Source organism: Cellulosimicrobium sp. EB106-03-01-XG111 (assembly GCF_058792115.1).
Genome location: NZ_JBYTEQ010000023.1, coordinates 14,834 through 72,504, shown reverse-complemented (window position 1 = coordinate 72,504; position 57,671 = coordinate 14,834). Strand labels below are relative to the sequence as shown.

The window sequence follows — 57,671 nt, the reverse complement described above, 5'->3', positions numbered from 1 at the left end:
CTACTCGTCCGGCATGGGCGCGCGCCTGCGGTTCGCCATCGCGACCGCGGCGAACCCGCACATCATGCTCATCGACGAAGCCCTCGCCACCGGCGACGCCGCGTTCAGGGAGCGCAGCGAGGCACGCATGCACAGGCTGCGGGAGAACGCGGGCACGGTGTTCCTCGTGAGCCACGCGGCTCAGACCATCGAGGAGACGTGCACGCGCGCGATCTGGCTCAACTACGGCCGCCTCGTGCTCGACGGCCCGGCCGAGGACGTCGCCCTGCGCTACCGCAAGTGGGCGTGGGCGGTCTCCAAGGAGAAGCCCGACGAGGCGAAGAAGATCATCGAGGACGCCCTCGCCGAGAAGACCGAGACGCACGTCCACGTGGAGGAGCCTCCCGGGCGCGGATACCGCCCCCGGCACGTCCGCGGAAACGGCCGCGACGTGGCCGCAGCAGAGAAGGGGGAAGCATGACCGCTCGCATCATGACCGTCTACGGCACCCGACCGGAGGCGATCAAGGTCGCGCCCGTCATCAAGGCGCTCGAGGAGAGCCCCGACTTCGAGTCGGTGACCGTCGTGACCGGCCAGCACCGCGAGATGCTCGACCAGGTGAACGAGCTCTTCGGCATCGTCCCTGATCACGACCTCGACATCATGAGCCACGGGCAGACGCTGGCGCAGATCTTCGCGCGGGTGATCGAGGGGCTCGACCCGATCCTCGAGCAGGAAAGGCCCACCGCGGTCATCGTCCAGGGCGACACCTCCACCTCGACGGCCGCCGCACTCGCCGCGTTCTACCGGCAGATCCCCGTCGTGCACCTGGAGGCAGGTCTGCGTTCCGGGAACATCCAGTCCCCGTTCCCGGAGGAAGCGAACCGGAAGATCACGACCCAGATCGCCGCCCTCCACCTCGCTCCCACCGAGACCAGCCGGGCGAACCTCCTCGCCGAGGGGGTCGACGACGCCGCGATCGTCGTCACCGGCAACACCGTCATCGACGCGCTGCTCACGACGGTCGGCAAGGAGATCCGCTTCACCGACCCGCGGCTCGAGGAGCTCGCCGCGTCGGGGCGGCGCATCCTCCTCGTGACGACCCACCGCCGCGAGAACTGGGGCGGCGCGATGGAAGGGGTAGGTCGAGCGCTGGCCCGCATCGCGCGGTCGTTCTCCGACGTGGAGATCGTGCTGCCGGCGCACCGCAACCCCGTCGTGCGGGAGGCCGTCCTCCCCCAGCTCGAGGGGATCAAGAACGTCACCGTCACCGAACCGCTGCCCTACGGCGAGTTCGCGCGACTGATGGCGCTCAGCACCCTCATCCTCTCCGACTCGGGGGGCGTCCAGGAAGAAGCGCCGAGCCTCGGAAAGCCCGTTCTCGTCATGCGCGAGAACACCGAGCGCCCAGAAGCCGTCGACGCTGGCACCGTCAAGCTCGTGGGCACCGGCGAGGAGCGTGCGTTCACCGAGGTGTCCCACCTCCTTGAGGACCCGGCCACGTACGCCCGGATGTCCACCGCGACGAACCCCTACGGCGACGGTGCCGCGGCTGCTCGGGTCATTGCAGAACTGCAGCGAACGGTCGGTAGCACCAGGGCGAGGGGCGCGCGATGAGATGCCGGTCGGGGGTCTCACGCGGCCGGACGGCGGCGGTCGCCGCGTGCTCGCACGCCATCACCGCGCGCCGTCAGGGGTGGGCCGATGCCGTCCGCAGGTGAAGACCGGGTGGAGTCGAACTCCGCCACCTTGCGGGATGTTCTCGTCAGCCCGGCGCGCGCCGAGCCCAACAACCTCCCTGTCGGAGGTGTCGCTTGGCCCGCCGGAGCGCCGAGCTGGGTCCACCAGCGCCGCTACGGTGCGGTGGTCGAGCCCCCGTCTTTCGAACCCGACCACCCGACGGCGACGATCGACCGTGCTTCCTACGCTGGTTACGGCACCGCTCACTTCGGCCACTTCGTCTCGGAGCATGCGTCCAGAGTTCCGGACGCGCAGCGCTTCGAACCCCGTGGCCGATTTATCCTCGTGGCGCGACCCAAGCAGTATGGCGGCAGCGTCCCTCAGTTCGCCTACGAGGTGCTCGAATGGCTCGGAGTGTCGCCCGAACGGGTCCATGTGGTCGCAGAAGAGACGACGCTCGTCCACGAGCTGGTGGTGTGGCCGGCCCAGGAGCAACCCGGAACCACACCTTCGGAACGGTATCTCGACGTTCTCGACGACAACACGGCACGAAAGAAGCTTGCCCCGATCCGGTCAGAAGTCGTCTACGTCTCTCGATCGGGCATGCGGCACCGTGCTTCCGGCGAGGCCTACCTCGACAGAGTGCTCGCGGCCGCGGGAGTGACCGTCATCCACCCGGAGTCGCTGAGCGTGAGAGAGCAGCTCGCCCGCTACGCGGGGGCGCAGAACTTGATCTTCTCCGAAGGCTCCTCGATGCACGGACGTCAGCTGATCGGGCGCGTCGATCAGAGGATCGCGGTGCTACAACGCCGGAAGGGCGGCGTCTTCGGCCGCGATTTCCTCTCGCCGCGATGCTCGAGCCTCACGATCGTGGACGCCCTGCACTGCAGCATCCCGCTGTCATTTCGTTTCGACATGGCCGGCCCCAAGATGTGGGAGGCGTTCCCCCTGCTGGACGAGGACGCACTCCTCGATGCTCTCTGCTCTCTCGGTGTCGACCTCCGCGGCAGGTGGCGACCGGACGAGTTCGAGACAGCGGTGGCCGAGGACATGAGCGAGTGGGCGCGCTGGATTGCGCGCGCGTACCCGCGCGAAGATCCCGGACCCAAGATCGCGATGGCACTCGAAGTGCTGGAGGAATCCGGCCAGCAACGCTTCTCGCCGGCGATCTTGAGCGCGTTCGACCGGTAGCCTGCGCGGCGCTCACCTCGTGTCGGCGACCAGCCGTGCGACCGCATCCACCAAGGACGCCATGTCTCCCAGCGGCGCGGCGTACTCCAGACCGAGCTGCGAGGTCGGGCTACCTGGCTCGACCAGTGCCAGCACCGGAACGCCTGCAGCACTGTAGTCACTGAGCTTCGACGGGAGGAAGGGCTGCCGGCCTCCGAAGTCGGGCGCAATGACATCGTTGGTCACGAGCACGTCGTACTGACTCTGCAGTGCGCACGCGGTCGCATAAGGCACCCGGTCTCGAAATCTCAGCAGGTCGCGCACACCTGCCGCGGACGAAGCGGCCTGCAACTCGTGGGACGCCTCGCTGTAGACATCGAGCATCACGCGCGTCCCCATGCTCCTGAAGTGCGCCATGACCTCGAGGAGGGAACCGAGCCCACGGTTTGCATAGAAGGTTCCGAAATAGGCCATGTGCACCGTGCCATCGACTCGCTCCAGGTGCGCGGCTGGGTCTTCGTGCTTCGCATCCCATCGGATCGACGGGTGGGGGGACACCTCGGCCCGTTCCTTGAGCCGCGCGCGGAGCCAAGGGCTCGTGATCCCGTCCAAGACCACGTCACGCTGGTTCTCGTTGGTGAACACGACACCATCGGCCAGCGCGAGGGGAATGATCTCCGCCCAGTCGAAGACCTCGCGCTCGGCACTCATGACGTGCCGCGCTGAGGAGTGCACGCCGGCCACGAGGAGCCCCGCGAGAGCATCCTGCGGCACGTTCCCCGAAGGCCTTCGGCTCCCGTCGACGGTCCTGCGGAGCGGATCAGAGAACTCAGCCACCCACTCCGGCACCACCCCGAGAATCTTGAGCGCGGCCGCCAGGAAGTGCGAGTGAGCCCACATGGAACGGCTGTAGACGCACTGATGGCTCCGCCCCATCTCACGTACCGCATCGATGCCCGCCTGAGTGAAGTCGCGAACGCTCACCCATTGAGAGAAAGAGACCTGCTCGGAAAGCAGCGCGTGATCTCTCAGGAAGGGACTCGCCAGCTGCAACAGCGAGGAGTCGGTCTCCCGTATGCCGTCGAGCCGGTTCGACACGACGTCCACCGGTCGCCCTCGAGCGACGATGCGCTTCAGGGTGGTGATCGCCGAGGCGTCCGCATAGGGAGCAAAGTTGTAGGCGACGACGAGGTCGGGCTCGCTCACGACGCCGCCGCCGTCGCTGGCGCCGCTCGCCACGAGATCGCGAGGCCTACCGCCTCCAAGAGCGGCTGGAACCGCGACGCCACACGCTGAGAGACGAGAGACTCGTCCAGTACGTACGACGCGACGCCGGCAGGTTCGGCGAGGAGAGTCGCAGCCGCGAGAATCGCCGCGCCCCGGCAGTCGGATCCCGGGGGAGAGAGCGCCTCCAGCAGGGCCGCGTTCGACGGTACGTCGACCACACCTGGTCCGAAACGAGTCGCCGCGCCGCGGCTCACCGGAGCGAAGCGGAGCACGGGGGCCTCGGAGCTGCGCGCGGCGACGGCGGAGATCGTGACCTCGGCCCTGCCGCGCGGCAGGGGGAACGCGCGCCTCATGACCGGCTCGACGGAGGTCCAGGCTGGCTCGAAGGACCGCGAGATCCTCTGCGCCGTGAGCGGCGACACCTCTCGACCACATCGGACGGCCCCGGAGATCCAGGGGTGAAAGGCTATGGACCCGGCTGCCGCGAGACGATCCGGGCTCGGTGCTGCCACCGTTCCGGTGTGCACGATCAGCGACGCGACCGGCGGGAAGCCGTCGGATTCCTCCGGCTGTGCCTCCAGCACCGTCCAGTCCGAGCCCAGCTCGGACACGACGTTCTCGATCTTCACGCTACGCGCCCTTCTTCCTCGTGCACTTCGGGGACTGGGCCGAGCAGCCGTACCGACGCACCGAGAGGCAGCGTCTCGGCGGCGACCAAGAGCGCTCGGAGCTCCTGCTCCTTTCTCAGGGGACCGTAGAGAGTGAACGGTTCTGACACCGTCGACGAGATGAGCGTCCGGGAGAGCGCGTTGGCGACGCCCAGCTCGGCCGCGAGCGGGTTGGTGGTGACCGGGTCGCCCACAGCACCGGGGCCGGTCACGAGCAGCCAGTTGTTCTCCGCGAGAGAAGCCCCGTACGTCGCGCTCAGCAGGGCCGCGACCGCGTTCAGAGCGTCGAACCCCATGGTGCCGTCACCGCTGAGCATCTCCGCCTGCACGTTCGGCAAGCTCGCGGATGCCCGGACGATCCGGCGCGCGTCTGCGAAGGTCGTGCCCACCGATGCCTGCACGAAGTACTCGACCCCGCTCGATGGCTCGCGGACCACGAGAGACTGTGGTGAGCCCACCGACCCGGCCGCGACGAGCTCGGACATCGAGTCCACGGCGCCGCGGTCCGACGATCCCCACAAGAACACGTGAGGTTCCGAGAGAGACTCCAGCATCGCCCCCGCCGAGGCCACCTCGTCGTCACTGAGAGGTCGCGGCGCGTCACTCTGGTCCACGCCGAGGCTGTGCGCCCACGACGTCAACGGCGGACACTCGTCGGGCACGCTCCGGACCAGTCGCCCGATCGACCCGCACATCAGGCTGGCGGCACCGTTCTGGGTGAGGTGGTCCACGAGCTCCTTCGCCGTGGACATGTCCTCGGGGAGCGTCTCCAGTGCCGCGAGCAGCGCACGTCGTTCGAAGAGGACGTCCCCGAAGCCCAGGGGCAGTCGCTCGAACGCCCCGTCGGACGCTTCCTTCACCGAGCTCCCGAGCGTCGCGGAGATCCCGGCGACCGCGCCGCCCAGCATCTCCTCGATGCGTCGGGTGCCGTAGAACGCGTCGGCGTCCTCGATGAGCACGTACGCCCCGCGCGCTTGCTCCACGAGAGCCTTCACGTCGCGGCCGGTCGCGCTTCGCCCTTCGCTCGGCATGTCGATCTCGCGGACGCGCGCGTCGCCCGGCGACCAGGCCTCCATCCGTCGCGGGTCGGTGCCGGCGCTGGTGTCGGTGTCGGTGTACGACGGAACGAGGACCTCGATGGCGGCGACGGACTGGCCGAGCACTGACTCCAGGAGCGCCGGGCCCGGCCGCCGTCCCGTCCTGTCGCGAAGGATCAGGCTGCACGCCGGCAGCGCGACCGCGCTGATGTACTCGGAGCCTCTGAGGTTGCGAACGACCGTCTGGTCCTCCTGGTAGATCTTGCGGTTCTCCGTGACCGCACGCGCTACTTCTCTGTCGCGGTCGGAGGTACCGGGTGCGAGCGTCGGCTCGTGCCACATGTGGTAGATGCGCGCACGCTCGTCATCGAGCCACTGGATTCTCGATCCCGAGCGCCTGCATCGGGTCGCGAAATCGATGTCCTCGCCGCCGTAGGTGTGCAGACGCTCGTCCAGGCCGCGAACACGAAGGACCGTCTCGCGCGCGCTGGCGATGAACCCGCCCATCCCCCACCGTGGACGGATCTGGGCCACGGCGGAGATGTGCTCCCAGTCGATCGTCGCGGGATCGATCTCTGCGTCGGAGTATCCGCGGGGAAGATCACGACACTGAAGAATCACCACATCCTGAGGATTGCGCGCGATCGCCTCGGCCACCGCGTCGAACGTCCCGGGCCTGAAGAGCATGTCCGCGTCCGTGGCGACGACGATGTCGCCGGTCGTCGCGCTGATCCCCGCGTTGACAGCTCCCGCTCGTGACCACCCGTTGAGGGGCGCCGACCACACGTAGTCCGCACCCCACTCCTCGGCGACCCTCCGCACGTCCTCGGGACGATCGCTGCCATAGTCCGACACCACGATCTGCAGGCCACCCTCGTACGTCGTCGCGCGCAACGAAGCCAGGCAGACGCTCAGACGCTCGAGTCCCCAGTTCTTGAATCCGATGACGACGGACACCTCAGGATTCGGCACGACACAGCCTTCCCTTGACGGCGATCAACTGATCATGTGTTCGGTGGCCCTTCCCGAAGAGCGACACCCGTAGCCGGAACGCAGCGGCACCGAAGATCTCACGCGGCGGCACCGAACCCGCCCCGAACGGGAGCATGCGGATTCGCATCCCGAAGAACGCACCTCCCGCTGCGAACTCGCGGAGCGTCGACGCACCCGGGCCGTCTCCGGGCCCGACGTACGAGAAGTGCTCGTCGAAGACTGTGCTGCGCCCCCACGTCGGCTGGTGCGGTTCGAAAGGGCTGCCTTCGCGGTCCAGGTACCAGCCCAGCGCGACGTACTGCTGCGGCAGGACCGTGGCTCGGCGGGCGATCGTCACACGCACGGACTCCAGCGGGTGTGCCGACAGCAGGTCGTACTGGATAGTTCGGCCCTGGACGGCCATCTTGTTGCGGAGCGTCCCGATCATCGCGGCCGAGCTCCCCATGAGGTTGGAGCTGCGTTGCGTCACCGCCAGACCCCCTTCGTGTCGATCACGATCTTCTCCCGCAGGCGGAGCGGCTTGCGCTCCGCCTGCTTGAACTCGGTGTGGTCGACGAGCACCAGGACGATGTCGGCCTCGCTGACGGCGCCGCTGAGATCCCGCAGCTCGACGTCGGGCCGGCCCGCGAGGACGCGCGGGAGCTCGTCGACGTGCGGCTCGACCGCGTAGATCGTCGCACTCTCGATCTCTTCCGCCAGGCGGGCCGTGATCTCGAGCGCGGGCGACTCGCGGAGGTCGTCGATGTCCGGCTTGAAGGCCAGGCCGAGCACGGCGATCCGCGGCGCCTTGAAGCGGTCCGCGTGCTCCTTGACCCGCGAGATCACGTACTCGGGCTTGCCGTCGTTGACCTCCCGCGCGGTCCGGATGAGCTGCGCCCGCTCCGGTGCCGCGTCGACGATGAACCACGGGTCGACGGCGATGCAGTGGCCTCCCACGCCCGGGCCGGGCTGCAGGATGTTCACGCGCGGGTGGTGGTTGGCGAGGCGGATGAGCTCCCACACGTCGATGCCGAGGTCGGCGGAGATGAGCGAGAGCTCGTTGGCGAACGCGATGTTGACGTCGCGGTACGAGTTCTCCACGAGCTTCGCCATCTCGGCGGTGACGGCGTCGGTCAGCAGGATCTCGCCCTGGCAGAACACCTGGTAGAGCTCCTTGGCCCGCTCGGCCGCGTCAGCCGTCAGGCCGCCGACGATCCGGTCGTTCGTCACGAGCTCGATCATGACCCGACCGGGCAGGACGCGCTCGGGGCAGTGCGCCACGTGGATCTGCGCCCGACCCTCCGACCCGTCGAGCGAGAGGTCGGGGCGGGCGGCGAGGATCCAGTCCGCCATCTGCTGCGTCGCGTGCGGCGGCGACGTCGACTCGAGGATGACGAGCGCGTCCGCCGCCAGGTGCGGTGCGAGGGCCTCGGCCGCGGCCTGGATGTACGAGAGGTCGGGCTGGTGGCCGTCCTTGAAGGGCGTGGGGACCGCGACGATGAAGGCGTCTGCCGCCTCGGGCTTCGTCGTCGCGCGCAGCGTGCCCTGGGTGACGGCGCCGGCGACGTACGTCGCGAGGTCGGGCTCCACGAAGGGCACGTCGCCACGGTTCACCGCCTCGACGGTGCGCTCGTTGATGTCGACCCCGATGACCTCCGCGCCGTTCGACGCGAGGATCGCCGCCGTCGGGAGCCCGATGTAGCCGAGCCCCACGACGCACACGCTGGTGCTGCTCATGTTCCCCCTCAGATGAAGGCGTGCCGGTCGGCCCGCCCGTAGAACTGCACCTCGCCGCCCGCCAGCAGCTCGGCGTCGGACACGTCCCACGTGTGCGCCGCGCCCGAGCGCACCTGGACGAAGTTGAAGCGGTCCGCAGCGAAGACGCGTGCCCCGGCGTCGACCGCCGACCGCAGGAACCCGGTGTCCTCGCCCCGGCCGACGGACGCGAACGGCACCCGCTCGGCGAGGGGCCGGGTCGCGACGATCGTCGGGCCCATGACGAAGTCCGTGTACCGGTGCTCCCGCTCGGCGAAGCGCAGCAGCGTCGCGTCGAGCGACGCCACGTACAGGTAGTGGGCCTGCTTGCCCACGACCTCCGCACCGGAGTAGGCCAGGGCGTCGAGCTGGTCGGACAGGTAGTGCTCGCCGTACAGGTCGTCGTCGTCCATCTTCGCGACGACGTCGCCGTCGGACGCGGCGACGAGGCGGTTGAGGCACTCCCCCAGCGGCACGTCCTGACCGGCCGTGAGGAGCACGAGGTCTCCGACGCCAGCCTCCTTGGCGCGCAGCCGGACGTCCGTCTCGTCCACGTCGAACCCGTGCGTGAGGAGCGCGAGCTGCACGTCCACGTCGCGCTGCGCACCGACGGTCCGCAGCACGTGGTCGAGCTGGCCCGGGCGGTTGGTCGAGACCAGCGCAGAGACGCTCGGGCGAGCGACCGTCGCCGAGCCGGCCAGCCCGACGTCGTGCAGCACGCGCTGCACCCGCGCCCCGTACGTGTGCTCGCGCCAGATCCGCCGCTGCCCCCGGTGCGTGGCGCGGTCGCGCAGCTCGGACGAGCGGACGAGCGCACGGATCGTGTGCGCGGCCTCGACCCGCTCCCCCACGACGAAGACCTCGTCGGGCGGGAAGAACTCCCGGATAGCCGCGCTCGGCGTCGTCACCACGGGCGTGCCGCACGCCGTGATCTCGAAGACGCGGCGCGCGCACATGCTCGGCGAGTCGACGACCGAGCTCACATTGAGGAACACCTTGTACTCGCGGTACGCGGTGAGCATGCGGTCGTAGCCGAGCGACCCGACGACGCGCGACGCGAACGGCTCCGGGAACTGGTACCGCTCGTCCCCGCCCTGGAACCGGGAGAAGATCTCGAGACCGTGCTGCATGCGCGCCGAGACGTCGACGGCCGCACCGAGCAGCAGGTCCATCTGCGCCCGGCGCTCCGGGTACTTGTGCGCGAAGTACATGCCGCCGAACGCGACGTCGCCCGAGGGCCCGTCGCCGTGCGCGCGCACGGGGTTGTGGATCGCGGGCTGCGCCCCGAACGCCAGGACCCCCACGCGGTCCTGGGCCAGCCGCTCGCGGTACGCGTCCACCCGCCCGACGTCGGTCGTGTACACGTGGTCGAACAGCGCCGCCGCGTCGAGGAAGTCCTCGAAGTGCGCCGGGTCCTCCTTGTTCCAGAAGACCGTGGGCACGCCGCGCTCGCGGCACGCGGCGACGAGCTCGACGAACGCCGGACGCGGGGCCGACGTCCCTGTGAGGTGGTACTGCCAGGCGCCCCCGTTCCCGTTCCACGCCGATTCGACGAACAGCAGGTCCAGCCCGGGACGGCCGTCGCGCTCGCGGTCGAGCTCGTCGCGCCACGACGTCGGGGTGAGGACGACCTGGTCCCACTCGAACCCGAGGGCGAGCCGGGAGAAGTCGTCGAGGATCACCCCGACCCGCAGCGCCGGGCGGGCGGGCGCGCGGTGCGAGACGGTCCACGGCTCGAAGGTCACCCCGCGGTCGGAGCGGATCGCCCCCGAGGAGCCCGCGGGCCGCGGGACGCGGCGGCGGCGAAGATACGTGCGGAACTGGGACAAACCACCCCGTCGGAGGTGCCAGAGCGCCCTGCGCGCACCATCGATGCGAGAGCCCCCTCGTGCGTCCATGCCACCGTCTCGTCCGACCTCAGCCGGTGCTCACATCACAACCCGGCCGCGCACATGGTACCGCCGTGCCCCGTCCTGCGGCGGTACCGGACCAGTCGCCGGTCAGGGCACGTAGGCCACGACGACGTCGCCCTCCCCGTCCACGACGACGGCCCCCGTGCCGTGCGGGACGAACACGGACTCCCCACGGACGAGCCGCGTCGCGGGCTCGGGCTCGGCGTCCGCGGGGCGCTCGGCACCGGCGTCCGCCCGGGGCGCGGCCGCGAGCGTCACCGCGCCGTCGAGGCAGAGCACGACGCGCGGACCGGCGGCGGGCAGGGCCACCGCACCGGCGACACGGCCTGCCCGGAGCGCGAACTCCGCGACGGGCGGGCGGTACGCGACGAGGCCGCTGCCGTCGTCGACCAGCCGCGGGCGGGCGGCGGGGCCCGGTGTGCACGTGGCGCACTCGAGCAGCGCGTCGACGTCGACGAGCTTGCTCGTCAGACCGGCCCGCAGGACGTTGTCGGAGCTCGCCATGATCTCGACGGCGCACCCGGACAGGTACGCGTGCACGTGCCCCGAGGGGACGAACATCGACTCCCCGGGCTCCAGCGTGACGCGGTTGAGCATGAGCGACACGACGGCGCCCGGGTCGCCCGGGTGCTGCTCCGCGAGCGCGAGGACGGTCGCGTCGGCGCGGCGCGACGTGCGTCGGCCGCCTGGCGCGGGCACCGCCGGCTCCCGCTCGGCCCGGGCCCGCACGGACGCGACGGTCAGCGCGAGGTCGGCCGCGACGTCGGGCTCCGCGCGGGCGTGGAGCGCGAGGGTGAACGCCTCGCGGACGCCCGCCTCGGTGGGGCGGGCGCGCAGGGTGTCGCGCATCCGTCCGGCGAGCGCGCCGTCGAGCCCGTCGAGCAGCTCGAGGATGCGCGCCGGCCGGCGGAACCCGGAGAGGCCCTCGAAGCGGGAGACCGCCACGACCATCTCGGGCTTGTGCTGGTCGTCGTGGAAGCTGCGCAGCGGCGAGTCGCGCGCGACGCCCTCGCGGTTCTCGCGGTTGAACCCGGCGCGCGCGAGGTGCGGGCGGGGGTGGACCTGCAACGACAGGGCCCGGTCGGCGGCGAGCACCTTGAGGAGGTACGGCAGGCGGGGCCCGTACTGGTCGAGCACGCGCTGGCCCAGCACCCCCACCGGGTCCGCGCGCACCAGGTCCGCGAGCGTCGTGCCCGACGCCGTCCCCGCGCCCGGGTCCGCCCTCCCGCCCGGGTGGGCGGCGCCGTCGGGCACGACGCGCGACGGCGCGAGCGGGTGCGCCCCCATCCACAGCTCGGCCGCCGGACGACCGTCCGGTGCCACCCCCAGGAGGTCCTGGATCGCCGACGTCGAGCCCCAGTCGTACCGCTGGACGGTGTTCTCCAGCCGGTAGAACGCGGACGGACGAGCGCCGGGGAGGGCGTCGTCCACCGACGCCTCCCCCGACCGCTCGTCCGCCGCGCTCGTCATGGGCCGAGCCTAGAGGCCCAGGGCGTCCCGGATGGGGCCGAGGAGGAAGTACACGACGAACATCGCCGCCGCGACCCACATCAGCGGGTGGATCGCCCGGACCTTGCCGAGCGCGAGCTTGATGAGCACGAAGGCGAGGAAGCCCGCCCCGATGCCGTCCGCGATCGAATACGTGAACGGCATGACGATGATCGTGAGGAACGCGGGGATGCCGATCTCGACGTTCTTCCAGGAGATGCCGGCGATCTGCGTCATCATGAGGAACCCGACGAAGACGAGCGCGGGCGCCGCGGCCTCGTAGGGCACGAGCGCGACGAGCGGCGACAGGAAGGTCGCGAGCAGGAACGCGATGCCCGTGACGACCGACGCGAGGCCCGTGCGGGCACCCTCGCCGGCGCCCGTCGTCGACTCGACGAAGCTCGTGTTCGACGACACGGACCCGGCACCACCGGCAGCCGCCGCGATCGAGTCGACGACGAGGATCGCGCGCGAGCGCGGCGGGACGCCCTCGGCGTCGTTGAGCCGCGCCTCGGCGCCGACCGCGACCATCGTGCCCATCGAGTCGAAGAAGTCCGCGAGCAGGAGCGAGAACACCAGCAGGATCACGGTGACGGTCGCGATGTTCTGGAACGAGCCCAGGAGCGAGAACTGGCCGAGGAGGCCGAAGTCCGGGACCTGCACGACGCCGTCGAACGTGGGCGCGTTGAGGTTGAAGCCGTCCGGGTTCGAGCCGTCGGGGGCCTTCGCGCCGATGTGCAGCGTGTTCTCCAGCACGACGGCGAGCACGGTCGCCGTGAGGATCGCGACGAGCAGGGCGCCCTTGACCTTGCGGACCCAGAGCACGATCGTCAGCACGAGGCCCACGACGAACACGAGGATCGGCCACGTGCCGAGGTTGCCGAGCGCGAGGAGCGTGCCGCTGCCCGCGGTGACGAAGCCCGCGTTGACGAGGCCGATGAGCGCGATGAACAGGCCGATGCCGACGCTGATGGCGGTCTTCAGCTCGAGCGGCACCGCGCGGAAGACGGCTTCGCGGAACCCGGTCAGCACGAGCACGAGGATGATGAGGCCCTCGATGACGACGAGGCCCATCGCGTCCGCCCACGTGACCCCGGGCAGCGACGCGATCGAGTACGCGACCACCGCGTTGAGGCCGAGCCCGGCCGCGAGGCCGAGGGGGAAGTTCGCGAAGACGCCCATGGCGAGGGTCATGACGCCCGCGACGAGCGCGGTGGCTGCGGCGATCTTGCCGAAGTCGGGCTCGGCACCCCCGCCGAGGAACTGGCCCGTGCCGTCCTGGACGGTCCCGATGATCAGCGGGTTCAGCACGATGATGTAGGCCATCGCGAAGAACGTCACGAGACCGCCGCGGATCTCGGTGCCGATCGTCGAGCCGCGCTCGGTGATCTTGAAGAAGCGGTCGATCGCGCCGCGCGCAGGCGCGGGAGCGTGCTCGTCCTCACGGACGGAGGTGGGGGTGGACATGGGGAGAATGCTGCCAGAACCGTGTGACCGTGCGGTAACGCGCCGGACACGGTCGGGCATCGCCCGTCGGGGTCGTCCGCGCACGTCAGGCCGCGCCGACGGCGTCGAACGCCGCCCGGGGTGTGCTCGACGCCACGTCCGCCGCCCCGGGCGCCGCGCCGTCGTCGTGCGCGCGGGGTGCGCCGTGGCCGTGCCCGAGGGACTCGGCCGTCGCGAGGTCGGTGACGCTGCGCGGCGCGCCCGAGGCGAGCTGGACCGCGTGGAGCACGTCGAGGATCGCGTTCGCCCGCTCCCCGGCCGGGCCCGCAGGGACACCGTGCACGACCCGAGCCGGGTGCAGCAGGTCGACGACGGCGTGGCCCGGCCGGTGCTCGTCGGGCACCCAGGCGACCGTGGCAGGGACGCCGTCCGCGGCGAGGCACGCGGCGAGCAGCTCGGCGGTGCCCGCGGGGACGCGGGCGCGCCCGACGACGAGGTCGCCCGGGCCGAGGTGCGGGGCGAGGCCGTCGAGCGCGTCCCGCAGCGTCGCGACGCGCGCCGCACCCCCGGCGTCGGGCGCGGACCCCGCGCCGACGCAGAGCAGGTGCACACGCGCTCCGGCCACGGCCGTGCGGTCGGTCGTCGGGCGCAGGCGCCCGCTCACGAGGCCGAGCGCGAGGAGCCGGGGCAGCCGTGGCTCAGCGGTCCTCGGCCCAGCGCGGAGCGCGGCGAGCGCACGCGGGTCCGGGTCGAGGAGCACGACCTCGTGCCCGGCGGCGGCGAGGCAGGCCGCGTGCAGGACGCCGCGCCGACCGCCTCCCGAGACCGAGACCCGCACGACGCACCTCCTCCTGCCCACCCCGACGTCCCGGCCGGGCCTCAGTAGGCCCCGGAGCCGGAGAACACCGCGCGCGCCGTGCGCGCGAGGATGAGGAAGTCGCCGAACATCGTCCAGTTCTCCACGTAGTACACGTCGAGGCGGACGCTCTCCTCCCACGACAGGTCCGACCGGCCGCCGACCTGCCACAGACCCGTGAGACCGGGCTTGACCAGGAGCCGACGGCGGACCTTCTTCTCGTACTTCTGCACCTCGCGCGGCAGCGGGGGCCGCGGGCCGACGAGGCTCATGTCGCCGCGCAGGACGTTGAAGAGCTGCGGCAGCTCGTCGAGCGAGTAGCGGCGCAGGACCCGTCCGACGGGCGTCACGCGCGGGTCGTCGCGCATCTTGAACAGGAGGCCGGAGCCGTCGTTCTGCTCCTCGAGCTGCTCGACCTCGCGGTCGGCGCCCACGCGCATCGAGCGGAACTTGAACATCGAGAACGTGCGGCCGTTGCGCCCGACGCGCTCCTGGCGATAGAGGACGGGACCGCGGCTCGTGAGCCGGACGGCGAGCGCGACAGCGACGAGCACGGGCAGCGCGACGAGCGTGATGAGGGCCGCGCCCGTCCAGTCCACGACCGACTTCACGGCGAACTTGGGCCCCGTGAAGCGGGGCGCGTCCACGTGCAGGAGCGAGACGCTCTCGGCGGGCGTGATCGTGATGCGGGGGCCGGCGACGTCCGCGAGCTCCGCCGTGAGCATGAGGTCGACGCCGTACGGCTCGAGCTCCCAGCCCAGGCGGCGCACGACCTCGGCCGTGATGGCGTCCGAGCCGGAGACCGCGACGACGTCCGCGCCCACGCGGGTCGCGACCTCGCCCGCGTGCCGGAGCTCGCCGAGGACCGGCACGCCGTGGATCTCCTCCCCCGCGCCGAACCCGCCCGACGGGACGCACACGCCGACGACGCGGTAGCCCGACTCGTCGCGCGAGTTGAGGTCGCGGATGAGGCGCTCGGCCTGGTCGCGGTGCCCGATCGCGAGCACCGCGGACCGCATGCCGCCGTGGGCGCGCTGACGGTGCAGCCACTGGCGCCAGGCGTACCGGCCCGCGAGCAGCCCGGCGAGGCCGAGCGGGAAGGCGAACGCGAGGTAGCCCCGCGTCTCCGGGAAGCGCAGCAGGAAGGCGAGGACGGCGAGCACCGCGAAGAGGCGCCACGACGCGTCGAACACGCGGTGGTACTCCGTGGGCCCGCTGCCCATGACGCGCGGGTCGCGCGTCCGGCTGGCCACGAGGGACACGGACCAGGCCACGCCCACGAGCACGGACAGCACCACGTAGGGGACGCGGGCCCGGCTCACGGGCTCGTCGATCACGGCGTCCCAGCGCAGGAAGTAGGCGACCAGCACGGCCACGACGATCACGACCGTGTCGGTGACGAGCAGCCGACGGCGGTACGCGACCTCCCAGCCCTGCGCGGCGAACGCGGCCCGTGCGGCACGGATGCGTGCCGCGGGCGACGCGGTGAGAAGGGTGCGCAGACCTCGTCTCGTGTCGTCGGTGACGCTGTGGGACATGCGTCCACCTCCGGTCGGCTCAACACCCTGCATGGCGACTCATCCTAGGTTCGAGAAAGTGCGATAACGAGGGTTGACGAGGGCTTTCACCCGGGTGAGATGGCATTCCGGACGACTGCTGTCCGGAAGGTCCCGAGCCGCAGGATCCTGCGGTTCTCACGTCGGCTGCAGGTCGCGGAGGAATTCACTGGACAGGTGTCCAGGTCTGGCGTTCCGCAGCACGCGACGCAGCGTGCGGAGAAGACGTGAGGGAGTTCCCACCCACAGACCGGGGCGGTTCGAGCTGGACGGGCGACCACGAGCGGGAGAGCGTGGTGGGCCGCTTGCATCGTAGCGCGCGGTTGCGGGTGCTCCGGACGTGTGCTCACACCGAAGGAGAAGAGACGCAGGTCACGCCTGTGACGCGCCGTGGGGGTGAAAAAGCGGCCCGTCGCTACGATGCTCGGGTGCCCTCGGTCGTGACCCTCCTCCTCCACCCCGAACGCCGGCGCCCCGACCCGGCGCCCTGGCGGGTCGACCTGCGCGTCGTCATCCTCGCCGGCATGGCGCTCTGGACGGTCGCGCTCGTCGTGTGCGCCGTCCTGCTCGCCACCGGGACGCTCGCGCCCCGCGCGGTCGCGACGTGCGCCGTCGGCCTCGCGCTCGGCGCTCTCGGCCTCGTCTGGGAGCGGCGGAACCGGACGCGCTACCGCGCGTCCGCCGACGACTGAGGGTCGTCCCAGGCCGTCCGCGCCACCGTGCCCTGCGCCCCGCGCGGGTCGCGGAGCACCTCCTCGAGCACGTGCCGTGCGCCGTGACGTCCCGCGACCACGGCGAGCGCCGCCGCGAGCCCGGCCGGGCCGGTCGCGTGCACGACGACGTCCGCTCCCCCACGACCCTCGACCCACCACGGGACCGCGACCCCGTCGACGCGGAGGTCGTCGTGCCGCGCCCAGGTCCGCGGCAGGGGCGCACCGACGACGGCCCCCACCTCGGCCGGGACGTCCTCCCGGCGCCCGGCGGCGTCCGGCGCCGGAGCGGTACCGGTGACCGTCGCGACGTCGAGCAGGTCCGCGACGTCCTCGACCAGGTCCCGTCCGGCGGGCACGAGCGGGCGCAGCGGCGCCCACATCGGGTCCGGGGCCACCGCGACGTCGTCGGCCGACGCGACGACGACCGCACCGCCGTGCAGCGCGGGCACCCGCGCGGGAGGCGGGTCGAGCCGCGCCCCTCGCTCGGCCAGCGCCGCCAGGGCGCGCCACAGGGCCAGCGCCGCCCGGGCGTCGACCGGCGACCCGACCGGGGGCAGCCCGTCGAGCAGGTCGGCCCACTCCTCCGGGTCGAGCGCGGCGAGGTCGTGCACACCCCCGACGGCGGAGAGCGACGCGTCGTCGAGCCCGGCCACCTCGGGCGGTGCCGGACGCAGGAACGCGGCGGCCGGGCCGCCGTCGAGCGCGAACGGCCCGCCGAGCTCCTCGCGCAGCCACCACGCCGTGTACGAGCGCGCCGCCGTCGTGCGCCCGCCCTCCGCGCGCACGGGCGTGAGCAGCGCCTCCCGCGCTGCGGGGTCGCCCGCGAGCCGGGCGAGCACGTCGGGCCACGCGTCGTCGGCCACCGCGTCCAGGTCCGCGACGGCGAGCACGTCCCCCACGTACGCCTCGGGGCCGAGCGTCGCCGCGAGGTGCTCGAGGTACCCGGCCCAGTCCGAGAGCCAGCCCTCCGGCGCGTGCGGGTCCAGGTCGGGCTCGTCGTCGTCCGACGCCGGCGTGAGGACGTCGCGCACCCGCAGCACGGTCGGCCCCGCCGCCGCGCCCACCGCGCGCAGCGCCGGCTCGCCCCAGCGCGCGACGACCCCCGGGTCGACGACGTCGAGCCCGTCGAGCGCGTCCGCCGCCCAGGTGCCCGGCAGGGCGCAGCCGCGCGCGGGCGACCAGCCGCCGTCCGTCGTCGGGACCGGGAGCTCGCCCCACCAGAACGGCAGCGCGTCGCCGGGGTCCCGCACGTCGCGCAGCGCGGCGGCGACCAGCGCGAGCAGCCGGTCGACCTCGGGGGCGGGGTCGTCGTCCGCCTCCGCGGCGTCGGCGGCGGCCAGCACGCGCTCGCGCACCGCGCCGTCGGCGAGCACCGCGCGCAGGTCCGTCGCCCGTGCGCCCAGCCGCTCGAGCAGCGGGTGCGCCGCCCGCGGGTCGACGACGCGGAGACCGAGGTCGGCGGCGTCCCGTGCGTCGAGCGTCCCGCCGTCCGGGCTGTCGGTCGTGCCGTCGTCGAGGAGCAGCAGGCCGCGCGCCCCGCGCACGACCTGCCCGCCGAGCAGCGGGACCGGGAGCGCGCCCAGCGCCTCGAGCACCGACCGGTCCCCCGCGTGCGGCGCGAGGGCGTCGTACAGCGCCCGCCAGCGCGCGGGGTCGGCGACGAGCGGGAGGTCGTCCAGGGCGTCGGCGAGATCGACGACCTGCGCCCCGAGCGACCGCGCGACCGCGCGCAGCGGTCCCGGCACGTCGACGAGGTGCGGCGCCCCGAGCTCGGCACGCACGCGCGCGTCGCCCACGTCCCCGGCGAGGACGAGCGCCTCGGCGGGCGCGAGGAGCCGCCGCCCGTCGCGGTGCGGCACGCCGTCCTCGTCGTGCTCCGCGAGGCTCGGCGGCTCTCCCCACGGCTCGTCCCGCGCGAGGTCGGGCTGATCGGGCGGCAGGTCGAGCGGGAGGAGCGGCGTGCGGGCCAGGGCCGTCGTCGCCGCCGCGCGGACCGCCTCGTCGACCGCGCTCGCCGGCAGCCCGGTCGGCACGAGCGCGAGCACGTCGGCGCCGCGGTGGGCCGCGAGCGACCCGAGGAGCGCCGCGTACGCGCGACCCGCCTCGTGCGCGACGTGGTCGGTCACGGCGCCCCGCGGGACGTGCCGACGCGCCGGGTCGAGCGGGAACGTCGCGAGGAGCAGGGCCGGGAACGTGAGCCGCTCGTCCGTCGGGGTGGGGGCGTGCAGCACGGTCGGAGCCGCCGCGTCGTGGGGCAGCGCCCAGGTGACGGACCAGCGGTCGGCGCCACGCTCCTCGACGGGACGGTCCGCGAGGAGCGCGGGGTCGAGCGTCCCCTCACGTCGCAGCACCGTCCAGCGCTCGTCGACGTCCGCGACCCGGCGCTCCCCGACGCCGTCGCCGACCACGACGACCTCCGTGAGCGCGGGCAGCGCGAGCAGCAGCGGGTCACCCACGTCCGCGAGCTCGGCCCGCACGGCATCGAGCGCTGCGTCGTCGCGCAGCTCGACCTCGACCACCGTGTCGTACCCCGCCGGCACCTCGACGCGCGCCGGGAAGGGCAGCCGCAGCACCGGGAGCCGGTCGCCGCGACCCGCGACCTCGGCAGCGAGGTCCGGGCGGTCCGACAGCACGTCGTCGAGCGCGGCGCGCGTGCGGTCGAGCGAGAGCTCGACCGCACGTTCCCCCGCGCCGACGCGTACGCGGTCCGCGACCGAGCGGACCGCCGCGAAGCCGACCCCGAAGCGCCCGACCGTGCGCGGGCCACCGGCTGCACCCACGCCCCGGCCCGTGGCCGAGGCCCGCATCGCGACGAGCGACGCGACGCCCGCTGCGTCGAGCGGCTCGCCGGTGTTCGCCGCGCGCAGCACCCAGCGCCCGCCGGGGTCGGACGGCGCGTGGAGGCTCAGCCGGAGCCGACCGGGGACGCCCGCACGGGCGGCGGCGTCGGCCGCGTTCTGCGCGAGCTCGACGACGACCCGCCCCCGGTACGACCCGTGGGCGTGGTCCTCCTCGGTGTTCGCGTCCTCGCGCAGGCGCGTCGGCGAGGACCGCCACGCCTCCAGGACCGCACGACGCAGCGCGGCCGTCCCGAAGACGTCCCGCGTCACTCCCGCGGCTCGTCCGGCGCGGCGTCGACGACGGCGTCCGGCGCGGTCTCGGGACCGTCCGGCGTGGCGTCGGGGTCAGGGGCGGTCTCCGCGTCGTCCGGCTCGACGGCCGCGGCCACGGCGGCCTCCGGCGCGGTGTCGGCCGACGTCGGGGCGTCGGCCACCGGCGTCGGCTCGTCCTGTGCCGCCGGGGCAGGCTCCGCCGGGACGGTCCCGGTCGGGGCCGTCTCCTGCTGAGCCGCCTCCTTCCGGGCGACCGCGGACTCGAGGAGCGTGACGATCTCGACGTGCAGCTCGTCGACGAGCGGGTCCGGGTCCGGCCACTCGCTGCGCTGCGGCTCGACGTCCGTCTCCGAGTGCGCGCCGCAGCCGTGGTCGAGGCTCACGACCTTGCCGTCGTCGGGCGACCACTCGTTCGCGCACACGCCGAAGACCTGGCCGAGGCTGCCCTGGAGCGGCACGAGGAAGCCGCACGACCCGCAGTCGGCCGCGGCGGCCACGGCGCCGCGCGTCGTCGGGCCGCGCGACCCGCGGTACCAGCGCTCCGCGGCCTCGTCGCGGCCCTGCGGCGACAGGACGCGGGCGCGGGCGAGCGCGAGCTCCTCGATCGCGACGGCGTCCTGCTCCTCGTCGCCCGTCGGCACGTAGCCCGGCTCGAGGCGGGGGTCGTCCGCGCGGAAGGGCAGCACGTCGCCCGGGCCGACGTCGCCCGGGCGCAGGCGCTCGGACCACGGGAGCCACGACGGTGCGAGCAGCGCACCGTCACCGGGCAGCAGCTCGACCTCGCACACCGTGGCCGTCCGGCCGCGCGGCACGCGCGCGAGCGTGACCGTCCAGTGCCAGCCGCGGTAGCCGCGCATCGTGCACGCGAACCGGTGGGAGATGAGGCGGTCCGCCTCGGCGACGGTGCCGAGGTGCTCCCCCACGTCCTCCGGGCTCTCGGCCACCTCCTGCGCCGCGGCGCGCGCGAGCTCGACCGCGCCCGTGAGCACGGCGTCCCGCGCCGCGCGCGCGGAGACTCCTCGGACGCGCTCCTCTGCGGCTGCCACGGCGGACATCGTCAGGCCTCGATCTCGTCCGCGACCGCGCGCAGGACCGCGGCGACCTTGGTGGCCTTGCCCTTCTCCGGGTAGCGGCCACGGCGCAGGCCGTTGCCGATCCCGTCGAGCTCCTTGATGAGGTCCTCCACGATGACCGCCATCTCGTCCGCCGAGCGACGCTTCGCCTTGACGACCGAGGGCGCCGGGTCGAGGAACGTGACGGCGAGCGCCTGCGGGCCACGGCGCCCGTCCGCGACGCCGAAGTCGACGCGAGCGCCCGGCTTGGGCGCGGGGGCGTCCGCGGGCAGGGCGGAGGCGTGCAGGAAGACCTCGCCGCCGTCGTCGTTGGCGATGAAGCCGAACCCGCGTTCGGTGTCGAACCACTTGACCTTGCCGGTGGGCACGTGGACCTCGTTCGTGCTCGTAGGAACCAGAACCCCCAGGTTACCGGCCACGCGGCGGCAAAGCCGCATCCATACCGTGGGCGCGCTCCGGGCGAGCCCCGACGACCGGGCGCGGCACGTCGTCGGCCCGGTCAGTGCGCGGGCGACCGCGGGACCACGCCGGCGTCCGCCCCGACCCGCAGCGCGACGGCGTCGAACCAGTCGGCGTAGTCGGCGACCGTGCGGTGGAGGTGGCCGAAGAGCTCGAACGAGACCGTGCCGAACAGGGTCGTCCAGGCCATGAGCGTGCGCACGACGGCCTCGGGCGGGACGTCGGGCGTCGTCAGCCCGCGCGCGCTCACGTACGCGACGGCGGGGGCGACGAGCGCGGCCGCGTCCCCGCCCGACGGCGGTGCGGGCACCGGGCCCTCGCCGTCCGCCCAGGAGTCGGCGACGACCCGGACGAGCGCCCGCACGACGCGCGTCGCGGGCTCGACCGTGTCCTGCGGCGCCGCGTACCCCGGGACGGGGGTGCCGTAGAGCAGCCCGAACTCCCCGGGACGCGCGACGCACCACGTGCGCAGCGCGCGGCACGCGGCGAGCCAGCGGCCGGCCAGGTCGTCCCGCGCGACGGCGGCCTCCGCGGCCTCGACGGCGGCCCCGAGCTCGTCGTAGCACTCGACGAGGAGCGCGGTGAGCAGCGCGTCCCGGCTCGGGAAGTAGCGGTAGACCGCGGACGACACCATGCCGACGTCGCGCGCGACGGCCCGCAGCGAGAGCGCGGCGGGCCCGTCGGCGACGAGCCGCGCGCGGGCGGCGTCGAGGATCTCGCGCGTGAGGGTCTCGCGCGCCAGGGCGCGCGCCGTCCGAGGTGCCGTCATCCCGTCAGGGTCGCAGACGAGAGCGCTGACCACCAACGAGAGCGGTGCTCTTGCTTTGTCATGGCCGTCGTGCCAGGCTGCTGTCGAAACGAGAGCGCTGCTCTCGGAAAGGAGCTCTCATGTCCAGCACCTCGTCCTCCCCCGACCGGCACGTCGTCGTCGGCGCCGGCCCGGTCGGCCGCCACGTCGCCGCCGAGCTCGCGGCCCGCGGGTCGCACGTCACCGTCGTGACCCGCAGCGGACGCGACACCGGGATCGCCGGCGTCACGCACCTCGCCCTCGACGCGTCCGACGCCGACGCGCTGAGCCGCGCCGCGGACGGCGCCGCCGTGCTCTACAACTGCGCCAACCCCGGCGACTACACGCAGTGGGAACGGGTCTGGCCGCCGCTCGCCGCAGCGCTGCTCACCACGGCCGAGCGGACGGGCGCCGTCTACGCGATCACCGGCAACCTCTACCCCTACGGCCCGGTCGACGGACCCATGACCGAGGACCTGCCCGACGCCGCGACCGACCACAAGGGCGTCCTGCGCGCCCGGCTGTGGGCCGACGCCCTCGCCGCGCACCGCGCCGGCCGTGCGCGCGTCGTCGAGGTGCGCAGCTCCGACTTCGTCGGGCCCGGGGTCGGCGCCAACGGCCACGTGTCGCGCGTGGTCCCCGCCGCGCTGCGCGGCCGGGCCGTCACGATGATCGGCCGCACCGACCTGCCGCACTCGTTCACCGACGTGCAGGACGCGGCGCGCACGCTCGTCGCGGCGGCCGCCGACCCGGGGGCGCTCGGTCGCACGTGGCACACCCCGAGCAACCCGCCGCGCACCCAGCGCGAGGCGCTGACCGACGTCCTCGCGAGCGTCGGGCACCCACCGGTCCGGGTGCGCTCGCTGCGCGGCCCCGGGCTCGCGGTCGCCGGGCTGTTCTCGCCGCTGCTGCGCGAGCTGCGCGACCTCGCCTACCAGTGGGAGCGCCCCTACGTCCTCGACGACACCGCGGCCCGCGACCGCTTCGGCATCGAGCCCACGCCGTGGGACGAGGTCTGCCGACGGACCGCCCGCGGCTGACCGGTCGGTAGACCGGTCGCGTGAGGTCGGCACGTCGTGCGGCGTTCGGCACCTGGGGCTGCCGACGCCTCGCACGCGCTGCCGACCCGCGTCCGCGCTGCCGAAGCGCCCGACCGTCGCGCACAGGCGCCGTCGACCGGAGACCGTCCACAGGATCCGTCGGTGCGACGCGCGCGAGCTCCCGGACGGGGCACGCTCGCCCGGTGCACGACGACGACCCGCGCGCCCCCGGCGCACCCCGACGGCCCCCGCTGCTGCTCGCGTCCGAGCACCCGCCCGGGCTCGTGCGGCAGGCCGCGTCCTCCGGGTCCTGGGAGCGGGTGCGGCGGGGCGTCTACCGCGAGACGGGGCCCACCAAGAGGCTCGGGCCAGCCGACGAGCGCGACCTCGTGCTGGACCGGGCGACCGCGCTCCATCGCACCCTCCGTGCGGACCACGTCCTCAGCCACACCACCGCCGCCCTCGTCCACGGCCTGCGTCTGTGGACGGCGCCCCGCGACGTGCACGTGGTGCAGCCCTACCGGCGGTCCGGGCGCGCGGACCCCACGGTCGCGAGGCACCTCGGACTCGTCGACGCCGTCGACCGGTGCGTCGTCGGTGGTCTGCCGGTGACGACGCCCGCCCGCACCGTCGCCGACTGCCTGCGCACCCTGAGCCCGCTCGAGGGGCTGGTCGTCGCGGACGCGGCGCTCGCGCGGGGCCTCGCCCGCGAGGACGTCGCGGCCTGCCTGGCGCGACGGCCCCGGGCTGCCGGGGCACCTCGCGCCCGGCACGTCCTCCGGCTCGCGGACGCCGGTGCCGAGTCCGCCTGGGAGACGTGGCTGCGGTACCTCGTCCTCCGGCTCGGCCTCCCCCGCCCGTTGACGCAGGTCCCGGTCCGTACCTCGGTCGGTCGGGTCCGCGCGGACCTCGGGTGGGAGCCGTGGCGGCTGCTGCTGGAGTTCGACGGGCTGGTGAAGTACCGCACGACGGGCGACGGCCTCGCTCCCCGCGAGGACCCGGGTCGCGTCCTCGTCGCGGAGAAGCGACGGCACGAGGCGATCGAGGCGACCGGACGTCGCGTGCTGCGGTTCACCGCGCGGGACGCGCCCGACGCCGTCGGCGAGCGGGTCCTGCGGTGGGTGCCGCCCGACGTCGTCGCGTCGCTCCGCCCTGACCGTCACCTTCCTCCGCTGCGCTGACCGGTCGGTACCCCGGCCGCGGTTCGGCACTCGCAGCACTTGTCGGCACCTCGAGGTGCCGACCAACGACAGGAGGTACCGAACCGTCACCACGACCCGCGTAGCATCGGACGGATGGCCTCCTCCCGGCCCGAGCGGGCTCCGACGTACAGCGAGTCGCTGCGCCAGCGCGACGACGACGCGCTGGTCACCCTGCTCACGGGGCGCCCCGACCTCGCCACGCCCTCCCCCTCGACGCTGCTCTCGCTCGCCGCGCGCGCGATGAACCGCACGAGCCTCGAGCGCGCGCTCGCCGGCCTCGACGAGCTGACGCTGCACATGCTCGAGTCGGTGCTCGTGCTCGACTCCGTGGGCACCCCCGCGACGGCGGCCGCGGTGGCCCGCGCGACGGGCGTGGACCGCGCGTCGGTCACTGCGGCGCTCGAGCGCCTCGACGAGCTCGCGCTCGTCTGGTCGCCCGGCACGCGCTCGGCCGGGTTCCGCCCGGCGCCCGGGACGGCCGAGGTGCTCGGCCCGCACCCCGCGGGCCTGGGCCCGGTCTCCGGCGGCACGGGCGGTGCCCCGGCGCCGTCCGCCGTCCTGCCCGACGACGCACCCCCGGGCGCGCGCGCCATCCTCGACGCGCTCGCGTGGGGGCCGCCCGTCGGCGTCGCCCCGCGCTCCGACCCGTCCGCGCGCCGGGCGACGGCCTGGCTGGTCGAGCGCGGCTCCCTCCGCGCGACCGACGAGCGGCACGTCGTCCTGCCGCGCGAGGTGGGGCTCGCGCTGCGTGGCGGCCGCACCCACCGCGACGTGCGCACGACGCCGCCCGTGCCCGAGGTGCGCGAGCTTCCTGCGGCGACGGTCGAGGCGGAGTCCGCGAGCGCCGGGCTGGAGGCGGTGCGCCTCGTCGCGCGCCTCGTGACGCACTGGACCGAGCACCCGCCGGGCGTCCTGCGCGCGGGGGGCCTCGGGGTGCGCGACCTGCGCCGTGCGGCTCTCGCGCTCGAGGTCGACGACGCGACGGCGGCCGCGGTCGTCGAGCTCGCCGCGGCGGCAGGCCTCGTGGCCGACGACGGCGACGACCCGCCCACGTTCGCCCCGACCCCGACGGCCGAGGACTGGCTCGACGACGACCTGGGCGACCGGTGGGCGACGCTGGCGCGCGGGTGGTGGCGGTCGCGCCGCACGCCGTGGCTCGTCGGGAGCCGTGACGAGAAGGGCGCCCTGCGCGCCGCGCTCGACCCCGAGCTGTGGCGGCCCTGGGTCCCGCGGCTGCGCCGCTCGGTCCTCGACGTGCTCGCCCTCGCGCCCGACCGGCCGCTCGACGCGTCCGACGTCGTCGCGGTCCTGCGCTGGCGCACGCCGCGCGCGGTGCCGCCGGAGCAGGCCGTCGCGGGGCTGCTGCGCGAGGCCGCGCTGCTCGGGGTGACGGGCGCGGGCGCGCTCGCGCCCCCGGGTGGGGCGCTCGTCGCGGGCGACGACCCCGCGGCGTCGGCGGAGCCCGTGGACCTGGGCGCGGCGTTCGAGGCCGTGCTCCCGCCCGAGGTGGACGACCTCCTGCTCCAGGGCGACCTCACGGGCATCGTGCCGGGCCGGCCGTCGCGCACGCTCGAGCGGCTCGTGGAGGTCGCGGCCGACGTCGAGTCGCGCGGTGCCGCGACCACGGTCCGGTTCACGCCGGAGTCGGTGCTGCGCGCGCTCGACCGGGGCGCGACGGCCGACGAGCTGCTCGCCGAGCTCGCGTCGCACTCCCGCACGCCCGTGCCCCAGCCGCTGGAGTACCTGGTGCGCGACACCGCGCGCCGCCACGGGCGCGTGCGCGTCGGGACGGCGTCGTCGTACGTGCGCGCCGAGGACCCGGTGCTCCTCGCGGGCATCGCGGAGGACCCCGCGCTGCGCGGCCTCGGCCTGGTGCTCCTCGCGCCGACCGTGCTCGCCGCCGGCGCACCGGCCGGGGAGCTGCAGGACGCGCTGCGGGCGCGCGGCGTGCCGTCGGTCGTGGAGGGCCCGGACGGTCGCGTGCTCGTCGCGGACCGTGCGGGCCGGCACGACCTGCCCGACGCCGCGGGCCCGGCCCGGCGAGGACGGGCCGGGACGGTCGTCGGACGGCGCGGGAACCGCGCCCGGACCGGCGTCGTGCCGGGTTCCGGGGCGCGCGTCGACGAGGCACGGGACGCGGCCGGGAGCGGCGCGCAGCGGTTCGCCGACCTCGTCGCCCGGCTGCGTGCCGCCGACACGCGCTCGGCGGAGCAGGCCCAGGCCCGCGCGACCGGAGGGGCACGCGCGGACGGCGACGGGTCGCGCCGGGGTGGGGGGACGGCGTCGGGCAGGGCGGGACGCGGGGACGACGGACCCGAGGGAACAAGCGACCCGGTGGCGGCGTTGGGGCTGCTGCGCGAGGCGATCGCGGAAGGCGCCATGGTGTGGCTCGAGGTCGTCGGGCCGACGGGCGCGCCGGACCGCCGCCGCGTGCGGCCCCTCACGCTCGACGCCGGTCGGTTGCGCGCGCAGGATCCGGCCCGCGACGCCGAGCTCACGGTCGCGGTCCACCGCATCGCGTCCGTGACCCCGGACTGACCCCGGACCACACCCCGCGCCCGCCATCGACACCGCCCCCGGACCGACCACGGACCGCTCGACCCTCGGCCACCCACGGCAAGGAGAACGCATGACCGACGGACCTCTCATCGTCCAGAGCGACAAGTCGCTCCTGCTCGAGGTCGACCACCCCCGTGCCGACGACGCGCGCCGGGCCATCGCACCGTTCGCCGAGCTCGAGCGCGCCCCCGAGCACGTCCACACCTACCGGCTCACGCCGCTCGGCCTGTGGAACGCGCGCGCGGCCGGGCACGACGCCGAGCAGGTCGTCAACACGCTCATCGAGTACTCGCGCTACCCGGTGCCGCACGCGCTGCTCATCGACGTGGCGGAGACGATGTCGCGGTACGGGCGGCTCACGCTCGCGCAGCACCCGACGCACGGGCTCGTGCTCGAGGCGACGGACCGCGCCGTCCTCGCCGAGGTGCTCAAGTCCAAGCGCACCGCCGGGCTGGTGGGCGACCGGATCGACGACACGACCGTCGTCGTGCACCCGTCCGAGCGCGGCCACCTCAAGCAGGTGCTGGTGAAGCTCGGCTGGCCCGCCGAGGACCTCGCCGGGTACGTCGACGGCGAGAAGCACGCCATCGCGCTCAGCCCGACGACGCCGCCGCGCACCGAGGGCGAGGAGCCGAAGCCCTGGGAGATGCGCCCGTACCAGGCGCAGGCGGTGGACGGGTTCTGGCACGGCGGGAGCGGCGTCGTCGTGCTGCCGTGCGGCGCGGGCAAGACGATCGTCGGCGCGGGTGCGATGGCGAGGTCCGGGACAACGACGCTCATCCTCGTGACGAACACGGTCAGCGCGCGCCAGTGGCGCGACGAGCTCGTGCGGCGCACGACGCTCACCGAGGACGAGATCGGCGAGTACTCCGGCGCGCGCAAGGAGATCAAGCCCGTCACGATCGCGACCTACCAGGTGCTGACGACGAAGCGGAAGGGCGTGTACACGCACCTCGAGCTGCTCGACGCCCGCGACTGGGGGCTCGTCGTGTACGACGAGGTGCACCTGCTGCCCGCGCCGATCTTCCGCATGACGGCGGACCTGCAGGCGCGCCGCCGCCTCGGGCTCACCGCGACGCTCGTGCGCGAGGACGGCCGGGAGGACGAGGTGTTCTCGCTCATCGGGCCCAAGCGGTACGACGCCCCGTGGAAGGACATCGAGGCGCAGGGCTACATCGCGCCCGCGGACTGCGTCGAGGTGCGCCTCACGCTGCCCGAGTCCGACCGCATGACGTACGCCGTCGCCGAGCCCGAGGACAAGTACCGGCTCGCCGCGACCGCCACGGGCAAGAACCGGGTCGTGGAGCAGATCGTCGCGCAGCACCCGGACGACCAGGTGCTCGTGATCGGCCAGTACCTCGACCAGCTCGAGGAGCTGTCGCAGCACCTCGACGCGCCGCTCATCACGGGCGCGACGACGGTCCGCGAGCGCCAGCGCCTGTTCGACGCGTTCCGCACGGGCGAGATCTCGCGGCTCGTCGTGTCGAAGGTCGCGAACTTCTCCATCGACCTGCCCGAGGCGTCGGTCGCGATCCAGGTCTCCGGGTCCTTCGGGTCGCGCCAGGAGGAGGCCCAGCGCCTCGGTCGCGTCATGCGCCCCAAGGCCGACGGCCGCACGGCCCACTTCTACGCCGTCGTCGCGCGCGACACGGTGGACCAGGACTTCGCGGCCCACCGCCAGCGGTTCCTGGCGGAGCAGGGGTACGCCTATCGCATCGTCGACGCGGAGGACCTCGGCGTCGTGCAGTGACGGGTGGGGACCGCAGCGCAGCAAGGTACCCGCCGGGCACGGAACGATGCCCAGGTCCGACCGAAAACACCGGGACCTCGGCGTCGTGCAGTGACGGGTGGGGGTCCCGCGACGCAGGAGCGCGGCACCCGCCCGGCACGGAACGACGCCGGGGGCCGACCAAGAACGCGGAGGACCTCGGCGTCGTGCAGTGACAGAGGGCCCCGCGGCACCGATTGCGGGTCCTGGGCGGCTGGGAAAGGATCGGGCCGTGAGCACGGCCGATCGTCCCTGGCACCCCCGCGCGGCCGGGGGCCGCGGCGCCCGCGCGTTCCTCGCCCTCGTCGTCTCGACGCTCGTCGGGCTGCTGACGTGCGTCGCCCTCGTCGCCACGCCGGGCCTCGCGCACGCCGTCCCGCCGATGGACGTGACGGACGAGATCACCGACCCGTCCGGCGTCCTCGGGGACCGCACGGACGACGTGCGCGCGGCGCTCGACCGCCTGGCCCAGGACACGGACCTCCAGCTCTTCGTCGTGTACGTGGACGGCCTCGACGGCATGGACGGCGTCGACTGGGCGAACGCGACGGCGAACCAGTCGGGGCTGGGGGTCGACGACCTGCTGCTGGCCGTCGGGACGCAGGACCGGCGGTACGGGCTGTCGTACGACAACAACGTCCCGCTCTCTGACGCCGAGCTGGACCGGATCACGTCCGCGGTGGAGGACGAGCTCCGCGCCGACGACTGGGCGGGTGCGGCCATCGCGGCGGCCGAGGTGGCGCGCGGGGCGAGCCAGGGCTCGGGCGGCGTGTCGTGGTTCTGGGTCCTGCTCGTCGGCGGCGTGCTCGTGATCGTGGTCGTGGTGGTCGCCCGCGCGGCGGGACGACGCCGCCGGGCCGCGACCGCCGTCGGTCCGGCGGGCGACCCGCTCGCGGCGCTGCCCACGGCCGAGCTGGACCGTCGCGCGAGCGCCGCCCTCGTGGCGATCGACGACGCCGTGAAGACGTCCGAGCAGGAGCTCGGCTTCGCACAGGCGCAGTTCGGGCTCGAGGCGACGCAGCAGTTCTCCGCCGCGCTCGCCGAGGGCAGGCAGCGGGTCGCGGAGGCGTTCGCGCTGCGCCAGCAGCTGGACGACGACCAGCCCGAGACGGAGCCCCAGGCGCGGCAGCTGATGGCGCGCATCGTCACCCTGTGCGACGAGGTCGCGGACTCGCTCGACGCCCAGTCCCGCACGTTCGACGAGCTGCGCGACCTGCAGGCCCGCGCGCCGCAGGTGCTCGACGAGACCGACCAGCGCGCGACCGAGGTGCTCGGCCGTGTGGAGCCCGCGCGCGCGACGCTCGAGGCGCTCGGGCGCACGTACCCGTCGACGGCGCTCGCGTCCGTCGCGCAGAACCCCGAGCAGGCGCAGGCGCTCCTCACGGGCGCGCGCGAGTCGGTGACGCGCGGTCGGGAGGCGCTCGCCGGCAAGGACCGGGCGACGGCCGTCGCGCTCGCGCGGGCCGCGCAGAACGCCGTCGGCCAGGCGGTGACGCTGCTCGACGCCGTCGACCGCGCGGGCACCGACCTCGCCGAGTCCGGTCCGCGCCTCGACCGGGGCGTCGCGTCGATCACGTCCGACATCGCGGACGCCGGGCGGCTCGCCCCCGGGGACCCCGCGGTCGCGCCGGCGCTCGCGGAGGCGCAGGCCGCCGTGGCGGCGGCCGGGGCTGCGCGCGACGGCGGCGACCCGCTCGCCGCGCTCCGTCGCCTCACGGACGCGGAGGCGGCGCTCGACGCCGTCCTCGCCCCGTTCCGCGAGCGTGCCGAGCAGGCGGCGCGCGCGAACGCGCTGCTGCGCGAGACCCTCGCGCGCGTCGACTCGCAGGTCCGAGCGACGAACGACTTCATCGAGACCCGGCGCGGCGCCGTCGGCCCGGAGGCACGGACCCGGCTCGCGGAGGCGATCCGCCTGCTCGGCGAGGCGCGCGCGCTCCAACCGACCGACCCGGTCGCCGCGCTCCAGCGCGCGCAGCAGGCCGACGCGCAGGCGCAGTCCGCGGCCCAGCGCGCGCAGCAGGACGCGTCGAGCTGGCAGTCGTCCCAGGGTGGCGGGTTCGGCGGGGGTGGCGGCAGCAACGTCGGGGGCATGGTCCTCGGCGGGATCCTCCTCGACTCCATCCTCCGCGGCGGGGGCGGCGGAGGACGCTCCGGCGGGTTCGGCGGCGGCAGCTTCGGCGGCGGCTACGGGGGCGGCGGGTTCGGCGGCGGACGCTCCGGCGGACGGTCGGGCGGCCGGTCCTCGGGCGGGCGCTCCGGCCGCGGCGGACGCTTCTGAGGACGGGCGGCACCTGACGCGCCGCACCACGGCACGACGCACACGACCAGCACGAGACGGCTCACCAGAGAGGGACGACCATGGCGGAGAAGCAGAGCATCTTCGGACGGATCGCGCAGCTCGCGCGCGCGAACATCAACGCGCTCCTGGACAGCGCCGAGGACCCGCAGAAGATGCTGGACCAGCTCGTGCGCGACTACACGAACAACATCGCCGAGGCGGAGCAGGCCGTCGCGCAGACCATCGGCAACCTGCGCCTCGCCGAGCAGGACTACAACGAGGACGTCGCCGCCGTCCAGGAGTGGGGCCAGAAGGCCGCGGCCGCGTCGGCCCAGGCCGACCGGTACCGCCAGCAGGGCGACGCCGCGAACGCCGACAAGTTCGACAACCTCGCGAAGATCGCGCTCGGCAAGCAGATCGCCGCCGAGAGCGAGGTCCGCCAGGCCGAGCCGCTCATCGCGTCGCAGCGCGAGTCGGTCGAGAAGCTCAAGTCCGGCCTCGCGATGATGAAGGACAAGCTCGGTCAGCTGAAGTCCAAGCGTGACTCGCTCGTCGCGCGGCAGAAGAGCGCGCAGGCGCAGCAGACCGTGCAGGGCGCGCTGAGCTCGATCAACGTGCTCGACCCGACGAGCGAGATCTCCCGCTACGAGGAGATCGTCCGCCGCGAGGAGGCGCAGGCGCTCGGCCAGGCGGAGGTCGCGGCGTCGAGCATCGACGCGCAGTTCGCCGAGCTCGAGACGTCGGGCGAGGCCGTCGAGATCGAGGCCCGCCTCGCCGCGCTCAAGCAGGGCTCCGCGCCCGCCGCGCAGGTGTCGCCCACCCAGGTCACGCCCGCGATCGGTTCGGGGACGACCGCCCAGGACGCCCCCTCGACCGACTGGTGACCTCGGCCCGGGTCAGGCGGGGACGCGTCGTCGGCTGACCCGGACCGCGGTGACGAACGACTCCGCGAGCCGGCGTCCGCCGTCGAGCAGCGCGGGGGCGTGCTCGTCGAACCCGGCGAGCGCCGCCGCGGTGTCGACGTCGTCGTACCCGACGCACCAGGCCGCGAACCCGGCGCGCGACGCCTCGGGGTGGAACTGGACGCCGAGCGCGGACCCGAGGCGGAACGCCTGGTAGGGGTACATGTTCGACGACGCGAGCCAGACGGCGCCGGCCGGGAGCTCGACGATCGCGTCGCCGTGCATGCTCGTCACGCAGCGCACCGGGTCGTCGGCCGTCGCGAGCGGCGCCAGCACCGGGTCGGTGTCGGCCTCGGCACGCCAGAACAGGCGCGTCGCGCCGACCTCGCGTCCGGGCGGTGCAGCGACCGCCACCTGTCCCCCGCCGGCGACGGCGAGGAGCTGTGCGCCGAGGCAGATCCCGAGCGTCGGGACGCCCTGCGTCGCGGCGGCGACGAGGGTCTCGCGCAGCGCGGGCAGCCAGGGGGCGCGCGCGTCGTCGTACGCGGACATGTGGCCGCCGAGGACGACGAGACCGTCGCCGAGCTCGTCGATCCGGTCCGCGGCGGGGACGGGCTCGCCGTCGTGCGCCCGGACGACGCGGAGCTCCGTGTCGAGGAGGTCGGCGTAGGCGTCGAGCGTGACGTCCGGGGAGTTCTGGACGACCGTGAGCCGGACGGTCCCGGTCCCGGTCGTGGCGTCGGTGTCGTGCGTGGTCACGAACCCTGACGGTACCCACTCGGGGGTGGGGCGACGCAAACACCCACGTCGTGGACAGCGCCGCCGGGCGCACCCGGACGGAGCGCGGCGGGTCGCGCGCCGATAGGCTGACCGGCATGTCCGACCTCCAGACCTCCGACGGCCGAGCGCTGACGACGCCGCGCCGCACCTACCTCGTCGTCGACGGCGAGAACATCGACGCGACGCTCGGCATGAACGTCCTCGGCCACCGGCCCGCCCCGGAGGAGCGGCCGCGCTGGGACCGCATCGTGGACTTCGCGCGCCAGGCCTGGGGCCAGGACGTCACGCCCCTGTTCTTCCTCAACGCGTCGTCGGGCCAGATGCCGATGTCGTTCGTGCAGGCGCTGCTCGCGATGGGCTACCGCCCGATCCCGCTGTCGGGGTCGAGCAACGAGAAGGTCGTCGACATCGGTATCCAGCGCATGCTGGACGCGATCGCCGGCCAGCCGGGCGACGTGCTCCTCGCGAGCCACGACGGCGACTTCCTGCCCCAGGTCGAGACGCTCCTCGACGACAAGGACCGGCGCGTGGGCGTGCTCGCGTTCCGCGAGTTCGTCAACGTGCGCCTCACCGAGCTCACGGGCCGCGGTCTCGAGATCTTCGACCTCGAGGACCACGCGGGCGCGTTCACGGCCGTGCTGCCGCGCGTGCGGATCATCCCGCTCGACGAGTTCGACCCGATGCGCTACCTCTGACCGCCCGTACCGCGGGCTCCGTCGCTCAGGCGTGGAGCTCGCGGTACAGCGGCGTCGGGAACGACGCCGTCACGCCGTCGCCCCCGAGGAGCGCCGCGATCCGCTCGGCCTCGGCCGCGACGGCCCGCTCGCCGTCGGCGCCGACGTCGTCGAGGAGACGCCACGCGGGCTCGCCGCCCGGGCGCACGACCCAGGCCCCGACGATCCGGCCCTCCCACCAGACGGTCGCGCCCGCGTTGCCGATCGTGTCGAAGACGGCCGCCTTGTGCGCTCCCAGGTACCAGTCGCGCGCGGTCCAGCCCATGGTCGTCGGGTCGAGCGACGGCAGGAGCGCGACGTGGCCCTCGATCGGCACCTCGTCGGGGCCGGGCAGGTCCGTGCCGCGCAGCATGACGCCGGGGCGGGTCGCCTCGCCGTCCTGCGCACCGACCTCGACCTCCACCTCGACGACGTCGAGGCCCGCGAGCGCCGCGACCGTGTCGCGCCGGTTCCAGCCGGTCCACCACACGAGGTCCTCGACCGTCGCAGGACCGAACACGTCGAGCCAGGCCCGCGCCAGCGCGGTGCGCGCCGCGGCCTCGTCGAGCACGGGGATGCCGCCGGGGAACCAGTCGTCGACGGGCGACCAGACGTGCCGGTTGGACGACCACGTGCCCCGCGGCTCGCCGCGCACCACCGCGCCCTCGGCCGACAACAGGGCGAGGAGCTGGGACGTCATGGTGCGGCGCACGTCCCACGTCTTGGTGGTCGTGGGCAGGAACGCCGTGCGCAGCAGCGGCGCGGCCCGCGACAGGCTCGCGCCGTCGAGCGGGCCGTGCTCGTCGAGCGCGGCGTGGACCTGCGCCTCGACCGCGGCGAGGAAGGTCGCGGCGTCGTCGACCGGCGGGTCCGTGGGCAGGGTCGCGAGCTCCTTGAGCAGGCGGGTGCGCAGCCGCCGCGCGACGGCGAGCGCGGCCGCGGCGTGCACGACGGGCACCGCCTCGCGGCGCACGACGAACATCGTGCGCCGCATGGCGAGCACCTTGACGAGCGAGCGCCGCCGGAAGACGGCGTCCCGGACGTCGTCGAGCCCGAGGCCCGGGACCCGCGCGAGCACCGACAGGTAGACGCTCGGGGCGTCGGTCGCGTGCAGCGCGAAGAGCCGGTCCACGACGTCCTCCGGGCTCCGGGCCGCCGGCCTCCCCGGCAGGTCCGTGGCGAGCGCGAGCTGCTGCGCGACGAGCCGACGCCGCCTCTGGTCCACCGTGATCCGCACGGCGGCCATCCTGCCCCGGACCACCCACGGGCGCCCGGCCGGTGCCGCCCGGGTGCCACGTGCGGTCGAGCCCGTTCCCAGGCGTCTCCCAGACCGCGGGAGCACACTGGACGCATGAGCACCACCCCCGAGGCACGCCTCGTCGTCGTGGACGACGAGCCGAACATCCGCGAGCTGCTGGCCACGTCCCTGCGCTTCGCCGGGTTCGAGGTGCACGCCGCCGCGGACGGGCAGAGCGCCCTGCGGCTCGTGCGCGACGTCGAGCCCGACCTCGTCGTGCTCGACGTGATGCTCCCCGACATGGACGGGTTCACCGTGACCCGCCGCCTGCGCGAGAAGGGCCAGCACACGCCCGTCGTCTTCCTCACCGCGAAGGACGACACGCGCGACAAGGTCACGGGGCTCACCGTGGGCGGCGACGACTACGTGACGAAGCCCTTCAGCCTGGAGGAGGTCGTGGCGCGCATCCGGGCCGTGCTGCGCCGCACGCACGCCGAGCCCGTCGACGACGCCGTCCTGCGCTTCGCCGACCTCGAGATGGACGAGGACTCGCACGAGGTGCGGCGCGCCGGCGTCGACATCGACCTGTCCCCCACCGAGTTCAAGCTGCTGCGCTACCTCATGCTCAACGCCGGGCGCGTGCTGTCCAAGGCGCAGATCCTCGACCACGTGTGGCAGTACGACTGGGGCGGCGACGCGAACATCGTCGAGTCCTACATCTCCTACCTGCGCCGCAAGATCGACAACCTCACCGTGCCCGGCCCGGACGGCGAGCCCGTGGCCCTGCCCCCGCTCATCCACACCAAGCGCGGCGTCGGCTACCTGCTGCGCCAGCCGCCCGCGGCGTCATGACGGCCGGCCCCGACCGCACGACGGCCGGGTCCCCGCCCGTCCCGCCCCCTCCCCCGCCCCCCGGGGCGGCGTCGCAGCCCGGCCGTGCGGCGTCGGACGAGGCCGGCGCACCCGCGCCCGGCGGCCCGACGGCGGGGCGCCCCTTCGGCCGGCCCGTCCCCACCGAGGGCTGGGGCTGGTTCGCGCGCGTGCCGCTGCGGGCTCGGCTCGTCGCGATCACCGTGCTCCTGCTGGCGGCAGGGCTCGGGCTGGCGTCGGTCGTGACGACGACGGTGGTGTCGAGCTATCTGGTCGAGCAGGTGGACCAGGACCTCCAGGGGTCGGCGACGACCGTCGCTCGGTCCTCCTTGCTCAGCAACCCCGCGACCGCGAGCCAGATCCCGAGCGAGTACTTCGTGCTGCTCCGCGAGGTGTCCGGCAACGAGAGCGGCTACAGCTGGCAGGCCACGACGTCGAGGTACGGGGAGCCCGACATCCCCGCGCTGTCCGACCAGGAGATCGAGCGGCTCGCAGGCGAGCCGTTCACGGTGCGCTCCGTCGGGGGCTCCGACCCGGCGCAGTGGCGCGTGGTCGGGAGGTTCCTGATCGTCGACGGTCAGCAGGCCGGGACCGTCTTCGTCGCCCTCCCGCTGACGGGCATCCACGAGACGGTCAAGGTGCTCGGCCGGGCGCTGGCGCTGTCCGCGCTGGGCATCGCGCTCGTCGGGGGCGCGGTCGCCTACCTCGCGGTCCACCGTGCGCTGCGCCCGCTGCGCGAGATCGAGGAGACCGCGGCCGACATCGCCGCGGGCGACCTGTCGCGACGCGTGCGCCCGGCGCCGACGACGACGGAGGTCGGCTCGCTCGCGGCGTCGCTCAACGCGATGCTCACCCAGATCGAGGAGGCGTTCGCCGTCCAGGAGGCGTCGGAGGAACGGATGCGGCGCTTCGTCTCGGACGCGAGCCACGAGCTGCGCACGCCGCTCGCGACGATCCGCGGCTACGGCGAGCTGTACCGGATGGGCGCGCTCGACACCCCGGACAAGGTCGACGACACGATGGGCCGCATCGAGGACTCGGCGACCCGCATGGGCACGCTCGTCAACGACCTGCTCGCCCTGGCGCGGCTCGACGAGGGTCGGCCGCTGCGCCACGAGCCGGTCGACCTCGTCTCGCTCGCACGGGACTCCGCGCAGGACCTGCACGCGCTCGACCCGGCCCGCGACGTGCGGGTCGTCGGGCTCGCGCCGGGCGCGGACGCTCCGGCGTCGTTGCGCGTCGTGGGCGACGAGGACCGGCTGCGGCAGGTGCTCGCCAACCTCGTCGGCAACGTCGCGCGCCACACGCCGTCGGGCACGCCGGTGGAGATCGCGCTCGGCGCGGCGCCCGCTCCCCCGTCGGACGACGCGCCGACGGGCGACACCCGGGGCGGCGACGCTGCGCGCGGCGACCACGCGCGGGGGGACGTCGCGCGCGGCGACGTCGCGGTGCTCGAGGTCCGCGACCACGGCCCCGGCGTCCCGACGACGCAGCGGGGCCGCCTGTTCGAGCGGTTCTACCGCGCGGACACGTCGCGCAACCGCTCGTCCGGCGGGTCCGGGCTCGGCCTGGCGATCGTCGCCGCGATCGTCGGTGCGCACCGCGGCCGCGTGTCGGTCCGTGAGACGCCGGGCGGCGGGCTCACGGTCCGCGTGGACCTCCCGCTCGGGTCCTGACGGCCCGCACCCCGCCCGACCTGCGGGTTCGTCGGCGCCCGCCCACGACGGCGCGCGGGACGCTCCCGGGGCGTCCCGACGCACCGCCGACTGCGGCTACGATGGCGGGTCGTCCCGCGAGACCTAGGCTGAAGACGAGGCCGCGCGGCGACGCGGGGGCCTCCGCGCCGGGCAGCACGCCCGGCGACGACGACCTCCGTCCTGCTCGTCTCCGTCGAAGAAGGCTGAAGTTCATGGGCGTCAACAGCGCCGACGCACCGCAGTGGTTCCTCTCCTCGTTCGTCCGCAGCGCCCGGGGCGCCGGGGCGACCGCCCCCGACGACGAGATCCGCGCCGTCGGGCAGGGGCTGCTCGACCGCTGGGACCAGCCGGGACGCCACTTCCACAACCTGCGCCACCTCGCCGACGTCCTGGGCCGGGTCGACGAGCTCTCGCAGGAGACGCACGACCCCGACCTCGTCCGGCTCGCGGCCTGGTACCACGGCGCGATCTTCGACGCGAAGGGCGGCGCGACGTACGCCAACAAGGGCGGCGAGGACGAGTCCGCGAGCGCGGCGCTCGCCGACGCCGAGCTCACGCGGCTCGGCGTCCCCGAGCCCGCGGTGCGGCGTGTCGCGCACCTCGTGAACGCGCTCGTCCGCCACGCCCCGGACGCCTCCGACTTCGACTGCGCGGTCCTGTGCGACGCCGACCTCGCGATGCTCGCGGCCGAGCCGCAGCGCTACAAGGAGTACCTCAAGGACGTGCGCGACGAGTACGCGCACATCCCCAAGCCGGACTACGTGCGCGCCCGCATCGCGATCCTCACGAAGCTGCTGGACCGGCGCACGCTCTTCTCGAGCCCGCTCGGCGCGGCCTGGGAGGAGGCCGCGCGGCAGAACCTCGACGCGGAGCTCCAGCGCCTGCGCAAGGAGCAGGCCAAGCTCGCGGAGGCGTCGACGGCGTCCCCAGCCTCCGGCGCCTGAGCCGCCGTCCACAGGCCTGGCCTCCGCTCCCTCCGGCGCCCGGGAGGTCGGCCTACCGTCGTCGCCACGCCCCGGTACCCACCAGGGCGAGGAGCGGCCCCCGGGCCGAGGGACGACGGAGGTTCGGATGAGCCGGTACGAGGTGGACAGCGCGCGCGTCGCGCAGGCGAGCGCCGCGGTGCACGGGTCGGTCACGGCGATCCGTGCGGAGGTCGGCGCCATGATGCGGCACCTCACGGACCTGCAGGCGTCGTGGCGCGGTGGGGCGGCGTCGTCGTTCACGGGTGTCATGGCGCAGTGGCAGACGACGCAGACCCAGGTCGAGGTCGCGCTCGACGACGTCACCGCCGCGCTCGGCGCCGCCGCGCAGACCTACGCCGACGCCGAGTCGCAGGCCGCGCGCCTGTTCACGACACGGTAGACCCCGCCCGGCCGGGACCTCCCGGCAGGCACGACGAAGGCCGCCGACCGGGCGAACCCGGCCGACGGCCTTCGGTGTCCGACGACGCCCGGTGACGGGAGCCGGGGCAGGTCAGAAGTCCATGCCGCCCATGCCACCGGTCGGGTCGCCCGCGGGGGCGGCCTTCTCCGGCTTGTCGGCCACGACGGCCTCGGTCGTGAGGAACAGCGCCGCGATGGAGGCGGCGTTCTGCAGCGCGGAGCGCGTGACCTTGACCGGGTCGTTCACGCCGGCGGCGAGGAGGTCCTCGTACACGCCGGTCGCGGCGTTGAGGCCCTGGCCGGACGGGAGGTTGCGCACCTTCTCCGCCACGACGCCACCCTCGAGGCCCGCGTTGATCGCGATCTGCTTGAGCGGGGCGTCGATCGCGGCGCGCACGATCTGCGCACCGGTCGCCTCGTCACCCTCGAGCTCGAGCTTCTCGAACGCCACGGCACCGGCCTGGATGAGCGCGACGCCACCACCGGCGACGATGCCCTCCTCGACGGCAGCCTTCGCGTTGCGGACGGCGTCCTCGATGCGGTGCTTGCGCTCCTTGAGCTCGACCTCCGTCGCGGCACCCGCCTTGATGACGGCCACGCCGCCGGCGAGCTTGGCGAGGCGCTCCTGGAGCTTCTCGCGGTCGTAGTCGGAGTCCGACTTCTCGATCTCGCCACGGATCTGGTTGACGCGACCCTGGATCAGGTCGGCGTCGCCCGCGCCCTCGACGATCGTGGTCTCGTCCTTCGTGACGACGACCTTGCGCGCCTGGCCGAGCAGGTCCAGCGTCGCGTTCTCGAGCTTGAGGCCCACCGTCTCGGTGATGACCTGGCCGCCGGTGAGGATCGCGATGTCCTGGAGCATGGCCTTGCGGCGGTCGCCGAAGCCCGGGGCCTTGACGGCGACGGACTTGAACGTGCCACGGATCTTGTTGAGCACCAGGGTCGCGAGCGCCTCGCCCTCGACGTCCTCGGCGATGATGAGGAGCGAGCGGCCGGCCTTCATGACCTGGTCGAGGACCGGGAGCAGGTCCTTCACGTTCGAGATCTTGGACTCGACGATGAGGACGTACGGGTCCTCGAGCACGGCCTCCTGGCGCTCGGGGTCCGTCTCGAAGTAGCGCGCGAGGAAGCCCTTGTCGAAGCGCATGCCCTCGGTGAGCTCGAGCTCGAGGCCGAACGTGTTCGACTCCTCGACCGTGATGACGCCCTCCTTGCCCACCTTGTCGAGGGCCTCGGCGATGAGCTCGCCGATCGCGGGGTCGCCGGCGGAGATGGCGGCCGTGGCGGCGATCTCCTCCTTGGTCTCGATGTCCTTCGCGGCGTTGAGCAGCTGCTCGGTCACCGCGTCGACGGCCTTCTCGATGCCGCGCTTGACGGCGATCGGGTTGGCGCCGGCCGCGACGACGCGCAGGCCCTCGCGCACGAGCGCCTGGGCGAGCACGGTCGCGGTGGTCGTGCCGTCACCCGCGACGTCGTCGGTCTTCTTGGCGACCTCCTTGACGAGCTCCGCACCGATCTTCTCGTACGGGTCCTCGAGCTCGATCTCCTTGGCGATGGAGACGCCGTCGTTCGTGATGGTCGGCGCGCCCCACTTCTTGTCGAGCACGACGTTGCGGCCCTTGGGGCCGAGGGTGACCTTGACGGTGTCGGCGAGGACGTTGAGCCCTCGCTCCATGCTCCGACGAGCCTCCTCGTCGAAGGCGATGATCTTGGCCATGGGGAATGATCCTCCGCTGGTGGCGTATGGCGGTCGGCCGGCGCCCGCGACGGACGACCCACGACGGCGGCGTTCATGTCACGCCGCCAGGGCGGGCCTCACCTGTCGACCTGGTGGGTTGCGCCGCACCCGCGTGAGCGGCTGCCTGCGCTGGTCACTTCTGTCACTCTCGTGACGAGAGTGCTAACGCCATTATTGGCACTCGCACGGTGCGAGTGCAAGACAGCGGTACGCCGCGCCGCCACGTATCGCGAGCGGCGAAACCGCGCACCCCGCGACGCGCCCTAGGATGCGCGGTGTGATCCGCGCAACACCGTCGTGGCGCCCCCTCGCAGCCCTGGCCGGCTTCGTGCTGGTCCCTGCCCTCGGCCTGACCGCCGCGACCGCGGTCGCCGCGCCCTCGGGCGAGCACATCGACCTCTACCAGGACGGCGTCGCGGTGACGACCGGGCCCGACGGCGGCGCCGCGGTGCTGCGTCTCGCACCCGGCGTGGGCGCGACCTATCTCGAGGGCAGCCGCGTGCTCGACCCGACGTCGCTCGACCCCGTCGCGCTCGCCGCGGGTGTCGACCCCGCGGACGGCGAGGCGGACCGGCTCGCCCAGGTCGCCGGGGCCCCGCTCGACGCGACGGCGCTCCTCGACCCCGCTCTCGCCCAGGAGACCGCCACCGCGTCGCGGGCGTGGCTCGCGTCCGGCGTCGTGCCGGGCGCGGGCGGGCCGTTCGCCGCGCTCGGCGAGGCGGCCCTCCTCGACCTGCGGGCCCTCACGCTCGACGACGGCGCCGCCCTCGCCGCGCCGTCACCCAAGTGGCGCTACGTCTGGCCGCGCGACGCCTCGTTCACCGCGGCGGCGTTCGCCCGCACCGGCCACGTCGACGATGCGCGCGACGTCCTCGGCTTCCTCGCGCGGGTCCAGGAGGACGACGGCTCGTTCCACGCGCGCTACCTCCCCGACGGCTCGGGGGTTCCCGACGACCGCGGCCTCCAGTCCGACGGCGTCGGCTGGGTCCTGTGGGCCGCGGACGTCGTCCTGGAGGAGACGCCCGCCGGGGACCGCCCCGAGGTGGCCGCCGAGCTGCGGCCGCTCGTCGACGCCGCGACGAGCCACGCGCTCGAGCTCGTCGACGGCGAGGACCCGCTGCCGCCGCCGTCGAGCGACTACTGGGAGGTCGAGCCCACGTCCCTCACGCTCGGCACCGCCGGTCCGCTGCTCGCCGGTCTGGAGGCCGCGGCGGACGTGTACGCGACCGCGGGCGAGGCGCGGCGCGCGCACGAGGCGACGCTGGCCGCCGCCCGCCTGCGCATGGCGGTCGAGCGCTCGTTCGGGCCCCAGGGCTACCCGCGCCACGTCACCGGGGGCGCGCGCGACGCCTCGACCGCGTTCGTGCTGCCCCCGTTCCAGCCGGAGCCGCTCGCCGGGGCGGACGAGGCCTGGCGCGCGTCCGTGACCGAGATGCTGCGCCCGGCGGGCGGGCTCGCGCCGGGCGCCGGCTGGCGCGAGGACGGCATCTCGTGGACGCCGCAGACGACGCTGTACGCGCTGGCCGCGGCGTCGTCGTCCGACCCCGAGGACCGCGCCGACGCCGAGGAGTGGCTCCGCTGGGTCGACGACCACCGCACCGCGTCCGGCGCGATCCCGGAGAAGGTCCTGGCCGACGGCTCGCCCGCCGCGGTCGCGCCGCTGTCGTGGAGCTCCGCGCTCGTCGTGCTCGCGCTCGTGGAGCTCGACGCCCACGGCACCGCGGGCTGACGACCGCCGAGGCCTCGCACGGTGCGACGAGGCGCGCGCCCTACCGCGTGCCGACGCCGGTCGCCGTGACCGGTCCCAGCTCCGGAGCCTCCCGGACGTCGAACTCGCGTCGCAGCACCCGCCGCGCGGCGTACCAACCGCCGAGGCCGTGCACCCCCGGACCGGGCGGCGTCGACGCCGAGCAGAGGTAGACGCCCTCCAGCCCGACGGCGTAGGGGTCGAACCGGGGCGTGGGCCGCGCGACCATCTGCCACATGCTCACGGCGCCGCCCGCGATGTCGCCGCCCACGTAGCTCTCGTCGTGCGCCGCCATCTCGGCCGCGGGGACGCAGCGCGACGCCACGACGACGTCCCGGAACCCCGGCGCGAACCGCTCGACCTGCGCGACGACGTCCTCCGTCACGTCGCGCGTCGACCCCGCGGGCACGTGCGCGTAGGTCCACAGCGGGTGCAGCCCGCCCGCCCCGCGCCCGGGGTCGACGACGGTCGGGTCGCTCACGAGCACCACGGGCCGGGCCGCGTGGCGGCCCGCCGCGACGTCGGCCTCGCTGCGCGCCATCTCGGCGCGCGTCCCGCCGAGGTGCACGGTTCCTGCGCGCCCCACCTCGGGGTCGGCCCAGGGCACCGGCCCGGAGAGCACGAGGTCGACCTTCGCGGCCGCGTCGCCGTGCCGGAACCGGCGCAGCGCGCCCTCCGCGCGCGGCGGGAGCCGGTCCGCGAACACGTCGGCGACGACGCGCGGCGCCGTGTCGAACACGTAGGCTCGGGCCCGCGGCAGGTCCGCGAGCGAGCCGACCCGGTGGCCCATGACCACGTCGCCCCCGTGGGCGCGCAGGTCGTCCTCGAGCGCGGCGACGATCGCGCCGGAGCCGCCGCGCGGCAGCGGCCAGCCGCCCGGCGCGTGGCCGAGCGAGGCCAGCAGCACCGCCGTCCCGGCCGCAGCGAGGGACGGGAGGCGGGAGATCGCGTGCGCCGCGACGCCCGTGAGGAGCGCGCCGGCCTCGTCGGTGCGGAAGCGCCGCGCCCACGCGGGGCTCCCCTGCTCCAGCACCGCCGCGCCGAACCGGGCCGTCACACCGGCGCCGCCCGGCGTCAGCACACGCCCCGGCACCGACCGCTTGTCGCCGAGGGCGACCGCGACGACGTCGCGCCACCCCTCGGAGAGCGGGCCGAGCAGGGCGCGCCAGGCGGCGCCGTCGACCCCGAGCCGCTCGACCGTGCGCTCGAGGTCGTGATACGCCACGCCCGCGCGACCCCCGTCGAGGGGGTGGGCGTACGAGACCTCGGGCGCGAGCAGCTCCACGCCGCGCGCGCCGAGGTCGAACGCCTCGAAGAACGGCGAGGCCCACGCCATCGGGTGCACCGCCGAGCAGACGTCGTGCACGACGCCGTCGGCCAGGCCGAGGTCGAGCGTGCGGGCCCCGCCGCCCGACGTCGGCTGCGCCTCCAGCACGCGCACGGAGAGACCGGCGCGTGCGAGGGTCACGGCGGCGGCCAGGCCGTTGGGGCCCGAACCGACGACGACGGCGTCGAGGTCCTCCGTCACGCGACCCTCGGAGCCGGGCTCAGAGCGGCCGCACCTGCTCGGCCTGCGGGCCCTTGCTGCCCTGGCCGAGCTCGAACTCGACCTCCTGGCCCTCGTCGAGCGTGCGGTAGCCGTCCGTCTGGATCGCGCTGAAGTGCACGAAGAGGTCCTGTCCACCCGCTGCGGGCGTGATGAACCCGTAGCCCTTCTCGGCGTTGAACCACTTCACGGTCCCCTGAGCCATGTACGTCTCCTCGTGCATCGTCGCCCGCGAGGCGACCGCCGCCCCGTGGTAGCCCGAGCCTAGCCCGCAGGCGGCGTGCACGGAAGGTGGAACGGCACCTGGCAACAGCTCGGGTTCCAGGGCCGAACGAGCAGGTCACGCGGGTGGTGCACTCGGGTCGTGAAAGCTCCGCCGGACCGGGCGGACGAACCGTCAGCCGACCGGGGCGAGCTCCGACTTGACGATGACGACGACGTCGCCGGAGCGCAGCGTCTGCTGGCTCACCTGCTCCGCGGGGATGCCGAGGATCGCCGCAACCGCGGCTGCGCTGTCAGCGCGGTCCCCCGCGTACCAGACCGACGTCGCCGAGACGGCGTCGGGATCGCCCTCGTAGTCGGCCGCCTCGACGTTCGTGAAACCTTGGTCCGCCAGCGCGTCGCGCCCCTTGCCTGCCTCGCCGCCGATGCCGCTCGCGTTCAGGACACGCACGCTCGCCGACGGGTCGGCCGCCGCCATGAGCGTCGCGAGGTCCGGGGTCTCGGGCGTCTCCTCGGTCGCGGGCGGTTCCTCCGCGGCCGGGGGCTCCTCGGTCGCCGGAGGCTCCTCCGCCGCGGGCGGCTCCTCGGCCTCCCCGGCCGGGGGCTCCGTGGACTGCGCCTGCGGCGGGTCGTCCGTGGCACCGTTGTCGGACAGCAGCGCGACGCCCCCGTACGCGAGGCCGGCGAAGACGACGGCGACCAGCAGGAACGGCCACGTCTTGCTCCACCCGCTGCGCGGCGTGCGGTGCACCCCCACGGGCGCACCCTGCGGCGCGGGCGCGTCGAACTCGTCGGGCGCGTAGGGGTAGCGGCTCTTCGTCACGGCGACAGGGTAGCCCGGTCGGGGCTCTCGGCTAAACGCCCTGTTCGCCCGGACTTCACGCGCGGCCCGTCGTCCCGCGTCAGAGACCCTCGAGCCGGCGCGCCGTGCGCGCCCGCTGCCGGGTGGACCGCATCCGCCGCAGGCGCTTGACGAGCATGGGGTCGTGCGCGAGCGCGGCCGGGGAGTCGATGAGCGCGTTGAGCACCTGGTAGTAGCGCGTCGCGGACATGTCGAACAGCTCGCGCACCGCCTGCTCCTTGGCGCCCGAGTACTTCCACCACTGCCGCTCGAACGCCAGGATCTCCTGGTCGCGCTCGCTCAGGCCCGACGCCGGCGCCTCCGAGGTGGTCGGGTCGCCGACCGCGTCGGGTCCGTCGAGCACGTACGCCGCCTCGCTCATCGTTCCCTCCCTGCACTCGCTCGTCACCGGACCTGCGCACTCCCGTGCGCGCGGCCGCCTCTCAGCCTACGCACGAACCACACCCGTGTCATTCGTCCTCGCCGCACGCTGCGGGCGTGCCGAGGACGCCGGTTAGGCTCGGGCCCGTGGAGAGCGCACCCGCCCAGCCCGTCGCCGTCGACCCGGTCGCGACCGCCTCGACAGCCGACCCCCGCCCGGCCCTCGCGAGCATCATGGCGCCCGACTGGGCCGAGGCCCTCGCGCCCGTCGAGCCGCAGCTGCACGCCCTCGGCGACTTCCTGCGCGCCGAGGTGGCGGCCGGACGGGAGTACCTCCCCGCGCCGTCGGCCATCCTCAACGCGTTCTCGCGCCCCCTGTCCGAGGTGCGGGTGCTCGTCGTCGGGCAGGACCCGTACCCCACGCCCGGGCACCCGATGGGGCTGTCGTTCTCCGTGCAGCCGCACGTGCGCCCCGTGCCCCGCTCGCTCCAGAACATCTTCGCCGAGCTCGCGGACGACGTCGGCGCCCCGACGCCCGCGAACGGCGACCTGTCCGCGTGGAGCGACCAGGGCGTCATGCTCGTCAACAGGGTGCTCACCGTCCGGCCGGGCGAGCCCGGGTCGCACCGCGGCCAGGGCTGGGAGGCCGTCACCGAGGCGGCGATCCGCGCGCTCGTCGCGCGCGACGCCCCGCTCGTCGCGATCCTCTGGGGTCGCGACGCCGCGACCTTGCGCCCGATGCTCGGCGACACCCCCGTCGTCGCGAGCGCCCACCCGAGCCCGCTCTCCGCGCGCCGCGGGTTCTTCGGGTCGCGCCCGTTCTCGCGCGTCAACGAGCTCCTCGTCGCCCAGGGCGCCGACCCCGTCGACTGGACCCTCCCCACCACCTGACCCCCGCCCGCCCCCTCCCCCCGCCTCCGCCGAGCAGGCGGTCCTGGCTCGTCCGCGCCGCGTGACGCGCCAGGACCACCTGCTCGACCCGCCAGGAACGCCGGGTCGACGGCGCGCCGCCCCGCAGGAGCACAATGGGGCGGGTGACGACGCAGAACCCGACGACCACTCCCCTGGCCGGCGACACCGCCGACGCACGCCGACCCGACGACCCCGCTCCCCGCTGGTCGAGCTACGTCGCGATCGGCGACTCGTTCACCGAGGGCCTGTGGGACCCGTACCCCGGCGAGGAGGACCACCAGCGGGGGTGGGCCGACCTCCTCGCCCAGCACCTCGCGACCCGGCGCGTCGCCGCCGGCGAAGAGCCGCTGCGGTACGCGAACCTCGCGATCCGGGGGCGCAAGCTGCGCTCGATCCTCACCGAGCAGGTGCCGGCTGCGCTGGAGCTCCGGCCGGACCTGGTGAGCGTCATCGGCGGCGGCAACGACATCCTGCGGCCGAACGCCGACGTCGACCGCCTCGCGCGCGACCTCGAGCACGCGGTCTCGCGACTGCGCGGCGCGGGGATCGACGTGCTCATGGCGACGGGCTTCGACGCGTCGCAGTCGCCGCTCGTCGGCCTGACGCGGCCGCGCGTCGGCGTGTACAACGCCCACATCTGGTCGATCGCGCGCCGCCAGGGCGCGTACGTGCTGGACCTGTGGGGCATGCGCGCGCTGCACGACTGGCGCGTGTGGTCGGACGACCGCATCCACCTGACCCCCGCGGGGCACGCCCGGGTCGCGCAGGCGGCGCTCGTCGCGCTCGGACAGGCGCCCGACGACGCCGCGTGGGACGACCCGCTGGCTCCCCTCCCGCCCGCGCCGGCCCTGGACCGCGCGCGGCAGAACGCGCAGTGGGTGCGCACGCACGTCGTGCCGTGGGCGCAGCGGCGGCTGCGCGGGACGTCGTCGGGCGACGGGCGGCTCCCCAAGGCGCCCGAGCTGCTGCCCGTCCCGCTCGCCGACCGCTGAGCGCGGACGACTTCGGCAGCGCCTGCCGAGATCGGCGCGCGCGACCACCGATCCGGGCAGCGACTGCCGACCTCGCGCAGCGCGCCGGCACGACGACGCCCCCGGCTCCGTGGAGCCGGGGGCGTCGTGGTGGAGCCGCCTGTCGGATTCGAACCGACGACCGTTCGCTTACAAGGCGAGTGCTCTACCGGCTGAGCTAAGGCGGCGTTCCCGGGGCTGCCGGGCGAGCGAACAGACTACCTGCTCGCCCGGCGCGCCCCGGTCGGCGGCCCGCGCCGGTCAGGGCACGGGCGGCGCGGGTCAGGACTCGGACCCCGTGCCGGTCAGCCCTGGGCGGCGGTGACGGCCTGCGGGAGCGCGTTCGGGTCGCTCCAGTTGCCGTCCCACCGCTCACCGTTGATCGTGATCGTCGGCGTGCCGAACCCGCGCTCGCCGTGCAGCGACGTGTCCTGGTTCACGAGGCTCGACGCCGTCGCGACCCAGTCGCCGAACGTCTCGACGGCGGTCCCGTCCTCGATGCCGGCGGCGACGTCGGCCGGCACGCCCGCCTGCTCGGCGATGTCGGCGATCTGCGCGTCGGTCAGGGTCCCGCTGCCCTCCTGGGGCTGGTTCTGGAACATCGCGGTGTTGAAGTCGTTCATCGACTCGGGCGCACGGTCGGCGACCCAGGCCGCCGCGGCGGCGGAGCGGGTCGAGAACTGCTGCGACTGCGCGACGCGGTCGAGGATCGAGATCGGGTGCAGCACGACGGTCACGTCACCGGACTCGCGGAGCTGGTCGAGCGCCGCGCCGTTCGTCTCCTCGAACTGCCCGCAGATGGGGCACATGTAGTCGAGGTAGACCCCGACCTCGACGGCGCCCTCGTTCTGCGTCCCGGCGGCGCCGTCCGCGCCGATCGGGATGCCGCCGTCCTCGGCGTCGCTCGTGGCCGGGCTCGTGACGTCGGCGAGGTTGCCCGCCGCGACCGCGTCGATCGTCTTGTTCCGGTCGTTCATGGCCGGGATCCACACGGCGAGGAACACGCCGACGAGGACGAGGACGCCCGCGACGAGCGCTCCGATCGTGATGAGGCGGTTGCGCTTGTCGCGCTTGGCCTGCGCCTCGCGCAGCGCGAGCGCCTCCGCGCGCGCGGCCTCGCGGCGCTGGGCCTTGGTCTGGGTTTCGTTGCTGGGCATGGTCGTCCTCCGAGGGAGTGCCGAGAGCTGGGGATGTGTCAGGGTGCGCGCCGACGGGGTCGCGCGGGCCGTGCGTCCGACGGCGTCGTCAGACGAGCGCGACCTGCGGAGGCCCGCGCCGGGTGCGCACCACCGCGTCGGCGAGGTGGTGCAGCGCGGTGGGGACGGCGTCGGGCACCGGGCGCACGACGCGGCGCGCGGCCCCGACGAGCGACCCCACGGGGCGCAGCGCCCCCCGGAGCACGGCGCGCAGCGAGCGCCCGGCCCCGGTCACGACGGCGCGGGAGCGCTCGTGCGCGCGCCGCGCCCAGGCCGACAGGCCCCACGCGACGGCGGCCGCTGCCGCGTGCGCCACGACGACGGGCAGCGCGAGCGCGCCCACGACGGTGACCATGGCGGCCGGGTCGCCCCCGAGTGCGGTGCCCGACGGGCAGTCCGGCGCCTCGTGGACGAGCGCGAGGTGCATCCCGGCGGCACCCCACACCCCCGGCACCGTCACGCACTGGTGCACGACGGCGTACCCGCGGTCGGCGAGGTGCGTCACGACGGCGGCGAGGAGGGTGAGGAGCAGGAGCGCGGGGCCGAGCAGACGGCCGGCTGCGGGCACGACGGACGTGCGCGTCACGCCGCGCGACAGGGCGCGCGGCACCGTCGTCCGGAGCACGGCGCCCATCCTACGCGTGCGGGCTGGTAGGGGGCTGGGAAGGGCCGGTGCCGGCTCAGCGCAGCGACGGCGGGCCGGGGAACGGCCACCAGGTCACGCCCGGGTCCCCCGCGAGGAGCACGAGGGACACGACCGTGAGCACGAGTCCGAGGCCGGCGAGGACGAGCGTCCCGGTGCGTCCGGGCGCGAGCCGCGCCAGGGCGGTCCGGGTCCCGTACCGCGTGAGGTGGGTCAGCGGTCCGACCCAGGCCAGGGTCACCGCCGCGATCGCCGCGAGACACAGCAGGACGGTCGTCACGACGGGCGCGTTGCCGCCGTCGGGGCCCTCGACGACGACCCAGCGGTCAGACTCGAGGAGCCACCAGCCGGCCACGACGACGAGCACCGCGGCGCACGCCGCGACGAGGAGGGACGGGAGCGCGCCGGCGAGCGCGCGCACGACGTACCAGGGCGACGCCGCGACCGCGCGCACCGTGTCCCGGGACGAGACGCCGCGGCGCTCGCGCCGCGCGTGCAGCGACTCGGTCGTCACGCCGACGACGCGCGCGAGCACGACGAGCACCGACAGCACGACGAACGCCACGCCGGGGTACGTCGCGCCGAGCAGCACGAGCGGCACGGCGAGCAGGAGCAGCGCGGTGCGCCGCGCGGCGGGCACGGGGCGCACGTAGAGCGGTTCACCGTCCTCACCGAGGGGCGGGGCGCCGAGGTCGTCCATGAGGTCGTGCCCGACGGGGACGGCCATCGTGCGGCCGTCGTTGACCTGCGCCTGCGACGTGGGCAGGGGCGGGGGCACGACCTGGGCCTGGCCGGTCCACGCGGACGCACCCGTCCACTGGGCTCCGGTGCCGCCGGGCACGACGGCGACGGGCGGCACCACCTGCGTCGGCCCGGTGGGCGGTGCGACCACCTGGGTCGCGGGCGCGGCGTCGCCGGTGTCGGCCGCGTGGCGCAGGGCGGCCACGACCTCCGTCGGCCCGAGGCGCTGCGCCGGGTCGGCGTGCAGCGCACGCCCGATCGCGTGCGCCGTGACGGGCCCGAGGCCCGCGAGGTCGGGGCGTCCGCTGCGCGCGCGGGCGAGCACGACATCCGTCGGCCGCACGCCGAACGGCGCCCGGCCGGTCGCGGCGTAGGCGAGCAGGGCCGCCCAGCCCCACCAGTCGGTGTCGACGCTCGGGGCCGCGCCCTCGAGCAGCTCCGGCGCCAGGTACCCCGGGGTGCCCATGACGAGGCCCGTGGACGTGACGCGCGCGTCCTCGAGCCCCTGGGCGATGCCGAAGTCGATGAGCACGGGGCCCCGCGAGGACACCATGACGTTGCTCGGCTTGAGGTCGCGGTGCACGACGCCGGCCGCGTGCACGGCCTCGAGGGCGGCGGCGAGCTGGTCGGCGAGCTCGTAGAGGTCCCACGCGTCGAGCGGTCCGCCCTCGGCGATCTCGTCCTCGAGCGTGGGGCCGTCGACGAGCTCGGTGACGATGAACGCGTCCGGGCCGTCGAGCTCGACGTCGAGGATCTGCGCGACCGCCGGGTGCCGCAGGCGCTGGAGGGCGCGGGCCTCGCGGCGCAGCCGCTCGCGGCCCTGCGCGGCGGCGTCGAGGTCGACGTGCGCGTGGAGGAGCTTGATCGCGACGAGGTTGCCGCCGCCGTCGTGGGCGCTGTGGACGGTGCCCATGGCTCCGGACCCGAGCCGCGCGCCGATGTGGTAGCCCCCGACCTCGCTGCCGGGGGCGGGTCCGCGTGACGGCCCCCCGGCGACGTTCCGCGCCTCGACGCGCTGCGTGGGCTCCTCCATGGTGACAAGGTAGCGGCAGTGGACGGGCCGGCGCTGGAGGGTGCCGCCCCGACGGGCCCGGTGGGCGACCCGGCCCGGGGCGGCGTCCGGCACCCGACCGGCACCGGACGACCCGTCCATGCGCCCGACGAGCGGACTACCCTGGGCCGCCCAGGCGCGATTCATCGAAGCTCAAGGAGAGGTCCATTGACAGGCAAAGAGGGATTCGATCTCGTCGTGGTGGCCAACCGGCTGCCCGTGGACTTCACGGTCGGCCCCGGCGGTGAGATCGAGTGGAAGCGGTCGCCCGGAGGCCTGGTCACGGCGCTCGAGCCCGTCATGCAGGCGTCCGACGGCGCCTGGGTCGGCTGGTCCGGCGCGCCCGACCTGGCGAGCGAGCCGTTCGACGCCGACGACATGCGCCTCGTGCCCGTGACGCTCTCGGCCGACGAGATCGAGCGGTACTACGAGGGCTTCTCGAACGACACGCTCTGGCCGCTCTACCACGACGTCATCTCCCCGCCCACGTACCACCGCACGTGGTGGGACGCGTACCGCCGCGTCAACCAGCGCTTCGCCGACGCCGCCGTCGCGCAGGCGGCCCCGGGCGCCGTCGTCTGGGTGCACGACTACCAGCTCCAGCTCGTGCCGCAGATGATCCGCGCCCAGCGCCCGGACGTGCGGATCGGGTTCTTCAACCACATCCCGTTCCCCCCGCTCGAGCTGTTCCAGCAGCTGCCGTGGCGCCGCCAGGTGATCGACGGCCTGCTGGGCGCGGACCTCGTGGGCTTCCAGCGCGCGGGCGACGCCGCGAACTTCATCCGTGCGGTGCGGCGGCTGCGCGCCCACACGACGCGCGGGCCGATCATCACGGTCCCGGGCGAGGACGGGCGCGACCGCCACGTCCGCGCCGCCGCGTTCCCCATCTCGATCGACTCGCGCCGGTTCGACGAGCTCGCCCGCACGCCCGAGGTCCAGCAGCGCTCGCGCGAGATCCGCGCCGACCTGGGCGACCCGGACATCATGATGCTCGGCGTCGACCGCCTGGACTACACCAAGGGCATCCGGCACCGCATCAAGGCGTACGGCGAGCTGCTGCAGGACGGCCGCCTCGACGTCGAGCACGCCACGCTCGTGCAGGTCGCGAGCCCGAGCCGCGAGAACGTGGACGCCTACCAGGAGCTGCGCGAGCACGTCGAGGGCGCGGTGGGCCGCATCAACGGCGAGTACGCGGAGATCGGGCACGCCGCGATCCACTACCTGCACCACTCCTACCCGCCCGAGGAGATGGCCGCCCTGTACCTCGCGGCGGACGTCATGCTCGTCACGGCGCTGCGCGACGGCATGAACCTCGTCGCGAAGGAGTACGTCGCGGCCCGCTCCGACGACCGCGGGGTGCTCGTGCTCTCCGAGTTCACCGGCGCCGCCGACGAGCTCTCCTCCGGCGCGCTCCTCGTCAACCCGCACGACATCGACGGGATGAAGGACATCATCGTCGCGGCCGCGCACATGGACCACCGCGAGCAGCGCAAGCGCATGCGCCGGCTGCGCCGCAAGGTCCTCACCGACGACGTCGCGCGGTGGTCCGAGTCGTTCCTCGGCGTCCTCACCGCCATGCCGTCGCGCGTCCCGCGGCGCCGCCCCGAGGACGACGAGCCGGGTGCGCCGCAGCACGCCCGCCAGGGCGAGCGACAGGGCGCGCGACAGGGCGAGCGACAGGGCGCGCGACAGGGCGAGCGACAGGGCACCGACGCAGCGGTGGAGCAGGACGCGTGACCGCGTCGCACCACCCGGCACCGCTGCCCGGACCTGTCGCCGAGGCCGTGCGCGCGTTCGCGGCGGACCCGGACGGCGCACCGGCCGCACGGCTCGTCGCGCTCGACTTCGACGGCACGCTCTCGCCGCTCGTCGACGACCCGCTCACCGCGCGCATGGCGCCGTCGGCGCGGGCCGCCGTCGACCGGCTGGCCGCCGCGCTCGTCGGCACGACGACGCGCCTCGCGCTCGTCTCGGGCCGCAACCTCGCGGACCTCGCCGAGCGCAGCGAGCCGCCCGTCGGCACGTACCTCGTGGGCAGCCACGGTGCCGAGACCGGGCACGTGACCGAGGACGGGCTCGACGCCGTCCCGCTCGACCTCACGCCGGAGCAGGCCGACCACCTCGCCGCCCTGCGCGCGGGCCTGGCCGACGCCGTCGCGGGGCGCGAGGGCGCGTGGGTGCAGGAGAAGCCGAGCGCCGCCGTCCTGCACACGCGGCTCGCCTCGGCGGCGGACACGCAGGCCGCGGAGGACCTGGCCGACGCGGTGGCCGAGCGGCTCGGGCTGCACGCGATGCACGGGAAGGACGTCGTCGAGGTCGCGGTCGTCGAGACGTCGAAGGGCGAGGCGGTGGACCGGCTGCGGGACGTCGTCGGCCAGGACGCCGGCTGCCCCGACGCGCGCACGCGCGTGCTCTACGCGGGCGACGACACGACCGACGAGACGGCGTTCGCCGTGCTCGGCCCGGGCGACCTGGGCGTCAAGGTGGGCGACGGCGACACGCTCGCCGCGCAGCGCGTGCCCGACGCCGACGGGCTCGCCGCTGTGCTCGACCTCCTCGCCGGCCTCCTGGAGCGCCGGGAGGCCTGACCTCGACGGGGTCCGCCGGGCGGCCGCCCGGCGGGCCCCGCCGCCCGCACCGAACCGCTACCGGATCGTGACCGACGCTGTGACGAAGCACTCAGGACCGGGAGTAGGATCGGGTCACGATGACGTCGGGTCCCCTGCCCGTTCCGGAGGGGGTCCGACTTCTTCTGTGTCGTCGAAGACACGCTCGTCCGCCATCGCGAACAGCTACGTCGACGTGGCACGTCACTGCACAACGGATCGTCCGGCACGTACCTGCCGGTGGAGGGATGTACCAGTCATGGCTACGGTCACCTACGACCACGCAACCCGCGTCTACCCCGGGACCGAGCGTCCTGCCGTGGACCAGCTCAACCTGCACATCGAGGACGGCGAGTTCCTCGTCCTCGTCGGCCCCTCGGGCTGCGGCAAGTCGACCTCGCTCCGCATGCTCGCGGGCCTCGAGGACGTCAACGGCGGACACATCTACATCGGCGACCGCGACGTCACGGACGTCCAGCCGAAGGACCGCGACATCGCGATGGTCTTCCAGAACTACGCGCTGTACCCGCACATGTCCGTCGCGGACAACATGGGCTTCGCGCTGAAGATCGCCGGCACGCCGAAGGCGGAGATCCGCCAGCGCGTCGAGGAGGCCGCGAAGATCCTCGACCTCACCGAGTACCTCGACCGCAAGCCGAAGGCGCTCTCCGGTGGTCAGCGCCAGCGCGTCGCGATGGGCCGTGCGATCGTCCGTCAGCCGCAGGTGTTCCTCATGGACGAGCCGCTGTCGAACCTCGACGCCAAGCTCCGCGTCCAGACGCGCACCCAGATCGCGTCGCTCCAGCGCCGCCTCGGCGTCACGACGGTCTACGTCACGCACGACCAGACCGAGGCCCTCACCATGGGCGACCGCATCGCGGTCCTCAAGGACGGTCTGCTCCAGCAGGTCGGCACGCCGCGCGAGATGTACGACACGCCGGCCAACGTCTTCGTCGCGGGCTTCATCGGCTCGCCGGCGATGAACATCGGCACGTTCGCGGTCAACAACGGCGTGGCCGAGGTCGGCCCCGCGCGCATCGCGCTCGAGCGCGAGACGGCCGCGAAGATCACCGACGCCGACAACGGCAAGGTGACGATCGGCTTCCGTCCCGAGGCCCTCGACGTCGTGTCGCAGGCCAACGAGGCCGCGTTCCCGGTCGAGGTCAACATCGTCGAGGAGCTCGGCTCCGACGCGTTCGTCTACGGCACCCTCAAGGGCGACCTGGCCTCGCAGGCCGACGTCCACTCGGGCGCCGGCGACAACCAGGTCATCGTCCGCGTCGACCCGCGCAACGTCCCCGCCAAGGGCGAGCGCATCTACGTGACGATCCGCCCGGGTCAGTCGCACGTCTTCGGTGCGAACTCGGGCCAGCGCCTCAGCTGACACCCCCGCACCACCGCCGCAGGGCGGGTCCTCCCCACGGGAGGGCCCGCCCTGCGGCGTTCCGGGGACCGCCCTCGTCCACGACGTTCCCGGGGAACGCCGTCGTCCGCGACCGACGGCGCGCGCGCTCTTGACACCGCCATGGGTGACCCGAAGACTGCTTTTGCACACGCGACGTCAGAAGTCGCATGTTCGTCACCCAAATCGACAACGCTGTCAATTGGAGCCTCATGCAGATCCCCCACCTCTCCTCGCGCGCCCGGCGCCTCGGCGCGGCGCTGGCGGGCGGCGCTCTCGTCGCGACCGCGCTCGCCGCCGCGCCGGCCGTGGCGGTCCCCGCCGTCGCGCCGCCGTCCGCCGGCCCGTCGACCACCGCGGCGCCCGTCACGTGCGACGCCGACGACGGCCTCCCCGACTCCAAGATCTCGATCCAGCTCTACACGCACGTGGGCGAGCTCGGCGGCTCGGGGACGCCGTCCCCCGAGACGCTCGACCGCGTGCTCGGCGAGGTGGCCGCCGCCGGGTTCACGAACGTCGAGCCGTACAACCAGCCCTACGCGATGCCGGTCGACGACTACCGGGCGATCCTCGACCGGCACGGCCTCCAGGTGTCGTCGAGCCACGGCAGCACGGACCGGGCCTCGTGGCCCGAGACGGTCGCGTACGCCGTCGCGCTGGGCCAGGACTACATCGGGACCGGCGGCATGGCGGGCGGCTACGGCACCTACGACGAGGCCGTCGCGACCGCGGCGTACGTGAACGAGCTCGGGCGGTACGCGCACGAGAACGGCGCGAACAAGATCGTGCTGCACAACCACCAGAGCGAGTTCACCACGCGGTACACCCACCCCGAGACGGGCGAGACGGTGAGCGCGTGGGAGGTCATCGAGGAGAACACCGACCCGCGCTACGTCACGTTCGAGCTCGACGTGGGCTGGGCCGCCGACGCCGGCCTCGACGTCCCGGCGTGGATCGAGGAGCACGGGGACCGCATCGAGCTGCTCCACATCAAGGACGCCGTGAACGTCGACGCGCCGGGCGACATGCGGCAGGTCGCGCTCGGCCGCGGCGAGCTCGACCTCCCGGCGATCATCGCCGCGGCCGAGCCCTACGTCCAGTACTTCACCTACGAGTGGGACTGGGCGCCGTCGTTCGAGACCTCCGCGGAGTCCTACCGGTACCTGCGCTGCTACCAGTCCGACGACGGGGGCGGCGAGGAGGACGAGGACTCGCTCGCCCTGGGCCGGCCCGTGACGGCCTCCAGCATCGACGAGGCCGGCCACGAGCCGGAGAAGGCGGTCGACGGCAACGCCGGGACCCGCTGGAGCAGCGCGTGGAGCGAGCCCGAGTGGATCGCGGTCGACCTCGGTGCGAGCTACGACCTGAGCCGCGTCGTCGTCGACTGGGAGACGGCGTACGGGTCGGGCTACGAGGTCCAGACGTCGCCCGACGGCGAGACCTGGACCACGGTCCGCACCGTCACGGACGGTGACGGCGGGTTCGACGACCTGGCGATCACCGGGACCGGGCAGCACGTGCGGCTCTACCTCACCGAGCGCGCGACGCAGTGGGGCTTCTCCCTCTACGAGCTCGAGGTCTACGGCGCACCGGCCGGGCAGCTCGACCTCGACGTCGAGGTGCAGGCGCGCTGCCTCGCCGGCCAGGCGTACGTCGCCGTCCGGGCGACGAACGGCGAGGACCAGCCCGTCGACGTGACGCTCGCGACGCCGTACGGCACCCGCGAGGTCGCCGACGTCACCCCGGGCGCGAACGCGTACCAGTCGTTCGCGGTGCGCTCCACCTCCGTCGAGAGCGGGACCGTGACCGTCACGGGCACCGCGACGGTCGACGGCGAGGACGTCACGTCGGCGTTCGACGTCGACCACGACGCGCTCGACTGCGCCTGACCTCCTGCCGGTCCCCGCTGCGGGGCGGGTCCGACCCCACGGGCCGGACCCGTCCCGTCGCTCGCGCAGGCGCCGGCGGACGCACCGCGACCGTCGGGCGCACGACCATGGACAATGGACCCGTGACGGTGCACAACCTGCAGATCACCGCGTCGGCCCCCGACCCGGCGCTCCTCGACCTGCCCTGGGACGTCCCGCTCGAGGAGTGGCCGGCGGAGACGCTCGCCGCCCTCCCCCGCGGCATCTCGCGGCACATCGTGCGGTTCGTCCGCCTCTCCGGGCGGGTGATCGCGATCAAGGAGATCGGCGAGACGGTCGCGTACCGCGAGTACGAGCTGCTCCGGCAGCTCCGTCGGCTCGAGGTGCCGAGCGTCGTCCCCGTGGGCGTCATCACCGGGCGCCAGGACGCGCACGGCGAGCGGCTCGAGGCCGTGCTCATCACCGAGCACCTCCAGTTCTCGCTCCCCTACCGCGCGCTGTTCAGCCAGTCGCTGCGCCCGGACACCGCCACGCGCCTCATCGACGCGCTCGCCGTCCTCCTCGTGCGCCTGCACCTCGTGGGGTTCTACTGGGGTGACGTGTCGCTGTCGAACACGCTGTTCCGGCGCGACGCGGAGACGTTCGCCGCCTTCCTCGTGGACGCCGAGACGGGCGACCTGCACCGGGAGCTCTCCCCCGGGCAGCGCTCGTACGACGTCGACCTCGCGCGCACGAACATCATCGGCGAGCTCATGGACCTCGCCGCCGGCGAGCTGCTCGACGAGGACGTGGACGAGGTCGCGATCGGCGACGCGCTCGTCGCGCGCTACGAGGAGCTGTGGGAGGCCCTGACGACGTCCGAGTCGTTCGACGCGAACGAGCGGTGGCGCGTCGCGGCCCGCATCGAGCACCTCAACAACCTCGGCTTCGACGTCGACGAGCTCGCGATCACGACCGACATCGACGGCACGACCGTGCAGATCCAGCCGAAGGTCGTCGACGCGGGGCACCACTCACGACGCCTGCTGCGCCTCACCGGCCTCGACGTGCAGGAGAACCAGGCCCGCCGTCTGCTCAACGACCTGGACTCGTTCCGGGCGGCGGCCGAGCGACAGAACGACGACGAGGAGTTCGTCGCGCACGACTGGCTGAGCGGCGTGTTCGAGCCCACGATCCAGGCCGTGCCGCGGAACCTGCGCCGCAAGCTCGAGCCGGCGCAGCTGTTCCACGAGATCCTCGACCACCGCTGGTTCATCTCGGAGCGTGCCGGTCGCGACGTGCCGATGGCGGAGGCGACGCAGTCGTACGTGGAGAACGTCCTGCGCCACCGCCCGGACGAGAAGGCGATCCTCGGCCTCGCGCCCGGCGAGAAGGACCCCGAGTACTACGGCTGACGGACGAGGGGGGGGGGGGGGGGGGGGGGGGGGGGGGGGGGGGGGGGGGG

At 74.3% G+C, this 57,671-nt stretch carries 47 protein-coding genes and 1 tRNA gene (1 of these 48 cut by a window edge); 23 read left to right on the top strand and 25 right to left on the bottom strand.

Going from position 1 to position 57,671, the window contains the following annotated elements; translation table 11 throughout:
* The 3 genes from AC3WT4_RS17090 to AC3WT4_RS17080 all read left to right on the top strand — a co-directional run.
* Positions 1-460 carry the 3' portion of an ABC transporter ATP-binding protein gene (locus AC3WT4_RS17090; RefSeq protein WP_083385184.1) on the top strand. Its footprint begins 476 nt before the window's first position, so the window shows 460 of its 936 coding nt (coding positions 477-936); the start codon falls outside the window, past its left edge; it ends in the stop codon at positions 458-460.
* Positions 457-1,596, top strand: a complete 1,140-nt coding sequence (wecB, locus tag AC3WT4_RS17085) for a non-hydrolyzing UDP-N-acetylglucosamine 2-epimerase (protein WP_492316000.1) — start codon at positions 457-459, stop codon at positions 1,594-1,596. Before AC3WT4_RS17090 ends, wecB begins: the two co-directional genes overlap by 4 nt.
* 111 nt (positions 1,597-1,707) lie before the next feature.
* Positions 1,708-2,850 carry a glycosyltransferase 61 family protein gene (locus AC3WT4_RS17080; RefSeq protein WP_167405755.1) on the top strand — a complete coding sequence of 381 codons (1,143 nt, stop codon included), beginning with the start codon at positions 1,708-1,710 and terminating at the stop codon, positions 2,848-2,850.
* A 12-nt stretch (positions 2,851-2,862) separates the two neighbouring features.
* On the opposite strand, the gene AC3WT4_RS17075 is transcribed toward AC3WT4_RS17080, so the two are convergent.
* The 10 genes from AC3WT4_RS17075 to AC3WT4_RS17030 all read right to left on the bottom strand — a co-directional run bounded on the left by AC3WT4_RS17075 (position 2,863) and on the right by AC3WT4_RS17030 (position 15,729).
* The gene (locus AC3WT4_RS17075; RefSeq protein ID WP_492315999.1) at positions 2,863-4,035 is read right to left on the bottom strand and encodes a glycosyltransferase family protein; all 1,173 of its coding nucleotides are present in this window, start codon (positions 4,033-4,035) and stop codon (positions 2,863-2,865) included.
* Positions 4,032-4,685: a hypothetical protein gene (locus AC3WT4_RS17070; protein ID WP_074808160.1), complete on the bottom strand. Its 654-nt coding sequence runs from the start codon at positions 4,683-4,685 to the stop codon at positions 4,032-4,034. Before AC3WT4_RS17070 ends, AC3WT4_RS17075 begins: the two co-directional genes overlap by 4 nt.
* The gene (locus AC3WT4_RS17065; protein ID WP_074808163.1) at positions 4,682-6,718 is read right to left on the bottom strand and encodes a glycosyltransferase; all 2,037 of its coding nucleotides are present in this window, start codon (positions 6,716-6,718) and stop codon (positions 4,682-4,684) included. The genes AC3WT4_RS17070 and AC3WT4_RS17065 overlap by 4 nt, the downstream gene beginning before the upstream one ends.
* Before the next feature lies 1 nt (position 6,719).
* The gene (locus tag AC3WT4_RS17060) at positions 6,720-7,223 is read right to left on the bottom strand and encodes a hypothetical protein (RefSeq protein ID WP_074808167.1); all 504 of its coding nucleotides are present in this window, start codon (positions 7,221-7,223) and stop codon (positions 6,720-6,722) included.
* Positions 7,220-8,470, bottom strand: coding sequence for a UDP-N-acetyl-D-mannosamine dehydrogenase (gene wecC, locus AC3WT4_RS17055; RefSeq protein WP_492315998.1), 1,251 nt, complete (start codon positions 8,468-8,470; stop codon positions 7,220-7,222). Before wecC ends, AC3WT4_RS17060 begins: the two co-directional genes overlap by 4 nt.
* Positions 8,471-8,478: 8 nt before the next feature.
* Positions 8,479-10,233, bottom strand: a complete 1,755-nt coding sequence (locus tag AC3WT4_RS17050; protein WP_492315997.1) for a glycosyltransferase family protein — start codon at positions 10,231-10,233, stop codon at positions 8,479-8,481.
* Positions 10,234-10,488: 255 nt separating this feature from the next.
* Positions 10,489-11,871, bottom strand: a complete 1,383-nt coding sequence (manA, locus tag AC3WT4_RS17045; RefSeq protein ID WP_492315996.1) for a mannose-6-phosphate isomerase, class I — start codon at positions 11,869-11,871, stop codon at positions 10,489-10,491.
* 9 nt (positions 11,872-11,880) lie between these two features.
* Entirely contained in the window at positions 11,881-13,356 is a 1,476-nt protein-coding gene (locus tag AC3WT4_RS17040) for an NCS2 family permease (RefSeq protein WP_074808173.1), read from the bottom strand.
* An 85-nt stretch (positions 13,357-13,441) separates the two neighbouring features.
* A complete protein-coding gene (locus AC3WT4_RS17035) occupies positions 13,442-14,173 on the bottom strand; it encodes a hypothetical protein (RefSeq protein WP_400109078.1) in 732 nt (243 codons plus the stop codon).
* A gap of 41 nt (positions 14,174-14,214) precedes the next feature.
* Positions 14,215-15,729, bottom strand: a complete 1,515-nt coding sequence (locus tag AC3WT4_RS17030; protein ID WP_074808178.1) for a sugar transferase — start codon at positions 15,727-15,729, stop codon at positions 14,215-14,217.
* Between the two features lie 446 nt (positions 15,730-16,175).
* Between AC3WT4_RS17030 and AC3WT4_RS17025 the strand changes: the two genes are divergently transcribed.
* Positions 16,176-16,439 carry a DUF2530 domain-containing protein gene (locus AC3WT4_RS17025; protein WP_108049455.1) on the top strand — a complete coding sequence of 88 codons (264 nt, stop codon included), beginning with the start codon at positions 16,176-16,178 and terminating at the stop codon, positions 16,437-16,439.
* On the opposite strand, the gene AC3WT4_RS17020 is transcribed toward AC3WT4_RS17025, so the two are convergent.
* The 4 genes from AC3WT4_RS17020 to AC3WT4_RS17005 all read right to left on the bottom strand — a co-directional run bounded on the left by AC3WT4_RS17020 (position 16,415) and on the right by AC3WT4_RS17005 (position 21,874).
* Complete coding sequence (locus tag AC3WT4_RS17020) at positions 16,415-19,570, bottom strand: sacsin N-terminal ATP-binding-like domain-containing protein (protein WP_492315995.1); 3,156 nt, start codon at positions 19,568-19,570, stop codon at positions 16,415-16,417. The two genes, AC3WT4_RS17025 and AC3WT4_RS17020, sit on opposite strands and share 25 nt — an antisense overlap.
* Positions 19,567-20,628 (bottom strand): DUF3027 domain-containing protein, encoded by a 1,062-nt coding sequence (locus AC3WT4_RS17015; RefSeq protein WP_492315994.1) that lies wholly within the window; start codon positions 20,626-20,628, stop codon positions 19,567-19,569. Before AC3WT4_RS17015 ends, AC3WT4_RS17020 begins: the two co-directional genes overlap by 4 nt.
* A gap of 2 nt (positions 20,629-20,630) precedes the next feature.
* On the bottom strand, positions 20,631-21,014 hold the full coding sequence (locus tag AC3WT4_RS17010; protein WP_034651071.1) for a cold-shock protein: 384 nt from the start codon (positions 21,012-21,014) through the stop codon (positions 20,631-20,633).
* A 131-nt stretch (positions 21,015-21,145) separates the two neighbouring features.
* A complete protein-coding gene (locus AC3WT4_RS17005) occupies positions 21,146-21,874 on the bottom strand; it encodes a TetR/AcrR family transcriptional regulator (RefSeq protein ID WP_492315993.1) in 729 nt (242 codons plus the stop codon).
* A 119-nt stretch (positions 21,875-21,993) separates the two neighbouring features.
* On the opposite strand from AC3WT4_RS17005, the gene AC3WT4_RS17000 reads away from it, so the two are divergent.
* The 6 genes from AC3WT4_RS17000 to AC3WT4_RS16975 all read left to right on the top strand — a co-directional run bounded on the left by AC3WT4_RS17000 (position 21,994) and on the right by AC3WT4_RS16975 (position 31,623).
* Positions 21,994-22,932 (top strand): NAD-dependent epimerase/dehydratase family protein, encoded by a 939-nt coding sequence (locus tag AC3WT4_RS17000; protein WP_074808187.1) that lies wholly within the window; start codon positions 21,994-21,996, stop codon positions 22,930-22,932.
* A gap of 203 nt (positions 22,933-23,135) precedes the next feature.
* Positions 23,136-24,113 (top strand): hypothetical protein, encoded by a 978-nt coding sequence (locus AC3WT4_RS16995; protein ID WP_492315992.1) that lies wholly within the window; start codon positions 23,136-23,138, stop codon positions 24,111-24,113.
* Positions 24,114-24,227: 114 nt separating this feature from the next.
* Positions 24,228-26,672 (top strand): helicase-associated domain-containing protein, encoded by a 2,445-nt coding sequence (locus AC3WT4_RS16990; protein WP_492315991.1) that lies wholly within the window; start codon positions 24,228-24,230, stop codon positions 26,670-26,672.
* 91 nt (positions 26,673-26,763) lie between these two features.
* The gene (locus AC3WT4_RS16985; RefSeq protein WP_074808193.1) at positions 26,764-28,443 is read left to right on the top strand and encodes a DNA repair helicase XPB; all 1,680 of its coding nucleotides are present in this window, start codon (positions 26,764-26,766) and stop codon (positions 28,441-28,443) included.
* Between the two features lie 250 nt (positions 28,444-28,693).
* Entirely contained in the window at positions 28,694-30,739 is a 2,046-nt protein-coding gene (locus tag AC3WT4_RS16980) for a TPM domain-containing protein (RefSeq protein ID WP_492315990.1), read from the top strand.
* Between the two features lie 80 nt (positions 30,740-30,819).
* Complete coding sequence (locus AC3WT4_RS16975; RefSeq protein WP_492315989.1) at positions 30,820-31,623, top strand: PspA/IM30 family protein; 804 nt, start codon at positions 30,820-30,822, stop codon at positions 31,621-31,623.
* A gap of 12 nt (positions 31,624-31,635) precedes the next feature.
* Here AC3WT4_RS16975 and AC3WT4_RS16970 read toward each other — a convergent pair whose 3' ends face one another.
* On the bottom strand, positions 31,636-32,400 hold the full coding sequence (locus tag AC3WT4_RS16970; protein ID WP_492315988.1) for a type 1 glutamine amidotransferase: 765 nt from the start codon (positions 32,398-32,400) through the stop codon (positions 31,636-31,638).
* Between the two features lie 116 nt (positions 32,401-32,516).
* On the opposite strand from AC3WT4_RS16970, the gene AC3WT4_RS16965 reads away from it, so the two are divergent.
* Positions 32,517-33,116 carry an NYN domain-containing protein gene (locus AC3WT4_RS16965; protein ID WP_061268040.1) on the top strand — a complete coding sequence of 200 codons (600 nt, stop codon included), beginning with the start codon at positions 32,517-32,519 and terminating at the stop codon, positions 33,114-33,116.
* A gap of 25 nt (positions 33,117-33,141) precedes the next feature.
* Here AC3WT4_RS16965 and AC3WT4_RS16960 read toward each other — a convergent pair whose 3' ends face one another.
* Positions 33,142-34,371: a winged helix DNA-binding domain-containing protein gene (locus AC3WT4_RS16960; protein WP_492315987.1), complete on the bottom strand. Its 1,230-nt coding sequence runs from the start codon at positions 34,369-34,371 to the stop codon at positions 33,142-33,144.
* Positions 34,372-34,485: 114 nt separating this feature from the next.
* On the opposite strand from AC3WT4_RS16960, the gene AC3WT4_RS16955 reads away from it, so the two are divergent.
* From AC3WT4_RS16955 to AC3WT4_RS16940, 4 genes are all read left to right on the top strand, one after another.
* Positions 34,486-35,223, top strand: coding sequence for a response regulator transcription factor (locus AC3WT4_RS16955; protein WP_043654159.1), 738 nt, complete (start codon positions 34,486-34,488; stop codon positions 35,221-35,223).
* The gene (locus AC3WT4_RS16950) at positions 35,220-36,917 is read left to right on the top strand and encodes a sensor histidine kinase (RefSeq protein WP_492315986.1); all 1,698 of its coding nucleotides are present in this window, start codon (positions 35,220-35,222) and stop codon (positions 36,915-36,917) included. Before AC3WT4_RS16955 ends, AC3WT4_RS16950 begins: the two co-directional genes overlap by 4 nt.
* A gap of 233 nt (positions 36,918-37,150) precedes the next feature.
* Entirely contained in the window at positions 37,151-37,882 is a 732-nt protein-coding gene (locus AC3WT4_RS16945) for an HD domain-containing protein (protein ID WP_043654160.1), read from the top strand.
* A gap of 127 nt (positions 37,883-38,009) precedes the next feature.
* A complete protein-coding gene (locus AC3WT4_RS16940) occupies positions 38,010-38,303 on the top strand; it encodes a WXG100 family type VII secretion target (RefSeq protein WP_492315985.1) in 294 nt (97 codons plus the stop codon).
* Between the two features lie 111 nt (positions 38,304-38,414).
* Here the strand turns inward: AC3WT4_RS16940 and groL are convergent, their stop codons facing one another.
* Entirely contained in the window at positions 38,415-40,040 is a 1,626-nt protein-coding gene (groL, locus tag AC3WT4_RS16935; protein ID WP_043654162.1) for a chaperonin GroEL, read from the bottom strand.
* A gap of 289 nt (positions 40,041-40,329) precedes the next feature.
* Here groL and AC3WT4_RS16930 point away from each other — a divergent pair, with 289 nt between their 5' ends.
* A complete protein-coding gene (locus tag AC3WT4_RS16930; protein WP_492315984.1) occupies positions 40,330-41,790 on the top strand; it encodes a glycoside hydrolase family 15 protein in 1,461 nt (486 codons plus the stop codon).
* A gap of 40 nt (positions 41,791-41,830) precedes the next feature.
* Here AC3WT4_RS16930 and AC3WT4_RS16925 read toward each other — a convergent pair whose 3' ends face one another.
* From AC3WT4_RS16925 to AC3WT4_RS16910, 4 genes are all read right to left on the bottom strand, one after another.
* A complete protein-coding gene (locus tag AC3WT4_RS16925; protein ID WP_492315983.1) occupies positions 41,831-43,336 on the bottom strand; it encodes a phytoene desaturase family protein in 1,506 nt (501 codons plus the stop codon).
* A 19-nt stretch (positions 43,337-43,355) separates the two neighbouring features.
* A complete protein-coding gene (locus tag AC3WT4_RS16920; protein WP_021482750.1) occupies positions 43,356-43,559 on the bottom strand; it encodes a cold-shock protein in 204 nt (67 codons plus the stop codon).
* Between the two features lie 192 nt (positions 43,560-43,751).
* On the bottom strand, positions 43,752-44,399 hold the full coding sequence (locus AC3WT4_RS16915; protein WP_074808205.1) for a LytR C-terminal domain-containing protein: 648 nt from the start codon (positions 44,397-44,399) through the stop codon (positions 43,752-43,754).
* A gap of 79 nt (positions 44,400-44,478) precedes the next feature.
* Positions 44,479-44,799, bottom strand: coding sequence for a DUF3263 domain-containing protein (locus tag AC3WT4_RS16910; RefSeq protein ID WP_021482752.1), 321 nt, complete (start codon positions 44,797-44,799; stop codon positions 44,479-44,481).
* A 230-nt stretch (positions 44,800-45,029) separates the two neighbouring features.
* Here AC3WT4_RS16910 and AC3WT4_RS16905 point away from each other — a divergent pair, with 230 nt between their 5' ends.
* Together AC3WT4_RS16905 and AC3WT4_RS16900 are read left to right on the top strand one after the other, a co-directional pair.
* Positions 45,030-45,689 carry a uracil-DNA glycosylase gene (locus AC3WT4_RS16905; RefSeq protein WP_492316002.1) on the top strand — a complete coding sequence of 220 codons (660 nt, stop codon included), beginning with the start codon at positions 45,030-45,032 and terminating at the stop codon, positions 45,687-45,689.
* Positions 45,690-45,823: 134 nt separating this feature from the next.
* Positions 45,824-46,702: an SGNH/GDSL hydrolase family protein gene (locus AC3WT4_RS16900; RefSeq protein WP_492315982.1), complete on the top strand. Its 879-nt coding sequence runs from the start codon at positions 45,824-45,826 to the stop codon at positions 46,700-46,702.
* Positions 46,703-46,832: 130 nt separating this feature from the next.
* Here AC3WT4_RS16900 and AC3WT4_RS16895 read toward each other — a convergent pair.
* The 4 genes from AC3WT4_RS16895 to AC3WT4_RS16880 all read right to left on the bottom strand — a co-directional run bounded on the left by AC3WT4_RS16895 (position 46,833) and on the right by AC3WT4_RS16880 (position 50,333).
* Positions 46,833-46,908, bottom strand: a tRNA-Thr gene (locus AC3WT4_RS16895).
* A gap of 117 nt (positions 46,909-47,025) precedes the next feature.
* Positions 47,026-47,877 carry a DsbA family protein gene (locus tag AC3WT4_RS16890; RefSeq protein WP_400109044.1) on the bottom strand — a complete coding sequence of 284 codons (852 nt, stop codon included), beginning with the start codon at positions 47,875-47,877 and terminating at the stop codon, positions 47,026-47,028.
* Positions 47,878-47,965: 88 nt separating this feature from the next.
* The gene (locus AC3WT4_RS16885) at positions 47,966-48,541 is read right to left on the bottom strand and encodes a hypothetical protein (protein WP_492315981.1); all 576 of its coding nucleotides are present in this window, start codon (positions 48,539-48,541) and stop codon (positions 47,966-47,968) included.
* Between the two features lie 55 nt (positions 48,542-48,596).
* Positions 48,597-50,333, bottom strand: a complete 1,737-nt coding sequence (locus AC3WT4_RS16880; RefSeq protein ID WP_074808569.1) for a serine/threonine-protein kinase — start codon at positions 50,331-50,333, stop codon at positions 48,597-48,599.
* Positions 50,334-50,549: 216 nt separating this feature from the next.
* Between AC3WT4_RS16880 and AC3WT4_RS16875 the strand changes: the two genes are divergently transcribed.
* From AC3WT4_RS16875 to AC3WT4_RS16855, 5 genes are all read left to right on the top strand, one after another.
* Positions 50,550-52,088 carry an alpha,alpha-trehalose-phosphate synthase (UDP-forming) gene (locus AC3WT4_RS16875; RefSeq protein WP_492315980.1) on the top strand — a complete coding sequence of 513 codons (1,539 nt, stop codon included), beginning with the start codon at positions 50,550-50,552 and terminating at the stop codon, positions 52,086-52,088.
* Positions 52,085-52,939, top strand: coding sequence for a trehalose-phosphatase (otsB, locus tag AC3WT4_RS16870; RefSeq protein WP_492315979.1), 855 nt, complete (start codon positions 52,085-52,087; stop codon positions 52,937-52,939). The genes AC3WT4_RS16875 and otsB overlap by 4 nt, the downstream gene beginning before the upstream one ends.
* A gap of 277 nt (positions 52,940-53,216) precedes the next feature.
* Positions 53,217-54,341, top strand: a complete 1,125-nt coding sequence (locus AC3WT4_RS16865) for an ABC transporter ATP-binding protein (protein WP_074808213.1) — start codon at positions 53,217-53,219, stop codon at positions 54,339-54,341.
* Positions 54,342-54,529: 188 nt separating this feature from the next.
* Entirely contained in the window at positions 54,530-56,248 is a 1,719-nt protein-coding gene (locus AC3WT4_RS16860; protein WP_492315978.1) for a discoidin domain-containing protein, read from the top strand.
* 107 nt (positions 56,249-56,355) lie between these two features.
* The gene (locus tag AC3WT4_RS16855) at positions 56,356-57,621 is read left to right on the top strand and encodes a DUF4032 domain-containing protein (protein ID WP_044144390.1); all 1,266 of its coding nucleotides are present in this window, start codon (positions 56,356-56,358) and stop codon (positions 57,619-57,621) included.
* The last annotated feature ends 50 nt before the right edge of the window (positions 57,622-57,671 follow it).

Bases quoted from the DNA above. Each gene is read 5' to 3' on its own strand.
- wecB (WP_492316000.1), top strand. From the start codon at position 457: ATGACCGCTCGCATCATGACCGTCTACGGCACCCGACCGGAGGCGATC.
- wecC (WP_492315998.1), bottom strand. From the start codon at position 8,470: ATGAGCAGCACCAGCGTGTGCGTCGTGGGGCTCGGCTACATCGGGCTC.
- manA (WP_492315996.1), bottom strand. From the start codon at position 11,871: ATGACGAGCGCGGCGGACGAGCGGTCGGGGGAGGCGTCGGTGGACGAC.
- AC3WT4_RS17040 (WP_074808173.1), bottom strand. From the start codon at position 13,356: ATGTCCACCCCCACCTCCGTCCGTGAGGACGAGCACGCTCCCGCGCCT.
- AC3WT4_RS17030 (WP_074808178.1), bottom strand. From the start codon at position 15,729: ATGTCCCACAGCGTCACCGACGACACGAGACGAGGTCTGCGCACCCTT.
- AC3WT4_RS17015 (WP_492315994.1), bottom strand. From the start codon at position 20,628: ATGTCCGCCGTGGCAGCCGCAGAGGAGCGCGTCCGAGGAGTCTCCGCG.
- AC3WT4_RS17005 (WP_492315993.1), bottom strand. From the start codon at position 21,874: ATGACGGCACCTCGGACGGCGCGCGCCCTGGCGCGCGAGACCCTCACG.
- AC3WT4_RS17000 (WP_074808187.1), top strand. From the start codon at position 21,994: ATGTCCAGCACCTCGTCCTCCCCCGACCGGCACGTCGTCGTCGGCGCC.
- AC3WT4_RS16990 (WP_492315991.1), top strand. From the start codon at position 24,228: ATGGCCTCCTCCCGGCCCGAGCGGGCTCCGACGTACAGCGAGTCGCTG.
- AC3WT4_RS16985 (WP_074808193.1), top strand. From the start codon at position 26,764: ATGACCGACGGACCTCTCATCGTCCAGAGCGACAAGTCGCTCCTGCTC.
- AC3WT4_RS16975 (WP_492315989.1), top strand. From the start codon at position 30,820: ATGGCGGAGAAGCAGAGCATCTTCGGACGGATCGCGCAGCTCGCGCGC.
- AC3WT4_RS16965 (WP_061268040.1), top strand. From the start codon at position 32,517: ATGTCCGACCTCCAGACCTCCGACGGCCGAGCGCTGACGACGCCGCGC.
- AC3WT4_RS16955 (WP_043654159.1), top strand. From the start codon at position 34,486: ATGAGCACCACCCCCGAGGCACGCCTCGTCGTCGTGGACGACGAGCCG.
- AC3WT4_RS16950 (WP_492315986.1), top strand. From the start codon at position 35,220: ATGACGGCCGGCCCCGACCGCACGACGGCCGGGTCCCCGCCCGTCCCG.
- AC3WT4_RS16945 (WP_043654160.1), top strand. From the start codon at position 37,151: ATGGGCGTCAACAGCGCCGACGCACCGCAGTGGTTCCTCTCCTCGTTC.
- AC3WT4_RS16940 (WP_492315985.1), top strand. From the start codon at position 38,010: ATGAGCCGGTACGAGGTGGACAGCGCGCGCGTCGCGCAGGCGAGCGCC.
- groL (WP_043654162.1), bottom strand. From the start codon at position 40,040: ATGGCCAAGATCATCGCCTTCGACGAGGAGGCTCGTCGGAGCATGGAG.
- AC3WT4_RS16930 (WP_492315984.1), top strand. From the start codon at position 40,330: ATGCGCGGTGTGATCCGCGCAACACCGTCGTGGCGCCCCCTCGCAGCC.
- AC3WT4_RS16920 (WP_021482750.1), bottom strand. From the start codon at position 43,559: ATGGCTCAGGGGACCGTGAAGTGGTTCAACGCCGAGAAGGGCTACGGG.
- AC3WT4_RS16910 (WP_021482752.1), bottom strand. From the start codon at position 44,799: ATGAGCGAGGCGGCGTACGTGCTCGACGGACCCGACGCGGTCGGCGAC.
- AC3WT4_RS16900 (WP_492315982.1), top strand. From the start codon at position 45,824: ATGGGGCGGGTGACGACGCAGAACCCGACGACCACTCCCCTGGCCGGC.
- AC3WT4_RS16890 (WP_400109044.1), bottom strand. From the start codon at position 47,877: ATGCCCAGCAACGAAACCCAGACCAAGGCCCAGCGCCGCGAGGCCGCG.
- AC3WT4_RS16880 (WP_074808569.1), bottom strand. From the start codon at position 50,333: ATGGAGGAGCCCACGCAGCGCGTCGAGGCGCGGAACGTCGCCGGGGGG.
- AC3WT4_RS16865 (WP_074808213.1), top strand. From the start codon at position 53,217: ATGGCTACGGTCACCTACGACCACGCAACCCGCGTCTACCCCGGGACC.
- AC3WT4_RS16860 (WP_492315978.1), top strand. From the start codon at position 54,530: ATGTTCGTCACCCAAATCGACAACGCTGTCAATTGGAGCCTCATGCAG.
- AC3WT4_RS16855 (WP_044144390.1), top strand. From the start codon at position 56,356: ATGGACAATGGACCCGTGACGGTGCACAACCTGCAGATCACCGCGTCG.